Raw genomic sequence first — 57186 nt, forward strand, 5'->3', positions numbered from 1 at the left:
GGGGTGATCCTCCAGTACTCCGGGCCACGGTCGGACACCGATCGTCGCGAGGCGGCGGACGGGCCTTTCGCTAAACGCGATCGCCCGCGTCGTCCGCGCTTCCGGAGAAGCCCGGTTCGTCGCCGCGCCCTTGATCGCTCCGCATGCCGCGTCGTTGGAGATGGATCAGCAGTCCCGATCCGAGGGCGAGCGGGATGATCCAGCCAGTCCAACCGAGCGGCGCCACCTGTAGCGTGTCGAGTGATCCGGGCACGGCGAAGACCACCATGAGCCCGGCCGACGCGTTGAGGGCACCGTGGGCCAACGCGGCGGGCCAGACACTGCCGGACGCCAGGCGCAGCCACGCCAGCACCGCGCCGAAGCTGATCGTCAGACCGCACATCGCCAACAAGCCGAGCGACTCCGGCGCAGGCGCGTAGTTGTAGCCCAGCAGTACCAAGGGCGCATGCCACAAACCCCAGATCACACCGGAGACCAGGATCATCCCCGCAGTACCGAGCGGCCGCAGCCGCGGCACCAGCCAGCCACGCCAGCCGAGTTCCTCGCCCAGCGCCGGCACCGTGTTGATAAGGCTTCCCAGCGCGATGTTCACGAACTGCGCGGCAACGAGAACCGACGTGGACAGTTCGGGGAGCTCAACGCCCGCCGAGGACGCTTGGGCAGCCATCAGCTGCCGCAGGCCCGAGACGTTGAGGAAGTCCGCCGGATAGACACCCGCGGCCGCACCGATCAGCAACCCGCCCAGAATCGACAGCACGGGGATCGCGACGGCAGCTGCCAGATACAGCGAGAGCCGGCCAAGTGGCCGAAGCGGCACGAGGCCGAGCCTGCGGGCTATGCGTGGCTCCCCGCCCGGTGCCCCGGGATCGACCCAACGGGCGACGATCAGGGCGGCGATCGCGGGCGTCGACATCATGGCCAACGCGTAGAGGGGAAACAGCGGATCCGCCAGGCCCGCCCCGAACCACAGGGGCAGCGCGATCAGCCACGAGAGGCCGAAGGAGATCGCGACGAAGACGGAGATCGACCGCACATCCACACTCGCACTGTTCACGTGGCCACACCATCCCTCCCGGCGTCCGCTGCCGCATGCGGCCAGCCTACGAGGCCACGGCCCCGCGCGGTACGGGGACGGAGATGACCTAGTGTTAATGGCCATGATGACTCGACGAGACGCCGCCATAGCACTAGATATTCCGGTGGAGATGGCGAAGCGCCACAACCTTCCGGCGCGCATGAGCGAGGCGGACCTTGCGGCGCTCGTCGCCGAGCCGCCGGCGTGGCTGGTCCAATCGCGCGCGAACCGCCAAGGCAAGCGCCCCGTCTGGGTCCATCTCACCTGCACCGTCTGCGGCTACTCCGAGGCTGCGCGGCCCAAGAAGTGGTGGCCGGACTTCGATTTCGTGCACTGCGACGACCACTCCCCACACCAGCTTCCACCGGTCGACGCCGGACGTGTCCGGTGCGAGTACGAGGACATTGGCACCCGCATGATCGGTGTCGTCGACGAGCAGGTCCGCGACGGCTGAGACTCAGGAAACCGCCGCGGGATCCCAGTCCAGGCTGCGCGCCGAGTCGATGGTCGCCTGTCCGAGGACCCGGGTGCCACGGTAGAGCACCATCGTCTGCCCGGGTGCGACGCCGCGCAACGGCTCAACCAGGTCCACCACGAGTTCGTCGGCCGCGGAGCCCGCGCCGGACTCCACCCGCGCCAGTGAGGCCCGGGCCGCTACTGGGTCCGCGTGGGCCCGCACCTGGACCATGCATTCGAACGCCTCCCCGGAGAACGCCTCGGCCAGGGGCAGACCGGCCCAGCTGATCTTGATGCCCCGCAGCCGATCCACGGCCAGCAGGGCCTCCGGCCCCACGACGACCTTGTTCTCCTTGGGACGGATCTCCAACACGAAGCGGGGCTTGCCGTCCGGAGCTGGACGGCCGAGCTTGAGTCCCTTGCGCTGGCCCACCGTGAACGCGTGGGCCCCGGGATGCTTGCCCACACTCGTCCCGGACTGGTCGACGATTTCGCCCTCGCTCATCTCGATGCGCTCCTCGAGCCAGCCCCGGGTGTCCCCGTCGGGGATGAAGCAAATGTCGTGGCTGTCCGGCTTGTTGGCGACGGAAAGACCGCGCCGCTCCGCCTCCTCCCGAACCTCCGCCTTGGACGGCGTCTCCGCGAGCGGGAAGAGCGAATGCTTGAGCTGCTCGTGCGTCAGCACACCCAAGACGTAGGACTGGTCCTTGGCCCAGTCGGCCGCGCGGTGCAACTCGCGGTTGCCGTCCGCATCCTCGATGACCTTCGCGTAGTGCCCCGTGCAAACGGCATCGAAACCCAACGCGATCGCCTTCTCCAGCAACGCGGCGAACTTGATCCGCTCGTTGCAACGCATACAGGGGTTGGGTGTGCGTCCGGCCGCGTATTCGGCGATGAAGTCGTCGACGACGTCCTCCTTGAAGCGCTCGGAGAAGTCCCAGACGTAGTACGGGATGCCCAGCACGTCGCAGGCCCGCCACGCATCGCGCGAGTCCTCGATCGTGCAGCATCCGCGGCTGCCCGTGCGCAGGGTCCCCGGCATGCGGCTCAGCGCCAGGTGCACTCCGACGACGTCGTGCCCCGCGTCCACCGCGCGCGCCGCCGCCACCGCGGAATCGACCCCGCCACTCATTGCTGCCAAGACCTTCATGCCGTGAATCCCGTTCCCGCCGTTTGGATGCTGCTCTTCTGTGCCGCCATGCCCGCCCGCAATGCCCTCGCGTAGGCCTCCGGAAGGGCAGCCACCACGGTATCAACGTCGGACTCCGTCGTCGTATGCCCCAGCGAGAAGCGCTGGGCACCCCGCGCGGTCGCCTCGTCCAACCCCATGGCGAGCAGCACGTGGCTTGGCCTCGGCACGCCCGCGGTGCAGGCGGACCCGGTCGAGGACTCGACGCCCAGCATGTCCAGGACGAACAGCAGCGAATCCCCCTCGCAGCCCGGGAACGTGAAGTGGGCGTTCCCGGGAAGCCGCTCCCCGGCGTGCGCCGCGTCCTCCGGACCGCTGAGCCGGGCCTCGGGCACGGCCTCGCGGACGCCCGCGATCAGTCGGTCGCGGAGCGCGGCGAGCCGTTCGGCCTCGCCCGCGAGGCGCTCCGCACCCTCGGCCGCGGCCTCGGCGAACGCCGCCGCCGCGGCCGCGTTGAGCGTCCCCGAACGCAGCGCCCGCTCGTGGCCGCCGCCGTGCTGTACCGGTGTCAGCGTCACGTCCCGGCGCACCAGCAGCGCGCCGATCCCCACCGGACCGCCGATCTTGTGGCCGCTCAGCGCCAGCGTGGCCAACCCGGAACCCGCGAAGTCCACGGGCACGGCGGTGAACGCCTGGACCGCGTCGGAGTGGACGGGGATACCGTGCGCGGCGGCGGCGGACACGACGGAGGGGAGCGGCTGCACGGCGCCGACCTCGTTGTTGGCCCACATGACGGTCACCAGGGCGACGGACTCCGGATCGCGTTCGATCTCGGCACGCACTTCCTCGGGACGGACGCGGCCCTGGGGGTCCACGGGTAGCCAGACGACCTCGGCCCCCTCGTGCTCCCCGAGCCATTCGACAGCGTCGAGGACGGCGTGGTGTTCGACGGCGCAGCAGAGGATCCGGCGGCGCCGGGGGTCCTGCGCGGCACGGGCCCAGTACAGGCCCTTGAGCGCCAGGTTGTCCGCCTCGGTTCCGCCCGAGGTGAAGATCACCTCGGAGGAATGGGCCCCGACGGCCGCGGCGAGCCTCTCGCGCGCCTCCTCGACCACCATGTGGGCACGCCGGCCGGCACCGTGCAGGGAGGACGGATTTCCCGTCCGTGCGAGCTCGCGGGTCATCGCGGCGAGGGCGCGGGCCGAGATCGGCGTGGTCGCCGCGTGATCCACGTAGACGGGACCCCGGGGGGCAGGAGTTGGCGAGGACACCCCCCAATTCTACCTACGCGGCGCGGAGCCGATCCGCGGCGGCCCCTCCGCCCGCGCCTCCCGCGGGACGGGGGCTCAGAGTCCGGGCGATTCCGGCCGCGGATTGACGGTGTCGCCCGCGAGGTCCAGCCGGGAGTCCCGGGTGACCGCGCGGACCTCCAGATCCGGATCCCCGGCGAGCGCGCGGACCAGCTCCGCGCTGCCGCCGACGATCGTGCTGTCCTCGTAGAGCTCCGTGGACAGCATCCACGCATGGTCGGCCGGCCACGCCATGTTCGGCGCCTGGCGCTCCTCGAAGGACGACCCCCGCTTCCACAGCGGGTGGGCGAGGTCCCCGGACGTGCCGGAGAACACGAAGTAGGCCCGGTAGCCCTCGTCGCCGAGCTCCAGCATCGGCCCACCGAGCACGTCGGGGCCGAAGGCCGGCCGCTTCAGCTCCCGCTCGAGCCGCTCCTCGCGTTCCGCGGTCTCCTCGTCGAGTCCCCCGGCGTCGGCGGACAGCACCGACACCGCGTCGCCGCCGTGGATGAACGCGTAGCCGTTCCACAGTGCCAGGTAGAGACGGTCCGGCGTGCCGGTGTGTCGGGCGAGGACAGCGGCGAGTGCCGCCAGATCCGGCTGCGGCAGGCCGTCGCCCGACGGCGGTTCGCCCTCCCACGCGTCCTCGCGCCACGGGTGGCCGGTGTCGTCCAGGCCGGAGACGCCCGCGAACTGGGCCTCGCCGTGCAGCTCGGTACCCTGCCCCGCCGCGATCGCCGCCCAGCGGACCGCACGGCCGTCGTCGTCGCGCGCGGGATGGAAGATGCGCGCGTACGCCTCGAAACCGCCCGGGATCTGACCGGCGACGGTCTGCGCGGCCCCCGGATCCGTCAGGTCCCCGGCGAGCGCGTCGACGATCCAGCGTCCGGGTTCGGGCCCGGCGAAGTTCAGTGCCATCCGGCCAGCCTACAAGCGAACACCCGGTCTCCGCGGCCCGCCGGCCGCCCGCTACTGGTATGAATGGTGTAACCCTCGAAGGAGCGTCCCCGTGAGCATGCATCTGCCCCAGCTCGACCACCCGGTCCACCGGTTCGCGCACCGCTCGATCGATTTCTCCCGGCAGATCGCCGTCATGGCCATCATCAACAGGACCCCCGACAGTTTCTACGACGGCGGTGCCACCTTCGCCCTGCGGCCCGCGATCGACGCCGCGCTGCTCGCCGCCCAACAGGGCGCCGACTGGCTGGACATCGGCGGCGTGCCCTTCGCGCCGGGCCCCGCCCTGTCCTGGCGGGACGAGGCCGACCGCATCGTCCCCGTCATCCGAGCGGTCCGGGCGGGGACGGACGCGCTTATCTCCGCCGACACCTTCCTGCCCGAGGTCGCCGCCGCGGCCATCGACGCCGGGGCCGACATCATCAACGACACCACGGGGCTCAGCCACCCAGGGCTCGGGAAGGTCGTGGCGGACCGCGGCGCCCACCTCGTCATCACGCACTCCGTCGCGCCGCCACGGACCGTCTACCCGCGCCCGACGTACGGCGACGTCGTCGCCGACGTGACGGAGTTCCTCCGGTTGCGGGTCGGCCTCGCCCTCGAACTCGGGGTCGGAGCGGACAAGATCATCGTCGACCCGGGCCACGACCTGAACAAGAACACCCTCCACACGCTGGAAATCAGCCGCCGTTTCGAGGAGATCGCCGCGCTGGGGTACCCCGCGCTCGCGGCGGTCTCCAACAAGGACTTCATCGGCGAGACCCTGGACCAGCCCAAACACGAGCGGACGGCCGGATCGCTCGCGGCCGCGACGCTGTGCATCATGAACGGGGCCCGGATCGTCCGGATGCACAACGTCCCCGAGTCGGTTTCCGCGGTCCGGCTCATCGAGGCCACGATGGGCTGGCGCGAACCCGTGTACCTCAAGCACAACATGGGCGAGTCCAACGAGCCGTCCCACGCGCCTTCCGCTCGGGACGTGCTCTCCGAGCGCGCCGTCCGCTCCGACCGGCGGGGTTAACCGATGGTCCGCCAACTCCTTCCCACCCCCGTCCCGGCGCTCGACGACGCGGCGGTCCTCGACCTCTACGCCCCGCCCCGCGGGCCGATGCCCTTCGTGCGGTTCAACTTCGTGGGCACGGCCGACGGCGCGTCCACGCACGACGGCGCGTCGGGGGACCTGGGCGGCGACGCGGACCGCCGCATCTTCGCGCTGCTGCGCCGGCACGCGGACACGATCCTGGTGGGCGCGGGAACCGTCCGGGCGGAGGGCTACGCCGGCGAGTTGGTGGACGCAGCGGGCCGGGCGTGGCGCCGGGAACGCGGACGGCCCCCACACCCCGGCGTCGCCGTCGTCTCCGGGACGCTGGATCTGGACCCGGCGTCCGCCTTCTTCGCCCAGGCCCCCGTCCGCCCCCTGCTCCTGACCACGGCTCCGGCCGCCGAACGGGACGCCGGCGCATTCGCGGACGTCGCGGACGTCGTCGCCTGCGGCCGGGACGGGGTGGATCCCGCGGCGGTCCTGCGCGAGCTCACCCGGCGCGGGCACCGCGCGGTCCATTCGGAGGGCGGCCCGTCGCTGTTCGGCGCGTTCCAGGCGGCCGACCTCGTGGACAGCCTGTGCCTGACGCTCAGCCCCCTGCTGGCCGGTGGCACGGCGCGGCGGATCGCCGAGGGCGCCGAGCATCCGCTGGTGCCCCTGCGGATCTCCGCGCTCCTGGAGGAGGACGGCGCGCTCTTCATCGACTACCGCCGCGCCGCGGAGCGGCCGGACGGTTAGCCGAGCGGTCGAGCGGGCGCGCGGGCGACCCCGCGTGCGACCCCGTTGCCTGACGCCGGCGCCAGGCCCCGCGGAACGCCGGCGGAGGCCGCCGCGTTAACACCCACGACGACGGCGCGACGGCACCGGGGCGGCGAACCGCCGTCGTACGCGCCGGTAGAATTCTCCGGGCGGGCAACTGTCCCGGCCGGAACAGGACAGCACACCAGGGAAAGGCAGCCGTTGGCGCAGGAACGGACCCACTACGAGGTGCTGGGGATTTCCCGGACCGCGGGGCAGGACGAGGTCAAGGCCGCGTTCCGGCGCGCCGCCCGGGCCACGCACCCGGACCACGGAGGCGACGCCGCCGAGTTCCGCCTGGTCTCCTTGGCGTACAAGACCCTGTCCGAACCCGCCGCCCGCGCCACCTACGACCGCAGCTACGGCGGCTCCTCGGCGTACGCGCGCCCCTCCTCCGACGCCGAGGCGTCCTACCGCGCGGAACCCGATCCGCCCCCGGGACCGGAGCGGCGCCGGGCCGCCGCGACGGACGCCACGCGCTACGTCCCGGCGTTCACGCCGGGCGCGGTGCCGGTCCTGGACCGGGCGACGGCGGGGCAGCGCATCCACGGCGCGCCGCGCAAGCGGGGGCTCTTCGGGGCGCACGCCCGGCTCGCGCGCGAGGCGCGGACGGTGCAGCTGATCGCCGGCAACGTGCTGGACGTCCTGCCGTCGGCGCGTCTGGTCAACGGCCTGAACTCCCCGGCCGACAACGGCCATCTGGACCATGCGGTGCTGGCCGGATACCGTCTGGCCCTCGTCGACTCCATGATGCTGCCGCGAGGCGTCTACCGCTGGGACGGTGCGACGCTGCTGCGCGACGGCAAGACCATCTCGCCGCCGCGGCTCGCCCCCGCGGTGCGGCGCATGCAGGAGCTGTTCCCGGAACTGAACGTCACCGGTTGGACGGTCATCCACTCCCCCGACGGAAACCTCCACGAGCCCGTGGTCGACTACGCCCGGGGCGCCGACCCGTCCTCCGCCGCCGGCGTGCACGTGGTCAACGCGGCGAACCTGGTCCGGGAGCTCAAGATGTTCCTCGGGACCGGCCCCTCCCCGAACGTCGTCGACGTGCCGGTGCTGGCCCGCCTCCTGGGCGGCATGTACTAGGGAACGCCCCTTCCCCTAGTGCGCCGTCGATTGGCGGCGCATACTTCCTCACGGGGGACGGTTGGCGGTGCAAGGCCGCCCAGGAAGGGGTCCCGGACATGAAAATCGGCCGAATCATCATGTTGGTGGCGGGGACGCTGATGGCGCTGGCGGGCTGCGGCCTGCTCGCCGTGGCGGCCGGGCTGGGCTGGGCCAACGCCCAGCAGCAGGACGGCAGGTTCCTCACCTCACCGGTCGAGCGGTTCCGCGTGGCGTCGCACGCCCTGACCACCCCCGGCCTCGACGTCATGGTCGAGGACGGGATGCCCGCGGGCTTCCCGTCCGACGGCCTCGGAAGCATCCTGCTGCGCGGCGCCGCGCCCTTCGAGGGCCAGGAGATCTTCCTCGGCGTCGCACCGCGGGACGACGCCGCGGCCTACCTGGCCGGCGTCGCTCACACCGAGCTCACCGGCGTCGAATACGCGCCCTTCCGCGCGACGTACCGCGACGTGGCGGGCACCAGGACTCCGCAGCCGCCGGCCGGAGAGGAGTTCTGGGCGGCGGCCGCGACGGGCCCCGGCACGCAGGAACTCGTCTGGGACATCCGCCCGGGCGACTGGGCGGTGGTGGTGATGCGGGCCGACGGAGAAATCCTCGCCGCCGCGGACCTGCAGGTGGGGGCGCGCTCGGACCTGCTGGGTCCCCTGGCCGCGGGACTGCTGGGAGGGGGGATCGCCCTGCTGCTGATCGGCGGCGGGCTGATCGTCCTCGGGGCCATCGGGCTCGGGCGCCAGGGCCGTCCCCCGGGGGACGGCAACGCGCCGGTTGCCGCGGGAGCGGCGCCGCTTGCCGCCGGCACCGCGCCGGTTGCCGCGGCCGCCGCCGTGCCCGACGACTACCGCCCGTACCCCGCGCGCCTGACCGGCCATCTGGACCCCGGCCTGTCCAACTGGAAGTGGCTGGTGAAGTGGTTCCTCTCGATACCCCACCTCGTCGTGCTGGCCTTCCTGTGGGTCGCGCTGATCGTCACCACCGTCGTCGCGTGGTTCGCGATCCTGTTCACGGGCCGCTATCCGCGCTCCCTCTTCAACTTCAACGTCGGGGTCCTCCGCTGGCACTGGCGCGTGGTCTACTACGCGTTCTCGCCCCTCGGGACCGACCGCTATCCTCCGTTCACGCTGGAGCGAGCGGACTACCCCGCCGACGCCGAGGTCGAATACCCGCTCCGCCTGCACCGCGGCCTGGTCCTGGTCAAGTCCTGGCTCCTCGCGATCCCGCACCTCCTGGTCGTGGCCGCGCTGACGGGAAGCTCCACCGGAGGCGGGAGCATCGACCGGGACCCGGTCCCGGACTCCGGCTCCGGCTCCGGCTCCGCGGCGTGGGACGCGGGCGCCTGGGAGTACGAGAGCACCGCGGGCGTGTCGCTGCTCGGGATCCTCGTGCTCGTCGCCGCCGTCATCCTGCTGTTCACGGGCCGCTACCGCCGCCCGCTGTTCGATCTCATCATGGGGCTGAACCGCTGGATCTTCCGGGTCGGGGTCTACGTCCTGCTCATGCGCGACGAGTACCCGCCGTTCCGCCTGGACCAGGGCCCCGTGGAGCCGCCCGTCCCGCCAGTCCCGGCAGCGGCACCGGAGTCCGCGCCACCCGGAGCATAGGATGGGACGGTGTTCCGCATACTGTTCTACTCCCCCGAGATTCCCGGCAATACGGGCAACGCCATCCGCCTCGCGGCCGTGACCGGAGCCGAGCTGCATCTGGTCGAGCCGCTCGGCTTCGACTTCTCCGACGCGAAGCTGCGCCGTGCGGGCCTCGACTACCACGACCTGGCGCGGGTGACCGTGCACCGCGACCTCGACGCGGCGTGGGAGTCCCTTGCCCCCGGCCGCATGTTCGCGTTCACCTCCGACGGCGAACGCCTCTATACCGACGTGGACTACCTCCCGGGCGACGTCCTGCTTTTCGGCCCCGAGTCGGTCGGGCTGCCGGCCGAGGTCAAGTCCGACCCGCGGGTCACGGCGCGTGTGCGCCTCCCGATGCAGCCCTCCCGGCGCTCGCTGAACCTCGCCAACTCCGCCTCGATCGCGGTCTACGAGGCGTGGCGGCAGCACGGATTCGCCGGTTCCGCCGAGAAGTCGGCGCCGGCGACCTGACCCGCCGCCTCACCGGTCGCCGTACCCTAGTCGCCGCACCCTGGTCGCCTAAGCTGGATACGGGTCACGCCCGGCCCGCGAGCAACCACCAAGGATGGGGAACCATGCGTCAGAGCGATCCCGGAGCAGCACGTGCCTCCGGCCACGAGCGGCAGGACGACGACTTGGGCCTGGACCTGGTGGACGAGGTCGCCGTGCACCGTCCGGCCCGGCGCGTGGCGCCCGTCAGGAAGTGGATGCTCGTCGCCGCGGCCGCGCTGGTCGTGGTCGCCGGCGCCGTGAGCCTGTTCGCGGCGTTCGCCCCGCGGGACCTGACCGCCGAGGTCGCGGGCGCCGGGGACCGGGTCGAACGCGCCGTGCCCATCGACGGCGGCGGGACGGCGACGCTTGCCGTGGCCCCCTCGCGCGACGCCGGCTCCTTCGCGCTGACGAGCCTGCCCGAGCCGCCCGCGGACACCGCCTACCAGGTGTGGCTGGTGTCCTCCGGCTCCGGCGGGCTCAGTTCCCTGGAGGTGCTGGAGCCCGGGGCCACCGACGGGACGAGCGGGTTCCGCGGACTGGACGACGTGCAGGCGGTGGCGGTGACGCTCGAACCGTCCGGCGGATCCGAGAAGCCCTCCGCCGATCCACTGGTGAGCGTCGACCTGCCGGAGTCCGGGCGGTAGGACCCCCAGAGGCGCCGGTTTCCGGGCCGGCAGCGGCCGGGTGGCGGCCTAGAAGCCGGCGATGGTGTCCGCCGCGTTGACGGCCACGGCGTGGAAGGCCTCGGCGAGGCGCCCCGCGGCGAGGCCGCCGTCCGCCGCCTTCCGACCGGCGTTGGCCCGAACGAACGCCTCCATCTTCTCCACGTCCGGATGCTGCGTCAGGTGCTGGCGCAGCGCCTGGAGCTTCTGGCCGAAGACGTCCGTGACATCCACCCGCACGTTCTCCCGCCCCGCCGGGCCGCCGTAGAGCAGGAGCCACTCCAGCTTGTACGCCGCGAGCCCCTCCGCCGCGAGCTCCGGATAGGCATAGGGGTTCTCCACGGCCGGATAGACCGCGCGCGTCACGGCTTCGCCGCAGGCGAGGTGGTCCGGGTGCGACCGCTGAAGCCGGTCCCAGTCCCGCTCCGGGTGCATGGCGAGGACGACGTCGGGGCGCAGCCGGCGCACCAGCGCCACGACCTTGCGCTGGACGTCGTGCGAGGGTTCGAGGTAGCCGTCGCGCTCGCCCAGGAAGTGCACGTGCTCCACCCCGACGATCCGGGCGGCCTGCCGCTGCTCCTCGTGGCGCATCGCGACGATCTCCTCGCGGTGACCGGGATCGAAGCCGCCCGCGTCGCCGTCGGTCATGATGCAGTACTGCACGTCGACGCCCGCCGCCGTCCAGGCCGCCACCGTGCCGGAGGCGCCGAAGTCGAGGTCGTCGGGGTGCGCGGCGAAGCACAGGACCCGGCGCACCAGCGGCGACGCCGGGTCGAAGGCGGACACCGTCAGCTCCGGCGGCGGATGATCTCCGCGGCCGCCTGGGGAAGGACGCTCGAGAGGTCGCCCACGATGCCGAAGTCGGCGATCTCGAAGATCGGCGCGTCGGGGTCGTTGTTGATGGCCACGATGGTCTGCGCGGTCTGCATGCCGGCCTTGTGCTGGACGGCCCCGGAGATCCCCGCGCAGATGTACAGCTGCGGCGAAACGGTCTTGCCGGTCTGGCCGACCTGGTAGCCGTGCCCGATCCACCCGGCGTCGGTGGCGGCGCGGGACGCGCCGACGGCGGCGCCCAGGGCGTCGGCAAGCTGTTCGACCGGAGAGAAGTCGCCGTCGAGCCCGCGCCCGCCGGAGACGACGATGCGCGCGTCCTGCAGCTCGGGGCGGCCGCTCGAGGCCTTGGCCTCGGTCGCCGTGACGCGCGCCGCGGGACCGGCCTCCGCGGCGGCCAACTCGGCGCGCGCCGCGGGGACGCCCGTCGGCTCCGCCGGTTCGATGCTGTTCGGTTTGACCGTGACGACCGGGATGCCGCGCGTGACCTGGGCCGCGACCGTGTAGGAGCCCGCCAGGACGGACTTGGTGACGGTGAGGTCGGCGGAGATGTCCACGGCGTCGGTGATCACCCCGGAGGAGAGCTTGATGCCGACGCGGCCGGCGATCTCCTTGCCCTCCCCCGAGTTCGGCAGCAGCACCGCCACCGCGCCGGAGGCGGTGGCGGCCCCGGCCACGAACGCCGCCTTGCCGGCGACCAGCGTCGACGCCAGGTCCTCCGCCGGCGCATAGACGGTCGCGGCGCCATGCCCACCCAGGGCGGCGACGACGTCGTCCCCCACGGGGGCCGTGACGACGGCCACAGGCGTGCCGAGCCGGGCGGCGAGCGTCAGGAGTTCGCGCTGCGACTTTCCGGGGCGCGCCGAGGGGGTGTCGATGAATACCAGGATGTTGGCCATGTGGGGTTCCCTCGTTCCTAGAGCAGTTTCTGGGCGGCCAGGAAGTCGACCAGCTTCACGCCGGCGTCGCCCTGGTCCGTGATGACCGTTCCCGCCTGGCGCGCGGGGCGCGCGTCGGCGGCGACGACGCGGGTCCAGGACCCGGCCACGCCGACCTCGTCCGGCGAGACGCCGAGGTCGGCCAGCGTCAGGACGGCGATCTTCTTCTTCTTGGCCGCGATGATGCCCTTGAAGTTCGGGTAGCGCGGTTCGTCGAACTGGTCGGTGACCGAGACGAGCGCCGGCAGGGCCGCCTGGACGGTCTGCGAGCTCGCGTCGCCGTCACGCCGGCCCGCGAGCGAGCCGTCGGCCGCGAAGTCCAGGCTCGCGACGAGCGTCATCTGGGGCAGTCCCAGACGCTCCGCGAGCTGGGACGGGACCAGCGAGGTCTCCCCGTCGGTCGAGGACATGCCCGTGATGATCAGGTCGAAGCCCCCGAGGCGCTCGACCGCCTTGGCCAGGGCCAGGGACGTCGCGGCCGCGTCGGACCCGGCCAGCGCCGGATCCGTGACGTGCACTCCGTCGGTGGCGCCCATCTGCAGCGACTTCTTGACCGCGTTGACGGCCGCCTCCGGGCCCATGGTCAGGGCGGTGACCGTGTTGCCGGCCTTGGGACCGCCGCGGGATTCGGAGATCTGCAGGGCCGCCTCCACGGCGTACTCGTCGAGTTCGGACAGGATGCTGTCCGCCCGGTCTGCCGTGTTGTTCGGCCCCGAGAGATGCCGGTCGAACTGGGCGTCGGGGACGTGCTTGACCAGGACCAAGACCTTCAGCGGCGCGCTTGCCTCGCTCATTGCTGCCTTTCCTCTGCGACGTGCCGGCCCTTGCCGGCCGGCCACCCTGCGTTCCGCGGCGGTCACGGACACACGGTTAATGGTTACTAACTGTAACCCGCGGCACCCCGCCGTGCCACACGGGGCGGCACGGCGGGGTCGGTCGCGCGGGACCGCGGATCAGCCCTCGGGGGACGCCGCGACGGTGACCTCCACGCTGGCCGCTTCGCCGCCGCGCGTGTAGTGGATCGTGGCCTTCGTTCCGGCGGCGTACTCGCGCACGGCGGCCGTGAGCGAGAGGCTGTCGTCGATGGGACGGTCTCCCACGCCGGTGATGACGTCCCCGGACTGGAGCCCGGCCTGCGCCGCGGGCGAATCCGGGGCGACGTCGCGGATCTCCGCGCCGACGCTGAACGAGGTCCTCGATTCGCCGGTGTCCGCGGGCTTGGCCTGCACCGTCACACCCAGCAGGCCGTGGGTGGCCTTGCCGTCCGCGATCAGGTCGTTGGCGATCCGCTGCGCGTAGTCGATGGGGATCGCGAAACCGACACCGATGCTCCCGCCCTCGGACGAGGACCCGGACGAGGCGATCGCGACGTTGACGCCGATGATCCTGCCCTCGATGTCCACGAGGGCGCCTCCGGAGTTGCCGTGGTTGATGGCCGCATCGGTCTGCAGGACGTTCACGTAGATCGACCCGGTGCCGCCCGCCTGCCCCTGCTCGCCCGGGAACTGGAAGTTGAACTGGTCCCCGCCCTCCTCCTCCTCGGGTTGTCCCTCCGCGGTGTCGTCCGGGACGGCGGAGGACGCGACGCTGATGGTGCGGTTCAGTGTGGAGACGATGCCGTCGGTCACCGTGCCGCTCAGGCCCAGTGGCGCGCCGATGGCGATCGCCGTGTCGCCGACGTTGAGCTTGCCCGACTCGCCCAGCGTGGCCGGGGTCAGGTTGCCGGCCTCGATCTTGATGACCGCGAGGTCGGAGAGCGGGTCCGTGCCGACGATCGTGGCCTCGTGCACGGCGCCGTCGCTCGTGCGCACCGACACGTTCGGCGAGGCCGTGGCGCCCCCGAGCGTCACGACGTGCGTGTTGGTCAGGATGTGGCCGTCGTCGTCCAGGATGATGCCGGAGCCCGACCCGCCCTGCTCTCCGTCGTTGACCTCGATGGTGACCACGCTCGGCGACGCCTTGGCGGCGGCGGCGGTGACTGCGGTGACGTTCTCGGGGTTGTTGATGACCACCGACTCGCCCGCGGCGGCCGAGGACACGGCGATCGGCTGGGCGCCGCCGACGATGAGCTGGTTGGCGCCCACTGCCGCGCCGCCGCCGACGAGTGCCGCGGCCAGCATCCCGGCGAGCAGCACGGGCGCGCCGAACCGCTTCGGCTGCCGCCGGTAGGCTGCCGGGGAGGGTCCGAACGCGGACGCGGGCGCGGAGGACGGGTCGCGGGGATCCGGGGTGCCGTAGGAGGGGTAGTTGGGCCCCGGCGCACCGATCGGCTGCGTGGAATTCCACGACGAGTAGGGGTCGCTGGGGGCCTTCGGCGGCGTTTGGGGCCGCGGCGGAAGGCCCGCGCCGGCGTCCTCGCCCGGGGTGTTCCTCTGGTCGCTCATCGCTGGAGTCCTTTCTGGGGTTCCTTGGGGTCAACTATGCCAAGCCGCTCTGTGTTCCCCGAAAGCTTTCCCTGAGTGCCCGCTGTGAGTTGGCCGTGCGGCGGACGGGCGACGCCTTTCGCTGTGGGCGCAGGGTCCCCGGTGGACGCTCGCACTAGCCAACCATAGAATCGAGACCGACAGCCCCCCACGCCGGGGGCCGGATATCAGCCTCGATATCGACCGGCGGGTGAGGGCCGTCCACGATGTCGAAGGGTGATTCATGCGATCCATAGCCAGACGCGGGGCGGCCGCCGTCGGCGCCTCCGCGCTTTTCCTGTTCCTGCTGGCGGGCCCGGCGTCCGCCGAGCCGCCCGTGACGATTCCCCCGGGCGAGTTCGTGGTGGACCAGGCGGACGTCCTGGGCTCCGAGGCCGCGCGGGTCGAGGACGCGGTCGGGGAGCTGCGGAGCGCCACGGGCAAGAGCCTGTTCGTCATCTACGTCGACACCTTCACCGATCCCGCGGACCCCGGCGACTGGGTGGACGAGGTGTCCGACGCGAAGGGCCTCGGTCCCAGCGACACCGTGCTGGCGCTGGCCGTCGACGCGCGCCAGGGCCACCTGCGGTCACACCCCGACGGCGACATCGCCGCGTTCGACCAGGAGATCTGGGAGCAATTCGTGGTTCCCGAGCTCGGCGGCGAGTTGAGCCCCGAGGCCTTGGCCGACGCGGGCGTGCAGGCCGCGGCGGGGATCGAGGCCGCGGCCGACGGCGAGCTGGGCTCCGCAACCGGCGAGGGCGACGCCGAAGCCTCCGGTGGCGGCGCGTCCGCGGCACCGTGGATCATCGGCGGCGTCGTCGTGGCCGGCGGGGCGACCGCATGGGCCCTGTCCCGCCGGCGCCGGCTGGCCCCGGCCACCGGGGCGCAGGGCCCGCAGGCGGGGCCAGACGGCCAGCCCGTGGACCCCCTCGCCGGGCTCGCCATCGAGGACCTCCGGCGACGCGCGGGCAGCCTGCTCATCGCGGCGGACGACGCGGTGAAGTCCAGCGAACAGGAGGTCGGCTTCGCCATGGCGCAGTACGGCGGGGACTCCGTCAAGCCGTTCCTCGAGGACATCGCCGCCGCCAAGGAGCACCTCAACGAGTCGTTCAAGCTGCAGCAGCAGCTGGACGACCACATCCCGGACACCGAGCTGGAACAGCGCACGTGGCTCGGGGACATCATCCGCCGGTGCGAGGCCGTGAACGACACGCTCGAGGAGCATAAGGAGGAGTTCGACGCCCTGCGGGAGCTGGAACGCAACGCCCCGCAGGCCGTGGAGTCGCTCAAGGGCGCCACCGCCCCCGTGCGCGAGCGGCTCGTCGCGGCGCGCGCCGCGCTCGACTCGCTGACCGGGACGTACGCCGACGGGGCGCTGACCCAGGTCCACGACAACATCGCCCAGGCCTCCGAGCGCCTGGACTTCGTGGACAGCGCGATCGCGACGGCCGAGGCGAAGATCGCCGGGCAGTCGACGGCGGAGGCCGCAGTCGCGGTCCGCGCCGGCGAGGAGAGCCTCCACCAGGCCGGCGTCCTGCTGGCCGCGATCGACAAGACGGGCGCGGATCTGGCGCGGGCGCGCACCGACCTCGAGTCGGCCGTCGCCGCGACCGCCCGCGACCTCGCGCAGGCCCGCGCCCTCGTGGGGAGCGGGACGAACCCCGAGCTCGCGGGTCCGGTGGCCGCGGTGGAACAGGCGCTGGCCGAGGTCCGTGCGCAGCTGCAGGGCGGGCGCGTCGATCCCGTGGGGCTGCTCGGCACGGTGGAGCACGCCCACGAGCAGCTGGACGCCCCACTCTCGGCCATCAGGGACCAGCGGGAGCAGGCCCAGCGGGCCGCCGAGCAGCTGCAGGCCGCCGTGCGGAGCGCGCAGGTCAAGATCGAGGGCACGGGCGACTTCATCCGGGCGCGGCGCGGGGCCGTCGGCTCCACGGCACGGACCCGCTTGGCGGAGGCCCAACGCAACCTGGACGAGGCGCTTCGCCTCGGCAACCGGGAGCCGGTCGCCGCCCTGCAGTACGCCCACCAGGCCGCCTACCTCGCGGACCAGGCGGCGCGCGAGGCCGAGAGCGACGTCGGCGGGTTCGGCGGCGACGGATTCGGAGGCGGTGGGTTCGGAGGCGGCGGCTTCGGAGGGGGTCGCGGGGGCGGCGGCCTCGGCGGCGCGATCCTCGGCGGCATCCTGATCGACTCCATCCTCCGCGGGGGGCACTCCGGGGACTCCGGAGGCGGCATCTTCGGGGGCGGCGGCTTCGGCGGGTTCGGCGGCGGGGGCGGCGGAGGCGGCTTCGGCGGCGGTTTCGGCGGCGACGGCGGTGGAGGCGGCAACTTCTAGCCCCCGGACGCGGACCGGCCCGGCGGCGGACGGACCGGAAACGCAGACAACCGGCGCCGCGACGGGCCGGCGGCAGGAACGCAACAGACAGAAGCGGTACCAACGAAAACTGGAGGGTGACCCCATGATCAAGCAGTCAATTTTTGGCAGAGTCTCGCAGCTGGCGAAGGCCAACATCAATGCCATCCTCGATTCGGCGGAGGATCCGCAGCGGATGCTGGACCAGATGGTCCGCGACTACACCAACAACATCGCCGAGGCGGAGACGGCCGTGGCGCAGACCATCGGCAACCTGCGCATGATTCAGCAGGACCACCGCGAGGACCAGGAGGCGGCCCGCGATTGGGGCAACAAGGCCCTCGCCGCGTCCCGCAAGGCCGACGAGTACCGGACGGCGGGCAACGAGGCCGACGCCGCGAAGTTCGACAACCTGGCCAAGGTCGCCATCCAGCGCCAGATGCAGGCCGAGGGCGAGGCCCGCGGCGCAGAGCCCACGATCGCCTCGCAGGAGGAGATCGTCGCGAAGCTGAAGTCCGGGCTTGAGGCGATGAAGGGCAAGCGCCAGGAGCTCGTCTCCAAGCGCGACGAGCTGGTGGCCCGCGCCAAGTCGGCGCAGGCCCAGACGCAGGTGCACGACGCGATCAAGAGCATCGACATCATGGACCCGACCTCGGAGGTGTCCCGCTTCGAGGAGAAGATCCGCCGCGAGGAGGCCCGCGTGATCGGCGCCAGCGAACTCGCGGCCTCCAGCCTGGATTCCCAGTTCGAGTCCCTGGAGGACCTCGGGGAGCAGACCGAGGTCGAGGCCCGCCTCGCGGCGCTGAAGGCGGGAAAGTCTCCGTCGGCGCTGGGATCGGCGGCGTCGGACGCGGCGTCGGCCACCGAGGAGACGACCTACCACGGCGCGTAGCGCGCGGCGCCGCGGGTTCCCCGCACCGCGCCGAACGCCCCCGCCCTCCGTGGCGGGGGCGTTCGGCTGTCCGGCGGGTGCGCCGGCCGGGGATGCGCGCACGCAAAAAAACAGCCCCTGACCGGATTTCTCCGAGTCAGAGGCTGTCTCTAGCGTTGCGGGGACAGGATTTGAACCTGTGACCTCCGGGTTATGAGCCCGGCGAGCTACCGAACTGCTCCACCCCGCGGCGTGCTTACAACTGTACCGGAGCCCGGCGGCGAGTCCAAATCGGCGGTGTCCCCCGCTCAGCCGGGCCTGCGCTCGGCGATCATCCGGCCGACGATCAGGCGCATGATCTCGTTGCTTCCCTCGAGGATCTGGTGGACGCGCAGGTCGCGCACGATCTTCTCCAGCCCGTACTCGGCCAGGTACCCGTAGCCTCCGTGGAGCTGGACCGCCGAATTCGCGACCTCGAACCCGGCATCGGTGGCCACCCGCTTGGCCATGGCGCACAGCCGGACCGCGTCGGGCGATCCGCTCTCCAGCGCGTCCGCCGCGCGGTGCAGGAAGGTGCGGGCGCACTCGAGGCTCGTCTCCATGTCCGCGAGCTCGAAAAGCAGGGTCTGCTGCTCGATCAGCGGGCGGCCGAAGGCGGTGCGTTCCCTGAGGTGGGCGATCGAGCGGTCCAGCGCCGCCTGTCCCCCGCCCAGCGAGCACGCACCGATGTTGAGGCGGCCGCCGTTGAGGCCCTTCATCGCGATGCCGAAACCCGCGCCCTCCGCTCCGAGGCGATCCGCAGCCGGCACGCGGACGCGGTCCAGGACGACCTGGCGCGTGGGCTGGGCGTTCCAGCCCATCTTGCGCTCCGGCGGGCCGAAGGACAGCCCCTCCGCGCCCGCGGGGACCATGAACGCGGTGATGCCGCGGCCGCCCGTGTCGGCGGTGCGGGCCATGACCAGGTAGTGCGCGGCGGCACCGGCCCCGGAGATGAACTGCTTGACGCCGGTGAGGACGTAGTCGCCGCCTTCGCGTGCGGCGCGCGTGGTGAGCGCCGCGGCGTCGGACCCTGCGCCGGGCTCGGTCAGGCAGTAGCTGGCGAGGTCGTCCATGGAGGCCAGTCCCGGCACCCAGCGCGCGCGCTGCGCATCGTCGCCGAAGGTGTCGACCATCCACACCACCATGTTGTGGATCGAGATGTACGCCGAGATCGTCGGGCAGGCCTTGGCCAGCTCCTCGAACACGAGGACGGCGTCGACGCGGCCCAACCCGGATCCGCCGAACTCCTCGCGGGCGTAGATCGCACCCATGCCCAGGGCGCCGGCCTCGCGGAGGACGTCCACCGGAAAGTGGTGGTCGCGGTCCCACGCGGCCGCGTGCGGGGCGATCCGCTCCGCCGCGAAGTCCCGGACCATCTCGACGATGGCCCGCTGCTCCTCGGACGGGCCGTGCATCAGCGGCTGACCTTGCCCGTCAGGGACGCGACGGGCGCGAGGAAGACGGGCCGCGCCAGGAACCAGGCCCCGACCATGGCCACCACGGAGGCCGCGAAGATCCAGAAGCCCAGCCAGCCGGCGTCGTCGCGGACGGCGTACATGTGGTTGAGGTTGCGTAGCGCGCCGGTGGCGAACACCAGCGCGACGTGGACGATCACGAAAAGCACGAAGTAGATCATCACCGGGAAGTGCACGGCGCGCGCGGCCTCGATCGGGAACACCTTGTTCACGGCCGCCTTCTTCGGCCACGCCTCCGACATGCGCAGCCCCGTGGCGATCGCCAGCGGCGCCGCGATGAACACCGTGGTGAAGTAGGCCAGCACCTGGAGGCTGTTGTAGTTGACCCAGCCGTTCTCCAGCGGCCAGTCCAGCGACGCGTACTGCAACGCCGCCGACGCGGCGTTCGGCAGCACCTCCCAGCTCGTCGGGACGATCCGCATCCACTGGCCGGTGGCGAAGACCAGGACCATGAACACTGCGCCGTTCAGGACCCAGAGCGCGTCCAGCGTCAGGTGGAGCCAGAGGTCGATGCTGATCCGCTTCGGCGGGTTCTTCGTCTTGATCAGGCCCTTGTTGTTGCGGGTCCAGTGCGCCGGCGGCCGGGCGGTCGAGCGCACCTGCCAGCCCGTGCGGATGATCAGGACGAGGAAGAAGGCGTTCAGGAAGTGCTGCCACGCGAGCCACGCGGGAAAGCCGGTCGGGGCGTCCGCGGGAAGCTCCGTGTGGCCCGGGTAGGTGGCCAGGAACCCCTGGACCGCGTCCAGGGTCACGAGCCAGCGCGCCGCGAGGACCAGCAGCCCCAGGGCGACGACGGCCCCCAACGCGGCCCAGAGGAACCGGACCCGGGCGGGCTGCGTCTTGCCGCCCGGCCTGCTTGCTGTGGACTTCACGGTGCGTTCCTCTCGCGCGGGGATTCTCCGGAAACAATACTAGGACTTGCTAGCATTTAGTAGGAAAGCAGAGTACATAGGGGGAAGGCCGCTTACGGCGGCCGTCCCGGACCCGGCAGGGCCCCACGAAAGGACGCGACACCATGGCTTCCGCACGGCCGCTGCCGACCGACCCGATCGCCGAGGCCCGGCGCCAGTGGATCGAGCACGGCTGGGGCGGCGCCGCCGACGGCATGGTCGCCGTCGCCTCGGTGATGCGGACGCAGCAACTCATGCTCTCGCGCGTGGAGTCCGCGCTCAGGGACTTCGGGCTGTCGTTCGCCCGGTTCGAGCTCCTGCGGCTGCTCGCCTTCTCGCGCGGCGGCGCGCTGCCCATGGCCAGCGCGAGCGCCCGCCTGCAGGTCCACCCCACCAGCACCACCAACACGGTCGATCGCCTCGAACGCGACGCCCTGGTGCGCAGGGGCGCCCACCCGACCGACCGCCGGGCCACGCTCGTGACCATCACCGACGCCGGCCGCGAGCTGGTCTCCGCCGCCACCGAACGGCTGAACGCCGAGGTCTTCGGCGCCCCCGGCATTCCAGCGGAGGACCTGCGGCAGCTCGTGGGGATCCTGGCCCGCTTCCGCCGGGGCGCTGGCGATTTCCTGGATCCCGCCCAGCCGCCGGAGCCCCTGTAGCCGCCGCGGCCGACGTGGCCGCGTGCCCGCGGCAGCCCGGACATGAGCAAGGCCCCGAACGGTTGAACCGTTCGGGGCCTTGCGCGTCACTTGGTTGCGGGGACAGGATTTGAACCTGTGACCTCCGGGTTATGAGCCCGGCGAGCTACCGAACTGCTCCACCCCGCGGCGTGAAGTCCAAGCTTCGCACCTTACGGGGTGAAACACCAAATCGGTGGCTAGCCGTTGCCCTCCGCCGGGGCGGATTCGGTCGGCTCGGCGCCCTCGCCCTCCGGGGGGGCCACCGGCTCGCCGGTGATCTCCGCCTCGGCGTCCAGCGCCTGCTGCAGGGCCTGTTGGAGCTTTGCCTGCTCCTCGCCGTAGGTGGCGAAGTCGCCCTCGGCCAGTGCGGCCTGGCCCGCCTGGATGGCCGCGTTGGCGGCCTCCAGTGCCTCGCCCAGCCGCTGCTCCGCAGTCGATGTCGTCGGCTCCTCCTCGCCCGGAGCGGGGGTTCCGCCCTCGCCCTCGTTGGTCTCGGCCCCGGACGAGCCCTCGAAGAGCTGGTCGAGCGCCTCGGCGAGGGTGTCGGCGAAGCCCACCTTGTCGCCGAAGGACACCAGGACCTTGCGCAGCGTCGGGTACGACGTCGCGCCGGTGGACTGGATGTAGACCGGCTGGACGTGCAGGATGCCGCCGCCGACCGGAAGCGAGAGCAGGTTGCCGTTGATGACCTCCGACGCGCCCTGGCGGAGCAGGTTGAGCTGGGCCGAGACGTTGGTGTTGGAGTCGAAGTTCTGCTGCGCCTGGCCGGGGCCGGGGACGACGGTGTTGCGCGGCAGCTCGAGGAGCCGCAGCGTCCCGTAGCCCTCCGACTTCACACCGGCCTCCGTGCCGGCGTCCGCCTCGGCGGAGAGGAAGCCGTAGAGCACGTTGCGCTGCTGGCTGCCCGCGCTGGTGGCCGGGATGAACGTCGACGTCAGCGAGAAGGTCTCGCTCTCCTGGTCCGGCATGCGCAGCGACAGGTAGTACGGGGGCTGCTTGACGGCGATCGTCGGCTCGGTCGGATCGTTCGGGACGGACCATGCGTCGTTCGACTCGTAGAAGTCGTCCGGGTCGGTCACGTGGTACTGGCCGAGCAGTTCGCGCTGGACCTTGAAGAGGTCCTCCGGATAGCGGACGTGGGCCATGAGGTCCGCGGACATCTCGCTGAACGGCTTGATGGTGGTCGGGAAGACCTTCTGCCACGCCTGCAGCAGCGGCTCGTCCGGCTCCCACGCGTAGAGGTCCACCGAGCCGTCGTTGGCGTCGACGGTGGCCTTCACCGAGTTGCGGATGTAGTTGACCTGCCCGGAGAGCGCGTTGGCGCGGTTCTCGCCGGTCAACGAGTCGCGCACCGCGGACTCCAGCTGCTGCGCCGTCGAATACGGGAAGTTGTCGTTCGTGGTGTACGCGTCCACGATCCATTTCACGCGCCCGTCGACGATGGCCGGATAGGCGTTCGAGTCGACCGTCAGGTACGGCGCCACCTTCTCCACGCGGTCCTTCGGGGTGCGGTCGTAGAGGATCTGCGACTCGCTGTTAACGTCGCCGGAGAGCAGCAGGTCGGTGGAGCCGAACTTCAGCGCGTAGACCAGGCGGTTGAAGAAGTTGCCGACGCTGGGGCCGCCGTCGCCCTGGAAGGTGGTCTTCGCGTCGCCGGCCCCGGACTCGTCCTGCGGGCGGTCGAGCTCGCGTGGGGCCCAGCCCTCGGGCCCACCGACGACCGAGTACTCCGGGGAAAACTCGCCGAAGTAGATGCGCGGCTCGTAGGTCGAGTCGTCGCCGAGCACGCCGTCGGTCGGGATGCCGCCGAGCATGAAGTCCGGACGGCCGCCGGCGGCGACCTTCGCGCCGTACGCGGCCACGACTCCGTAGCCGTGCGTGTAGGTGATGTGCTGGTTGACCCAGCTGTCCGTCGGGTCGACGTTGACTTCGCGGACCGCGATGACGGTGTCCTCCACCTTGTCCTCGACCCGGTAGCGGTCGACGTTCAACGTCGGGGCGAAGCGGTAGTAGGTGCGGAACTGCTGCAGCTGCGCGAACGCGTCCGAGATCAGGTTCGGGTCCAGCAGGCGGATGTTGGTGGTGGTGGCGCTGTCCTTGGCCAGGGCGTCGCGCGCCGTGTCCGTGGTCGCGTTGTACGGCGTCACCTGGATGTCGTCCAGGCCGTACGCCATGCGGGTCATCTCGATGTTGTCCTGGATGTACTGCTGCTCCAGCGTCTTCTCGGACGGCTGGACCTGGTACTGCTGGACGATGAACGGGTAGATGCCGCCGGCGACCAGCGCGGTGACGACGAGCATGGCGCTGCCGACCAGCGGCAGCTTCCACTGGCCCCCGATCGCGCCGGCGATGAAGAGCAGGGCCACGAGGATCGCGGCGATGGCCAGGATGGTCTTCGTGGGAATGACGGCGTTGACGTCCGTGTAGAGCGCGCCGGCCACGCGACCGTCCTGGGAAACGAGCGTCGCGTAGCGGTCCATCCAGTAGTTCGCCGCCTGGAGCAGCAGGAAGAGGCCGGCGAAGACGCTGATGTGGATGCGGGCGGCCTTGGAGACCACGACCCCGCCGCGCTCTTCGATGCGGATGCCGCCGTAGAGGTAGTGCGTCAGGAGGCCGGCGATGCCGGCGATGAGGACCACGCTGATGAGGTAGCCGACGACGAGGCCCAGGAACGGCAGCGTGTTCATGTAGAAGGACAGGTCCATCCCGAAGCGCGGATCGACCTCGCCGTAGGGCACCTGGTTGAAGTACAGCAGGACCTGCTGCCACTGCGACGTGACGGCGGTCGCGGCGAAGGCGCCCAGGACCACGGGGACGCCGACCATCAGCAGCCGGCGGATGGGCTCGAGCTGCGACTGGTAGCGGTGCAGGCTGTCCTGCATCTGCGCGTCCGGCGCGTAGACCGGGCGCGAGCGGTGGGCGAGCATCAGGCTGAGCCAGACGGCTGCGGCCATGACGAGGAACGCGACGGCGAAGATGCCGGCTTTGGAGAGGTTCTCCTTCCAGAAGACCTCGGCGAAGCCCAGCTGTCCGTACCACAGCACATCCGCGTAGATGTTGGCGAAGAAGACGAAAGCCGCCACGAGGACGCCGACGACCACGATGGTCGGCATCAGCGCGGACGGCTTGCGCGGGGGACCCTGCTGCGGCCTCGTCCCACCGTTGGGCTCGCCGGGGCCTTGGGGGCGCCCGCCGAATGGATTGTCGGCACCGAATGTCACTGTTGAACCTCATCATGGGGTCAGCTGGAGCCGCCGCGCAGTCGCGGGCGGTTTGTGATCCATTCTGCCCTGAGGCCGCCGGGGACGACGAACCGAAAGGCCCCGGGGGCGGCATCGATAAACGATCGTAACGTTCCCGCTCGCCGCCTCCGGGGCGGCGGCGGCGTCCCGGCGGCCAGCCCCCGGTCAGCGGACGATCAGCCGACGCTCAGCAGGCAGGAAGCGTGTCGGGGTCCGCGCCTTCGGCGACGGCCTCCACCGCGGACCGCGCGGCGTCCAGCGTGGCGACGCTGACCACCGACAACCCGTCGGGGATCCGGCCGGCGACGTCCGCGCAGTTGTCGGCCGGCGCCAGGAAGACCTCCGCGCCCGCCTCGCGCGCGCCGACCAGCTTCTGCGCGATGCCTCCGATCGGGCCGATCCGGCCCTCCGGGTCGATGGTGCCGGTTCCCGCGACATGGCGGCCGCCCGTCAGCTCGCCGGGCGTCAGCGTGTCCACGATGCCGAGCGAGAACATCAGCCCCGCGCTCGGTCCGCCGACGTTCTGCAGCGTGAACTCGACGTCGAACGGGAACGTGAACTCGGTCTGCAGGAACACCCCGAGCTGCCGCTGGCCCTCGGGCGAGGCCGTGGTGGCGGCCTCGACGCTGAGATCCTCCCCGTCGCGCTCGATGTCCAGCGCGACCGGTTCCTCGCCGGCGGCCTGCAGGGCGCCGCGCAGCATCTCCAGGTCGGTGATCGACCGGCCCTCGATCCGCTTCAGGACGTCGCCGGCCGCCAGGACGTCCTCGTTGGTGGCCGCGGCGAGTTCCGCGACCTGGAGCCGCTGGCCGAAGGCGATGTCCAGGCTGCCCAGGGCGGCCGCGACGGAGGTTTGCTGCGAGTTGTCCATCAGCGACGCGTTCTGGTCGCTGATCTGCTCGTCCGTGGTCCCGCGCGGGTAGACGGATTCCTCCGGGTAGACGTCCTGGGTGGGGTGCGCCCACCCCTGGAGGACCTGGAAGGAAGGGATCCTGCGGTCGGCGCCGCCGCGGACGTAGACGGTCGTCAGGTCCAGCCGGCCCTCGGGCTGGAAGGACTCGCGGCCCGTGACCTTGATGACGGGCTCGCCGTCCACGACCCCGACCGTGTTGATGGCCGGGCCGGGGGACTCGACGATGAAGGGGCTGGGCAGCGCCAGGGCGACGAAGCCCAGCACGACGGCGACGCTCGCCGCGGCGACGAGGGTGCGCTGCATCCGCAGCGCGCGCCGCGGGGCCGGGCTTGCGGGCTCGTGCGGACCGCGCGGGTCCTGCAGTGGTACCGACACGTCTTGCTTCCCTTCCGCCGCGCGCCCCGTGGCGCGTCCGGCCGGCCCGATGGACCCCTCCTAGGCTACTCGGTAGGGGCGGCGCCGCGCTTTGCCGACAGCGAACCCCGCCCGCGGATCGTGGGCGGGCCCGGCCGCCGGGGGTAACGTTGGACCATGGCTGACACTCCCCGAGACAACCGCCCCGAAGACGCCGACGAGCCCGAGGATTCCGGCAAGCAGGATCCGTTCGCCGAGATGCTCGCCGGACTGTTCGGCGGGACGTCCGGCGGCTTCGACCCGAAGAACCTGCCCGAGGGTCTCGGCGCGGCGATGGGCATGCCGAACGACCCGGAGGCGATGGCCGCCATGTTCCGCCAGGTCCAGGCGATGATGGGCGCCATGGCCTCCGGCGACGGCGGTCCCGTGAACTGGAAGCTCGCCCACGATTCGGCGCGCCAGGCCGCCGCGGGGTCGGACCCGTCGGTAACGCCTTCGCGCGCGGGTGCGGTCGCCGACGCCGGCCGGCTCGCCGACCTCTGGCTGGACCAGTCGACGACGTTCGCCTCCGGTCCCGCGCCGTTCGCCGCGCTGTCGCGCGCCGAGTGGGTCGAGAAGACGATGCCCACGTGGAAAACGCTGACCGAGCCCGTCGCCGTGAGCGTCGGGAAGGCGATCAGCTCGGCGATGAGCGACCAGCTCCCCGAGCAGCTCAAGCCGATGCTCGGCGGGGCGCAGGGCATGTTCCAGAACCTGGGCGGGGCGATGTTCGGCATGCAGCTGGGCACCGCCGTCGGCGGGCTTGCCAAGGACGTCCTCGGCGCGAGCGACATCGGGCTGCCGCTCGCCGGCGGGGCGCCGGCGCTCGTCCCGGCGAACGTCTCCGCGTTCGGCGAGGGGCTCGACGTCCCCGAGCAGGAGGTCCTGCTCTTCGCCGCGCTGCGGGAGTCCGCGCATTCGCGGCTCTTCCTCCGCGTTCCGTGGCTGAAGGCCCACGTGCTCGGGGCGATCGAGGACTACGCCCGGGGAATCCACATCGACATGTCCCGCATCGAGGAGGCGGTCCGCGAGATCGATCCGTCGAACCCCGAGTCGTTCCAGGGCGCCGTCACCGAGGGGCTCTTCCAGCCGCAGCGCACCGGCGCGCAGGACGCCGCCCTGGCGAAGCTCGAGACGGCGCTGGCGCTGGTTGAGGGGTGGGTGGACGAGGTGGTGGCCGCAGCCGCGACCAACCTGCCCTCCGCGGCGGCCCTGCGCGAGACCGTCCGTCGCCGGCGCGCGAGCGGCGGGCCGGCGGAACAGGCCTTCGCCTCGCTGGTGGGTCTGGAGCTGCGCCCTCGCCGCCTGCGCGACGCGGCGCGCTTCTGGTCCGTGATGCGGCAGGAGCGCGGCCTGGACGGTCGGGACGCCCTGTGGGAGCACCCGGACCTCATGCCGACCGCGGAGGACCTCGATGATCCGGAGGGCTTCGGTGCGCGCCGGGCGCTCGCCGAAGCGACCGACGGCGAGCTCGACGAGGCGCTCACCCGCCTCTTGGCCGGCGGCTACGACTCCCCCGCCGGCGACGGGGCCGGCGGCGACGGGGCTGGCGGCGACGGGGCTGGCAGCGGTGAAGTGGCCGTCGCGGAGAGCGACGCCGCCGAAAACGACTCGGCCGACGAGTCCCCGGCCGGGGGGCCGGAAACGGACGGTGGGCGCGACGGGGAGCCTGACGAGGGCCGCGACGACGGCAAGACCGGGGGCACGGCCCCGTAGGTCCGTCCGCCGCGGCCGCGGACGTCGCCGTCGCGGCCTTCCGCTCCCGGAGTCGTCGTCCGCTAGTCGCGGTCCGCGTCGCCGTCGTGACGGCCGGCCGCGTCCCCCGGTCCATCGCCCGGCAGGTGGTTCCGGGCGAACGACACCCCGTCCAGGAAGGCCTTGGCCTCCGGCGTGCGGGGATAGCGGCCTTCGAGCTCCCGGAAGGCCGGGCCGTGGCCGCCGGGCTCCGCGAGGTGGGCGAGTTCGTGGAGCAGCACGAAGTCCTGCACCCAGGCGGGCATGGGCCGCAGCCGGTCCGAGAGCCGGATCGTGCCCTCCTCCGGCGTCGCCGAACCCCAGCGCGAGCGCTGGTTGGACACCCAGCGCACCGACACCGGCTCGCCGCGGCCGTCGAGGTAGCGGGCGCTCAGTGCCAGCGCGCGCTCCATGAGGTCCGCGTCGCTCCGCGCGCCGCGGCCGCGCCGCCCGCGGTCCCTGCCGGCCCGCAGCCGCTCGACCATGTCCAGCACCCACTGGTCCTCCTGCGCCGCGCTGAGCCGCGCCGGCACCGAGACGACGGCGGCGCCGTCGCGCCACGCGGCCGAGACGGTGCGGGTGCGACGGGCGGAACGCACAACGCGAACCCGGAGGCCGTCCTCCGCGGTGAATTCGCGTTCCCTCGGTGACGCCGGCATCCTGGCTCCGCTCTGTGGGGGTGATCTGTGGGGGTGATCCGTTGAGGCCGATCCGGGTGTGGCTCATCCGTGGCCGGATCCCGCGACGGATCCGGGGGCTGCGACCCGGGACGGCGGGCCGCCGGCCGGCTGGCTCGACTCCCCCGCCCGGACCTGTGGATACCGCGGAATCGCCGGCGGTGCCGTGCCACGATGGCTCTCACGCATCCCGTCCGCAGCAACCGCCAGGAGGCTCCCCGTGAGGATCAACCCCGGACTTCGGGTCATCAGCCTAGCCGACGGCTCCGTCTGCATCGGCACCGGACCCGGGGCCCTGTGGATAGCCGGACTCGACACCGCCGACCGCGCGCTCATCGACTCGCTGGCCGCCGGCGACGGCCGCGACCCCGACGTCCGGCCGACGGATGCGCGGCGGCGGGAGCTCCTGCGCCTCCTCGAACCCGTGCTCGTGGACACGCCCCCGTACCGCCTCGCCGGCGCGCGCGGGGCCACTTTGGCGCCCGACGTCGCCCAGTGGTCCGCGGCGTACGGGCGCCACGCCGGACCGCTCGTCGAGCGGCGCGCCCGCGCGGTGGTCCGCGTGTACGGTCTCGATCGGTGTGGCCAGGGCATTGCCGCGCTGCTCGCGGCAGCCGGCGTCGGCACCCTCGTGCTCGGCGATCCCGCGACCGTGACCGCGGCCGATCTCGGGGCCGGCCTGCTGGGCCTGGCGGATCTGGGCACCCCGCGCCCGCGCGCCGTCGCCCGGCACCTGGCGCGGTCGTCGCCGCGGACCCGGATCCTCGAGTGGGTCCCGCGGATCGGGGACACTCCGCGGGAGGCCGACGCGACGGTCGCGGTGTCGCGCACCTGGCTCGGCACCTCGATCGCCGCGCATCTGGCCGCCACGCAGGTGGCGCACCTGCGCGTCCTCTTCTCCGACGCCGGGGCGCACATCGGTCCCCTGGTGGTGCCCGGCCTGACGACCTGCCTCGATTGCGCGCCGGCGCGGGAACTCCCCGTGGCGGCGGCGGACGGCGTCGGCGCCGCGCCGACGGACCCGGAAACCACACTGGCAGCCGCCGCCGCGGGCATCGCCGCGACCCAGCTGCTGGTGCTCGTGGACGGCGTCAACGTCCCGGCGGCGGCGGACGGCGTGCTGTCGCTGGACCTCGCGACCGGCGGACTCGGCCGCCGGCCGGTCTCCCCGCGGCCGGGCTGCATGTGTCTGCTGCGCGCGGCGTGAGGGCCCGGCTCAGGCGGGGTCGGCCCCGGCCGTCAGGATGTCCAGGACATCCCGTCCGTACCGCTCGAGTTTGCCGGCCCCGACGCCCGGGACCTTCGCGAGCGCGGACGCGTCGGCGGGGTTCGCCTCCGCCATGGCCATGAGCGTCGCGTCGGTGAACACGACGAACGCGGGAACCTCGGCCTCCTGCGAGACCCGCAGCCGCCAGGCGCGGAGCCGTTCGAAGACCGCCTCGTCGTAGCCGGGCGGACAGTCCCCGCAGCGCCCGAGCTTCCGCTCGGACGCCGTGGCCAGCAGGGTCCCGCATCCGCGGCAGGTGGGCGGACCGGCGGCCTTCCTCCGGCGCGGCGCGCGCGCGGCGTCCTTGCCCGCCCGCCCGGCCGTGGCCGGGCGAAGGCCGTCGAGGAACCGGGACGGCCGGCGGCTGGCCCGCCCGCCCGGGGTCCGCGAGAGCGACCAGCTGAGCATCAGGTGGATCCGCGCGCGCGTGATGCCCACGTACAGGAGGCGGCGCTCCTCGTCGTAGTCGGCCTGGTCCTCGGCGAAGCTGATCGGCATGAGGCCCTCGCTGAGCCCGACGAGGAACACCGCGTCCCACTCCAGGCCCTTGGCCGAGTGGAGCGACGCGAGCGTGACCCCCTGCACCGTGGGCGCGTGCTGGGTCGAGGCGCGCTCGTCCAGCTCGGCGACGAACTCGGCCAGGCTGAACGGCGTCTCGCGGCCCGCCCGCGCGACGGCCAGTTCGTCGGCGAGCGCCACGAGGGCCGACAGCGACTCCCAACGCTCGCGCACGGCGCCGCCCGCGGACGGCGCCTCGGCGGCGTAGCCGAGCGAGGCCAGGACGTCGCGGCAGACCTGCGGGACGGCGTCGTCCGTCGGGGTGCGTGAGGCGGCACGCAACTGCAGGATCGCGTCGCGCACTTCGCGTCGCTGGAAGAAGCGCTCCCCGCCGCGCAACTGGTAGCCGATCCCGTTGGACGCGAGGGCCTGCTCGTAGGCCTGGGACTGCCCGTTGGTGCGGAAGAGCACCGCGATCTGCGCCGCCGCGACGCCGCCGTCCATCAGGGCGCGGATCCGTTGGGCGACGTGCGCGGCTTCCGCCTCGTCATCGCTGCATTCGGTGAACTCGGGATCCGGTCCGGTCTCCCGCTGCGCGAGGAGCTCCAGGGGCGCGGGCCACTGCGCGTCCTGCCCGGCCACGCCCGGCTCGGGCCGCCGCGCGGCCAGCAGGCGGTTCGCGAGGTGCACGACCTGGGGCGTGGAACGGTAGTCGCGGACGAGCTTCACGACCGGCGCGCCCGGATAGCGCTTCGTGAAGCCGAGCAGGTGTGCCGGCGTGGCGCCGGTGAAGGAGTAGATGGTCTGGCTCGAGTCGCCGACGACACACAGCTCGTCGCGCCCTCCCAACCAGAGGTCGAGCAGCCGCTGCTGGAGCGGCGAGACGTCCTGGTACTCGTCGACGACGAAGTGCCGGTACTGCTCGCGCACGGCGGCCCCGACCTTGGGGTCCTCGTCGAGGACACCGACGGTCAGCAGCAGGACGTCCTCGAAGTCGATCATGTGCCGGTCGGTCTTGACGTCCTCGTAGGACTGGAAGAGCCGCGACACGGTCGTGTGGTCCAGCCCGGCCGGAGCGGAGCGCCCCACGGCCGCGGCCATGTACCCCTCCGGCGTGTGCATGGAGACCTTCGCCCACTCGATTTCCGCCGCGAGGTCGCGGATCGACGCCCGGTCCGTGCCGATCCGCAGGCGGCGGGCGGCCTCCGCGACCAGTTGCGCCTTGTGGTCCACGATCGCGGGGAGCTGGCCCCCGATGGACTGCGGCCAGAAGTACTGCAGCTGCCGGAGCGCGGCCGCGTGGAACGTCCGGGCCTGGACGCCGCCGGCCTCGAGGTCCCGGAGCCGGGTGCGCATCTCGCCGGCGGCCCGCGCGGTGAAGGTGACGGCCAGGACCTGGTTGGGCTTGTAGACGCCGGTGTGGACGCCGTACGCGATGCGGTGGGTGATGGCGCGGGTCTTGCCCGTGCCGGCGCCCGCGAGCACGCAGAGCGGCCCGTTAAGGCTGGTGGCCACCTCGCGCTGCTCGTCGTCCAGTCCGCCGAGGATCTTCTCTTCCAGTGTGGTCACGTGCCTAGTTCTCCAACTGCCGGGGCTCGGGCAGGGGCGCGCCGTACCACTGTTCCACGAGGGCGCGGGCGATCGAGACGCCCGCCGGAACGGTGATGGTCCCGTCGCGCACCTCCCTGGCCAGCTGGTCCCGGGTGAACCAGCGCAGGTCGACGATTTCGTGGCCGTCGGGAACGGTGTCCGTCGCGTCGGCCACGGCCGTGAAACCGAGCATGAGGGAGGCCGGGAAGGGCCACGGCTGGGATCCCGCGTAGCGCGGCGAGTGGACCGCGACGCCGGACTCCTCGGCGACCTCGCGCACCACGGCGGCCTCCAGCGACTCCCCCGGCTCCACGAACCCGGCGAGGGTGGAGAAGCGGCTGCCGCCCCACTGGGCGTTGGCGCCCAGGAGGAGACGGTCCTGCGCGTCGGTGATGGCCACGATGATCGCCGGGTCCGTCCGGGGGAAGTGCAGCGACCCGTCCGCCGGGCAGCGCCGGACCCAACCGCTCTGGACGGTCTCGGTGGCTGCGCCGCAGCGCGGGCAGTGCCGGTGGGTCGCGTGCCAGTTCGCGATCGCGACGGCCTCCACGAACAGGCCCGCGTCGCGCGCCGACAGCCCGGCGGCGACATCGCGCAGGCCCAGCCAGTCCACCCCCTCGGCGAAGCCCCCCGGTACCTCGGCGAGGTCGGCGAGGACCACCTCGGTGCCGTCCACACGGCCGAGGTAGACGAGGTTCTCCGCCGGGGGCAGCTCCGCGGGGCCCGTCAGCGCCAGCGCGCCGTCCACCACGGGGGCGCGGCCCCCCACGAGGACCAGGGCGCGCGTCGCGGGGCTCTCCAGGAGCCCGGGCAGCCAGGCCTCGTCGGCGCGGCGCTCGCAGCCGCGATCCACCGCGCCGCGGGCCAGCGGCAGGTCGGCGAGGAGCGGGAACGGATCCGCGGAGACCCCGTCGGCGTCCCGCCCGGGGCCGAGGACGGAGGTCGCGGGGGCAGGCTGGCGGAAAGTCATGCCTCCTACGGTACTTTCACCCCGGCACCGGACGCACACCGGCGGCCGTTCGCTGTGGACGCCGGAGCCTTCCCGCGACTCGCCGCCGCCCGAACCCCCCGCCGGGCCGTCGCTGCGCATACGGTGGAAGGCGTGAAACGCTCTCCCATGGAACTCGCCGCCATCGCCACGGCCGCGGTGCCCGGATTGACGCCGGTCGGCGTCGCCGGCATCCCCGACGACGCCGACGACTTCGACGCCGCCGTGATCGTCGACGGGCAGCGGAACCGCTGGCGCGTCCGCTCCCCCCGGCACGCCGAGGCGAGCATGCGCTTGGAGACGGAACTCACGGCCCTGCGGTCCTTCACGCCCGGCATCCGCGCCGACCTTCCCTTCCGGCTGCCCTCGGTGGCCGGCACCGTGCGCCAGGGTTCGCTCCGCACGTTCGTGTACAACCACCTGCCGGGCTCGGTGCTGGATCTCGACGAGCTGATCGCCTCCGGCGGACGGACCGCGGAGGACATCGGCCGGACGATCGCCGCGATCCACGGCCTGCCGGAGGACGTGGTGGACCGTGCCGACCTGCCCAGCTACACGGCCAACGAGTTCCGCCAGCGCCGCCTCAACGAGCTCGACCAGGCCGCGACGACGGGCCGCATCCCCGCGCGGCTGCTCCTACGGTGGGAACACGCGCTGGAGGACGCGGCGCTGTGGCGGTTCAACCCCACGGTGGTCCACGGCGACCTCCACGAGGAGAACCTGCTGCTCGAGGACGGCAAGATCACGGCGGTCACCGGCTGGACCGATCTGCGGATCGGCGATCCGGCCGACGACCTCGCGTGGCTCGCCGCCGCCCACGAGCAGTCTTTCGCGGACAGCGTCCTGGAGGCCTACGTCGCGGTGCGCGGCAAGCGCTCCGACCCGCACCTGATGCGCCGCGCGGCGCTGGCCGCCGAGTTCGCGCTGGCCCAGTGGCTCGCCAAGGGCATCGCCGCCCAGGACCCCGAGCGCATCGCCGAGGCCGAGCAGATGCTGCGCGACCTGGACGAGGACATCGCCGAGTACGGCGGGCAGCCGATCAGCATCGTCGAGCCCACGCATGCGCCCGGCGACGGGGCCCCGGACACCGGCACGGGGAATCCCGACAATGTCGCCTGGATCGGCAGCGCCCACGCGGCAACGCCGGGTGCGCCGGGATCCGGACGCGACGCCGCATCGGGAGGCTTCGAGTCCGACGACCGGCTCGACTCCGACGACCGCGGGGAAGGCGGCGATCCGGTGCGCGGCGGCGGGCCCGGGCACGCCGACGGGCATCCAGGCGAGGAGCGGCATCCCGGCGCGGAGGGCGCCCCGGCCGGGTCCGGGCACCCGCACGGCCGGGCCGACACCGGCCCCGATGCCGACACCGCGGGCGGCACCGCGCCGGCGGACGAGGCCGGGCCGGAGGACGGTCCCGACCCCGGGGACGGTTCCGCACCCGAGGACGACGCCGTCATCACGGAGCCCGGGACCGCTGCCGTCCGACCCGTCCGGGACGGGGACGTCGTGCACCTGCCGGTCTCCCCCGCCCCCTCCGAGCTGCCCACCTCCGCCATCCCCGTCGTCGTGGTGGAGCCCAAGGACCGGGACGGGTAGTCCGCTCCGGCGCGCCTCTAGTCCCCCGCGGGGGCAAGCGCCGCGGTGATGAGGCGGACCAGCTCCGCCTCATCCGCGAGATCGTGCGGTCGGATCGTTCGCCCCTCGCCCACGTAGTAGAACGCCGCCTTGACGCTCGACGGATCGATCCCGTGCAGCCGCGCCCAGCCCAACCGGTAGACGGCCAGCTGGAGCGACTTCACCGCGAGCTCCCGGCCCGCCGGGACCCGCCCGGTCTTCCAGTCGACCAGGATCCACGACGGTTCGCCGCCGGCCCCTTCCTCGCGGAACACGGCGTCGATCCGGCCGCGCACGCCGACCGGTCCGACGCGCGTCTCGAGGGGGACCTCGACGAACGCCGGCTGCCGGTCCGCCCACTCCGAGGCGAGGAACGCCGCCTTCATCTCCTCGAGGCCGTAGCGGTCCTCGACATAGGCGTCCGCGGCACCGGGGAATTCGCCGAGGTCGAGCATGCCGGTGGTCCCGTAGTGCTCCTCGACCCAGGCGTGGAACGCGGTGCCCTTGCGCGCCGCGACGCCGGGACGCCGCGGCACGGGACGGCGCAGTTGCCGCAGGACCGCATCCGGGTCGGTGGCCAGTTCGACGAACAGCGAGGCACGCACGTGCCGCGGCGTTTCCGGCGGGCGCACCCCGTCGGCCTCGCGCTCATGCCGGGCCAGCAGCAGCGACGCCTCGCGGTCCCACGCCCGGCCGGCGGGCGTCGCCGGCCGTGGACCGCCGGACGCGTCGCGGCCGCCCGCCGCCGGATCCCCGGGACCCGGGGAGTCCGGCGCGGGTTCCGCCCGGTCCAGGGCCGCACGCACCGCCGCCGCCGCAGCCTCGAGCCCTTGCCGGCGTCCGCGGGGGCGCCGTTCCTCCACGCCGCCGCGGACCCGGACCGGCCCCTCGAGGGGGTCATAGGGCCACACCGCCTCGACGGGTTCCTCGCGGTAGGGGTTCTCGTCGGGCGCGGACTCCTCGTCGCTCCACACCGTCACGCCCGCGGAGGGCGTGGGGCCGTCGGCGAGGGGCAGGAGGTCATTGAGGAACAGCGAGGGCGCGGTGGGCTTGGAGCGCGTCCCGGTCCACACGGTCGCCGAGCACAGCAGCAGGTCCTTGGCACGTGTCAGCGCCACGTAGGCCAGGCGGCGCTCCTCGGCCTCCCCGTGTCCGATGACCCGGGCGCGGAAGTCCTGCTCGGCCTCAAGGGCCTCGAACAGGCTCGGCTGGTCGGTGTCCCACTGGGGAAGGTCGTGCCGGTCTCCGCGCAGGAACCAGGGCAGGGCGCTGTCGCCCGACGTCCAGCGCGAGTCGCGGGCGGTGGGGAACACGCCGTCGTTCAGCCCCGTCACGGCCACGACGTCCCATTCCAGGCCCTTGGACGCGTGGATCGTGAGCAGTTGGACGGCCTCGTCTGTGGCCTCCTGCTGCACGACCTCCAGGCCGCCCTCCTTGGCCGCGGCCGCGTCGAGCCACGCCAGGAAGCCGGGCAGGTCCGTGCGCAGCGAGGAGTCCGAGTAGCCGGCCGCGACGTCGAGGAACGCGTCCAGATGGCGCCGCGCCGCGTGGATCCCCACGCCGGGCTTCGCGGCGACTTCGATGTCGAGCAGCAGGGCGCGCTCGACCTCGTGGAGCAGGGTCGGCAGGTCGTCGTCGACGAAGGCGCGCAGGCGCCGCACCTCGGACTGGAGCCGCGAGAGGCGGTCCAGCGCCTCCGCCGAGAGCGAGCGGCCGTCCGCGCTGGTCCAGCCGGGCCGCGGCAGCCAGTCCAGCGCCTCGACCAGGCTGGCCGCCTCGGACAGTTCCGAGCGCGCCTCCGCGCGGCCCTCCGAGGGTCCGTTGTCGTCCGAGTCCACGTCCAGCGGCCGGCGCTCGCGGATGGCCGCCTCCCGGCGACGGGCGAGGAAGCGCGACCAGTCGGAGAACGCCAGGAGATCCGCCGGCCCCAGCCGCCACCGGGCGCCGGCGAGCAGCCGCAGCAGGGCGTCCGAGCGCGCCGGGTCCACGAGCACGCGCAACGTCGCCACGAGGTCGGTGATCTCCGGCATGCCGAGCAGCCCGCCAAGCCCGACGATCTCGTAGGGGATGCCCCGTTCCATCAGGGCCTCCGCGATGCCGCCCAGCTGTCCGCGCGTCCGGCACAGCACGGCCATGGTGGGGGCGCGGCCGTGCCGCGCGCGGAAGTCGTGGTGCTCCGCGAGGAGGAGGCCCGCCAGATGGGTGGCCTCGGCGGCGCTGGTGTCGTGGCGGCTCAGCTCCACCCGGCCGGTCCCGGCGAACGGGCTCGGCACCAGCGGCGGGACGGCGATCCGCCCGGCGCCGCGGTTGGGGTCGACCCGGTTCAGGGCCGCGGAGACGGCGTTCGCCGCCTCCAGTACGTTCACCGAGTTGCGCCACGCGGTCGTCAGGAACGCGACCGGCGCCGGGACCGCGCCGTCCGGGCCCTCGGCCGGGAACTCCTGCGGGAACCGGAACAGCTGCCCCGCGGACGCTCCCCGGAAGCCGTAGATGGACTGGTTGGGGTCCCCGACCGCGGTCACGGCGTGCCCGCCGCCGAAGAGGCTGGAGAAGAGGACCATTTGCGCGTGCGAGGTGTCCTGGAACTCGTCGAGGAGCACCACCTTGAAGCGCTCGCGCTCGGCGGCGCCCGCCGCGGGAACGGTGCGCGCGATCCGCGCGGCCAGCGCGACGAGGTCCCCGTAGTCCAGCACGCCGCGCAGGCGCTTGGCCTCCGCGTAGCGCGCGGCCAGCTCGGCGACGGTGGCCCGGGTGCGCAGCCTGTTCAACAGCTCGACGGCCTTCTGCGCGGGCGGGGTGGTCTTGCCTTCCCGGTAGGGCAGTGCCGCGAGACGCTCGACCAGCGCGTCCAGACGGCCGCGGGCCTCGCCGTGGTCCACGAGGTGCTCCGCGCACTCCCCCGCGAAGGTGACGACGGCGTCGACCAGGGTGGACTTGGAGGCCACGAGGTGGTCGTGCGCGCCGTCGTACTGCTCCACGACGGTCGAGGCCAGTTGCCACGCCTGGGCGCTGCCGAGCAGCACCGTGTCGCTTTCGACGCCGATGCGGAGCCCGTGGTCCTGCACCAGGGTGTTGGCGTAGGAATGGTACGTGGAGACGCTCGGCTCCAGCGGCGCGTCGTCCTCGGCCGCGGGGAGCAGGCCGCTGGCCGCGAGGGTCGCGAGCTGCTGGCGGATCCGCTGGGCCAGTTCGCCCGCGGCCTTGCGCGTGAAGGTGACGCCGAGGATCTGCTCCGGCCGCACGTGGCCGTTGGCCACCAGCCACACCACGCGGTCGGCCATCGTGGCCGTCTTGCCGGATCCCGCGCCGGCGATGACGAGCATCGGTTCGAGCGGGGAGCTGATGATGCGGGACTGCTCCGGGGTGGGACGGTGCTGGCCGAGCAACTCGGCCAGCTCCTCGGGGTCCAGGATGCGCCGGGGCTCGTGGTCGGCCACCAGCACCGCGTCGTGGGAACCCAGGGACGGTGTGTCGCTCACGGTTCGGTCACCTGCCTTCCTTCGCTGCAGAGCGGACAGACGGACGGCAGCCGGCACGACGTGCCGGACCGCCCGCCCCTGGTGGGGTCGTGCCGGGCCAGGAAGTCCGCGGCGCCCATGAGGCCGGCGGCCTCCAGGACCATCGGCGTCGCCCAGTCCTCGTCCTCGACCGCCGGCTGGGCCTGCTCCCGCGGGGACTTGGCGGCGGTCCCGAGCTGGACCAGCGCCGCGCCGCCGGGGCGCCCGGGCAGCGAGTCGCCGAGTGCGCCGGCCAGCACGGCGGCCTGGTAGCTGCCCAGCTGGGCGTTGCGGTCGACCTCCTTGACGGCGGGCTGGGACTTGCCGGTCTTGAGGTCCACCACGTACGGACGGCCCGCGGCGTCGACCTCCACGCGGTCGATCACGCCGCGCAGCCGCGCGGAGACCCCGCCGCCGGCGACCTCGACGTCGAAGTCCACCTCGCGGCCGACAAGGCTCCGCCCCTCCTGCCGCATGAGGATGCCGTACTGGGCCAGCTTGCGCAACATCGTCTCGGCGCGTTCGCGGTCGCGGGCCGTCTCCCAGTTTGCGGGCAGGTCCAGTTCGGGCCAGCGGCGTTCCAGCTCCGCCGCGTAGCGCTCGCCCGTCGCGTCCGGGAGTTCCTCGGCGATCGCGTGGACGAGGGTGCCGAGGCTGCGGGCGAAGTCCGTCGCGGCCTCTCCGCCGGCGGCCTGCACGAACCAGTTCAGGGGCGACTCCAGCGCGGCCTCCACGCGGGACGGGGACACGCGCACGGGGTGCCCGTCGGGTGCGACCGGAGCCTCCGAGGTGGACGGGAGCAGTCCCCACCAGCTCTCGGGCGCGGCGCCACGGACGGTTCGCGGGCTCGCGGCGAGGCGCGCGAGGACGGCCGCCGCATCGGCGCGGACCGCGTCCTGCGCGCCACCCTCCAGGTTCTGGCGCAGCGTCGCCACCAGGGAGGCGAGGGTGCGCGGTCGCGGGACGTCGGTCAGCGGGCGCGGGCGCTCCGGATCGGTCCACGGCTGCACCAGGTCCAGGAACTGCGAGGGTTGCAGGTCCTCGGACGCGACCCCGATGCACACGAGCGTGTCGCGGGCGCGGGAACACGCCGTCGCGAAGGTGCGCAGCTCGTCGGCGCGCGTCGCGCGCAGCCTCGAGGCCGGATCCCGCTGGGCGAGGGCCGACGGGCCGTTCTCCACGACGTCGGACAGGGCCCCGCTGCCCAGCAACTCGCCGCGCAGGCGCGTGTTGGGCCAGATCCCCTCCTGCAGGCCCGGCACCAGGACCAGGTCCCATTCCCGGCCGGCCGCCGACGCGGGGGTCACGACCTCGACGGCCGGGCCGCTGCCGCCGCGGCCGGCGAGCGAGTCCATGGGCAGCTCCTGGCCGAGGACGTGGTCCACGAACTGGGAGACCGTCGATCCGGGCAGCTGGTCGACGAACCGCTCGGCGGCCTGGAAGAGGGCCAGCGCGGCGTCGAGGTCGGCGTCGGCGCGGCTCCCGGAACTGCCGCCCGCCACCGCGGCGTCGCCCCACCTGGCGGCCATCCCCGAGGCCTCCCACAGGGCCCAGAGCGCGGTCTCGGCGTTCGCCTCCGGCCGTGCCAGTTCCGCACGCAGGGCCAGCAGCATCCTCCCCAGGCGTCGCGCGCCGCCCGCCTCCCGCCCGAGCGCCTCGAGCAGGGGCAGGTCCGAGAACATCTGCGCCAGCAACTCGCCGCTGCCCCGCTGACCGCCCGCGACGCGCTCCTCCCGGCGGAGCGCCTGGCGCAGGCGGCGCACGTCCAGCGCCGTCGACAGCCCGTAGCGCGATCCCAGAAGCCCCTCCACGGTCGCCGCGTCCACGGCCGGGCCCTCCCCCGCGACCTCGGCGAGGCCGATCCGCAGCAGCTCGAGCAGCGGCCGCACGGCCGGTTCCTCGCGCAGCGGGATATCCGCCGGGGGCACGGAGACCGGGATGCCCTGGTTGCCGAGGTGCCGGGCCACGGCGCGCACCTGCCCGCCGTTCCTGACGATGACGCCGATGCGTTCCAGCGGCCGCCCGGACATGAGGTGTTCCTCGAGGATCCGCTGCGTCAGCAGGCGCATCTCGTGGACGGGCGAGTCGACGAGGTGCGCCTCGACCCTCCCGGCGGGACCGGCGTCGTCCGTCTCCGCGAGTCGGCGCCCCGCGCCGCCCGCGGCCACCGGGATGCGCCGGGCCACGCGTCCCCAGGCGCGTGCGACGTCCCGGGGCATGCGCAGGGATCCGGTGAGCTCGATGACCAGCGGCGGGCGGGCCGCCGAACCGTAGAGCGCGTCGAAGCGCGCCAGCAGGTCCGGCCGGGCCCCGCGGAACCCCTGGACCACGTTGTCCGGCGCGGCGAACGCCAGCAGGTCCGCGTCCGCGCACAGGGCCGCGAGCAGCCGGTGCTGGGCCGGGTTGGCCTCCTGCAGGTCGTCGACCGCCACGAGGCGCAGTCGGTCGCGTTCCTCCGCCAGCAGCCGCGGATGGGCCTGCAGCAGGTCCGCGGCCGCGGTGATGAGGCCCGCCGGGTCGAAGGCCTCCGCGCTGCCGAGGTCCAGCAGGTCGCGGTACTCCTGGTAGAGCGTGGCCGCCGCCGTCCACTCGGGCTTCCGGCAGCTCCGGCCGAGGTCCTGCAGGTCCCCCGCCTCCAGCCCGTGCTCGGAGAGCCGGTCGAACAGCTCGCGGATCTCCTTGCGGAATCCCCGGGTGCCGATGGCCTCGCCCAGCGACTCGGGCCAGTCCGGGCCCCTGGTGAGCCCCTCACCGTGGCCCGCCAGGAGCTGGCCGATCAGCGTGTCCTGCTCGGGACCGGACAGCAGCCGCGGCGGGCGCTCCACGGAGGGCAGGTAGCCCTGCAGGCGGGCGCGGCGGATGAGGTCGAAGGCGTAGGCCGCCCAGGTCCGCACCGCCGGTTCGGAGAAGGTCTTGTCCGTCCCGGCGGACAGCGCGTCGCGCAGGCCGGCGGCCGCGGCGCGGGACGGGGCGACGACGAGCAGCGACTCCGGCGGCAGGCCACCCTCGAGCCGACGCACGACGGCGGCGAGCAGCGCCGTCGTCTTGCCGGTTCCCGGTGCGCCGAGGACCAGGACCGGGCCATGGCCCGCGGCGAGGCCTGCCACGCGGTCCTGCTGCGGTGTGGGCTCGCGGGACGCGGACGGGGCGCACGGCGCGGGGGTGTCGCCGGGGGGACGGGTGGCGGGGGCTGGGACCGGTGGTGTCACGCTTCCCATCAAACCATCGGTGTCCCACGCTTTGGCGCGGCGCTGTGCGAGAGTCCCTCGGCGAGGGCATCGATCTCCGCGAAGTCCCGCTCCGTGGGACGCCAGCGGGCGCGCGCCATGTCGACGCGGCCGCCCCGCAGCGGGGTCGCCTCGGCGGCCCAGTGCTCCTGGGCCTCCGCGGCCAACGGGTCCGGCAGGGTTCCGTTGGCCCGGATCACGCGCCACCAGGGGACGACGCCGGAGCCGGGCCCGCCGTCCGCGCCGCGTCCACCGGCCACGCCGGAGCGCGACATCGCCGCACCGACCTGGCGCGGACCGCCGGCGTCGAGCAGTTCCGCGACGTCGCCATAGCTCAGGACGCTTCCCGGGCCGACGAGGCTCGCCACCCGCAGGACGGCATCGGCGTAGTCGTTGCGCATGGGCTCCAGCCTAGAGGCCGGCGCGCGGGCATTGTCCACGGTCGGCGGGGTGTGCGCCAACGTGTCGGTGCCGGACGGTAGCGTTGACGGCATGAGCAACTGGCATGAACTCCCCCGGGCAGCGTTCGATCTCGAGACCACCGGCCGCGACCCCCAGGAGGCGCGCATCGTCACCGCCTCCGTGGTCGTCGTCAACGGCCGTCAGGAGATCGTCAACCACCGCGAATGGCTGGTGAACCCCGGGGTGCCCATCCCGGACGAGGCCGCCGCCGTCCACGGCGTGACCACGGAGCGGGCGGTCGCCGAGGGCATGGACGCCGCCACCGCGACCGCCGAGATCGCCGCGCACCTGCGCGACCTGTTCCAGACGATGCCCGTGCTGGCCTTCAACGCCAGCTACGACTTCACGGTTCTCGCCCGCGAATGCGAGCGCCACGGCGTGGACCCCATCCATCCCGCGCCGGTGATCGACCCGTACGTGATCGACAAGCAGGTGGACAAGTACCGCCGGGGCAAGCGCACGCTGAGCGCGATGTGCGAGTTCTACCGGATCCCGCTGGAAAACGCCCACACGTCCGTCGCCGACGCCGCGGCGACCGTCGCGGTCGCGCAGGCGCAGGTCACCAGGTACGGCGCGCAGCTCCTGGTGGACCCGATCCAGCTGCACGGCGCGCAGGTCGGTTGGGCCGCGGAGCAGGCCGCCGGCCTGCAGGAGTACTTCCGCCGCAAGGATCCGGCGGCCGTGGTCGACGGCTCCTGGCCGCTGCGCGCCTGAGTCCCGGCGGCGACCGGCGGGCGACCGGGCGGCCCGTGTGCCGGACGGCACACGTGTCCCGCGCAACACCGCGGCGCCTGTGACCGGGACTCGCCGTCCGGTTGTTCCGCCGCAGGAGGCGTTTGGGTGACTTTATTCGACGTTTCCCCGGTTTCCTCGTCCGCGACGGGCCACAGGTGCGTATGTGACGACGATTCGCATGCGATTATTCGACGGTGATTCAATATGGGGTAAGGTTTTCCGCCCCGTCATCGAGGTACTTTTGATCACTGTCACCGACCTGCGCAAGGTCTACCGCCAAGGCGAGCGCGACGTCGTCGCCCTGGACGGGGTGACCCTGAGCGTTCCCAAGGGTTCCGTCCACGGCATCATCGGCCACTCGGGGGCCGGCAAATCGACCCTGGTCCGCTGCCTGACGCTGCTGGACCGGCCGACCTCCGGGTCGGTGGCCATCGCCGGACAGGAGCTGGCGAACGTCAGCGACCGCGACCTGCTGGCCGCGCGGCGCCGGATCGGCATGGTCTTCCAGCACGCGAACCTCCTGGATTCCCGGACGACGGCGCAGAACGTCGCCTTCCCGCTCGAGCTCGTCGGGACACCCAGGAAGCGCGTCGCCGAGCGGGTCGCCGAGCTGCTCCAGCTGGTCGGGCTGGACCGGTTCGCGGACGCGTATCCCGCGCAGCTCTCCGGGGGCCAGCGGCAGCGCGTCGGCATCGCCCGCGCGCTGGCCACCGATCCCGACGTCCTCCTCTGCGACGAGCCGACGTCCGCGCTGGACCCCCAGACGACGGACGAGATCCTCGCCCTGATCAAGGACCTCCGGGACCGCCTGCAGCTCACCGTCCTGATCATCACGCACGAGATGCACGTCGTGAAGCGCGCCTGCGACTCCGTCTCGCTCCTGGAGGCCGGCAAGATCGTCGAGCACGGCTCGCTGGCCGAGGTCGTCGGGCGGCTCGGGGGCCGCCTCTCCGGGGCGCTGCTCCCCCTGCCCGGAGAAGTGCCGGAGGACCTTCCCGCGGGCACGGTGCTGGAGTTGCTGTACTCCGGCGAACACGCCGTGGAGCCGGTGATCTCCGGCATCGCCCGGCGCTTCGACACCGACGTGAACGTCCTCGCCGGCTCGGTGGAGTCCCTGGGCGGCGAGCAGTTCGCGCACCTGCGGATCCACCTGCCGGCCGGAGCCGACACGGCCGCGATCACCGACCACCTCAAGGCCAGCGGCATCGCCGTGGCCGCGAAGGAGGCCTAGGCCTTGGATTTCATCAACGAACTCTCGACCAACCCCGGCATCACCAAGGCCATGCCCGAGGCGATCCTCGAGACGCTGCAGATGGTGGGCATCTCCGGCCTCTTCGTCGTCCTGGTCGGCCTGCCGCTCGGCATCGTGCTGCACACGAGTGCCCCGGGCGGGCTCACCCCGGTGCGCTGGCTGAACGGGATCCTCTCCGGGGTCATCGTGAACATCATCCGGTCCATCCCGTACGCGATCCTCATGGTGTCGCTGATCCCGCTCGCCGTGCTGATCACCGGCACGTCGCTGGGTCCCATCTCGGCGTCGGTCGCGCTCACCATCGGCACCGTGCCGTTCTTCGCCCGCCTGGTCGAGACGTCGCTGCGCGAGGTCGACTCCGGGAAGATCGACGCCGCCATGGTCATGGGGTCGACCCGGCTCCAGATCATCCGCAAGGTGATGCTGCCCGAGGCCCTGCCGGGACTCGTCGCGGCGCTGACCACCACCATGGTCACGCTCGTCGGCTACTCCGCCATGGCCGGCCTGATCGGCGGCGGCGGCCTGGGCAAGCTCGCGTACAGCTACGGCTTCCAGCGCTTCGACACCACGGTCATGGTCGTCACGCTCGTCCTGATGGTCGTCCTCGTCCAGCTCATCCAGATCGTCGGCGACCTCGTCATCCGCCGGGTGGACCACCGCTAGGCCCCCCGCCACGCCCAGACTTCCGCCGTCCCTTCGGAGGAACGCAGCCGGTAGCCGCCAGCTGCGAAAGACGCCGACCGCCGTCGCCCACGGCCCGGCCACACAGTAAGGAACGCAGCCCATGCGTCAGCAATTCGCCTTCGCCCTCACCGGCGCCGCCACCCTCTTCGCGTTGACGGCCTGCGGCGGGGGTGCTTCCACGACCCCCAGCGCGGACGCCACCCTCGATCCCGCGAACCCGACCGTCGTGAAGGTCGGCGCCAGCCCCGTCCCGCACGCCCGGATCCTCGAGTTCGTCGACACCGAGCTGGCCCAGGAGGCCGGCATCGACCTCGACATCACCGAGATCGAGGACTACCAGACCCCGAACACCGCCCTCGACGAGGGCAGTCTCGACGCCAACTACTACCAGCACTTGCCGTGGTTCGAGGACCAGGTCGAGACCAAGGGCTACGAGTTCGAGCACGGCGAGGGCGTCCACATCGAGCCGTTCGCCGCGTTCTCCGCCCAGCACGACTCCGCCGAGGACGTGCCCAACGGCTCCAAGGTGGTGCTGACGAACGATCCGGCGAACCAGCTCCGCGCGCTCAAGGTCCTCGAGTCCGCCGGACTGCTGGCGAACATCACCGACGAGTCCACGGCGCTGACGCTCACGGACGAGCAGAACATCAAGCAGCTCGACCTCGAGGAGGTCCAGCCGGAGCAGACCGTGCAGGTCTTCAAGAACGACCCGTCCGTGGCCATCGCGATGATCAACGGCAACTTCATCCTGCAGGCCGGCCTCAGCAGCAAGGACGCCCTCGCGGTCGAGTCGGTGGAGAACAACCCGTACGCGAACTTCCTCGCGTGGCGGGCCGGCGAGGACACCGCCGCCATCACCAAGCTGGACGAGCTCCTGCACAGCGACGAGGTCGCCGCATACATCGAGGAGACCTGGCCCGACGGCGACGTCATCCCCGCCTTCTAGGCGGACCGGCGGTCCGCACCGGCGCGCGGGGAACCGCCGCACCGGCGCCCGCCGGATCGCCACGCCGACGGAGAACGGCCCGGAACCGACTGGTTCCGGGCCGTTCCGCGTGGCGGGTCCGGGGCTACGCGGGACGGGCCGCCGCCGCGGCGCTCGCGGCCGCCGGCAACGCGTCGATGATCCGGTTCATGGCCTCGTCGTCGTGCGCCGCGGAGAGGAACCAGGCCTCGAAGACGCTCGGCGGCAGGTAGATCCCGGACTCCAGCATGGAGTGGAAGAACGGGGCGTAGCGGTACGCCTCCTGCGCCTGGGCGTCGGCGTAGTTGCGCACCCCGCCCCTGGAGGTCCCGAAGGCCACGGAGAACAGGTTGCCCGCGCGCTGGATCGAGTGGTCGACGCCGGCGGAATCCAGGGACGACGCGACGGCGTCCTGCAGCGCCAGGCTGGCGGCGTCGATGTGGGCGTAGACGTCGTCCGTGGCATGCGTCAGGGTGGCCACGCCGGCGGCCATGGCCACCGGGTTCCCGGAGAGCGTCCCGGCCTGGTAGACCGGCCCGGTCGGCGCCAGGTACTCCATGACCTCGGCGCGGCCCCCGAGCGCCGCGGTCGGCAGCCCTCCGCCGATGACCTTTCCGAAGGTGAACAGGTCGGGGGTCCAGCCCTCGCGGGCTCCGGTCAGGCCCCAGTAGCCGCCCGGTCCCGTGCGGAATCCGGTGAGCACCTCGTCCAGGATCAGCAGGGCCCCGTGCGCCGTCGTCGTCCGCGAGAGGAAGGCGTTGAATCCGTCCGCGGGCGCCACGACGCCCATGTTGGCCGGCGCGGCCTCGGTGATGACGGCCGCGATCCGGTCGCCGTGTTCGGCGAAGGCCGCCTCGAGGGCCGCCTCGTCGTTGTAGGGCAGGACCAGGGTCTCCGCGGCGGTCGCGGCCGTGACGCCGGCGGAGCCCGGGAGCGCCAGGGTCGCGAGCCCGGAACCGGCCGCCGCGAGCAGCCCGTCGAGGTGTCCGTGGTAGCAGCCGGCGAACTTCACGATCAGGTCGCGTCCGGTGAAACCGCGGGCCAGGCGGACCGCGGTCATCGTCGCCTCCGTGCCGGTGGAGACCATGCGGATCCGTTCGACGCCCGGCACCCGCTGCATGACCAGCTCGGCGAGGCGTCCCTCGGCCGGGGTGGACGCGCCGAAGGAGAGCCCGTGGTCGACCGCCTCGTGCACGGCGGCGATCACGGCCGGATGGGAGTGGCCCAGCAGCGCCGGCCCCCAGGAGCAGACCAGGTCCACGTAGCGCACGCCGTCGGCGTCGGTGAGGTGGGGTCCGTGGGCGTCGACCATGAAGCGCGGGGTGCCGCCAACCGAGCCGAAGGCCCGGACCGGGGAGTTCACCCCGCCCGGCATCAGGTGGCGTGCGCGCTCGAAGAGTTCGTCGGAGGAGGTCATGGTCTACTTTCCTTCTTTCAGCCAGCCGGCGAGTTCGGCGGCCCAATAGGTGAGGACGGTGTCGGCCCCGGCGCGCCGGATGCCGAGGACGGATTCGGTGATGGCGGCGCGGCGGTCGATCCAGCCGTTCGCGGCGGCGGCCTCGATCATCGCGTACTCCCCCGAGATCTGGTAGGCCGACACGGGGACCGGCGACATGGCCGCCACGTCCGCGAGGACGTCGAGGTAGCTCATGGCCGGCTTGACCATCACCATGTCGGCCCCCTCCTCGAGGTCCAGTTCGACCTCCAGGATGGCCTCGCGTCGGTTCGCCGCGTCCATCTGGTAGGTGCGGCGGTCGCCGGTCAGCTGCGAGTCCACGGCCTCCCGGAACGGCCCGTAGAACGCGGAGGCGTACTTCGCGGCGTAGGCGATCACGGCGGTGTCGGTGTGCCCGGCCGCGTCGAGCGCCTGCCGGATGACGGCGACCTGACCGTCCATCATCCCGGAGGGTCCGAGCATGTGGGCGCCGGCCTCCGCCTGAGCGACCGCCATCTGCGCGTAGAGCTCCAGGGTGGCGTCGTTGTCCACGCGGCCCGCCCCGTCCAGGACGCCGCAGTGTCCGTGGTCCGTGAACTCGTCCAGGCACACGTCGCCCATGACCACCAGGTCGTCGCCGACCTCCGCGCGGACGTCGCGCAGGGCGCGGTTCAGCACGCCGTCGGGGTCGATCCCCGCGCTGCCGGTGGCGTCGCGCTCGGCGGGGATCCCGAAGAGCATGATGCCCCCCAGCCCCGCCTCGACGGCCTCGGCGGCGGCGCGCTTCAGCGTGTCCGGGGTGTGCTGGACGACCCCGGGCATCGAGGAGATGGGGTGCGGTTCGCTCAGTCCCTCGCGCACGAAGGCGGGGAGGATCAGCTGGTCCGCGGCGACCCGCGTCTCGGCGACCATGCGTCGCATCGCGGGGGTGGTGCGCAGCCTGCGCGGCCGGTGGTTCGGAAAGCTCACGTGGGTTCCTTCGGGATCGGTGCGGGATGGGTTGCTGCGGACGGTGGCGGTGGGCCGGCCGCGGACGGGGCGGCCGGGACGATGCCGCCGGAGGTCGCCAGGACCCGTTCCCAGGCATCGCAGAGCCCGGACGGGGACGGGTCGGCCGCCGTGGCGGCGACCGGCAGCCCGAGCCTGGCCGCCTCGGCGGCGGTGGGGCGCCCGATGGCGATGAGGGCGACGCCGGACGGCAGTGCCGCCGTCAGCCCCCGCACGCGCCGGGCGATGCTGGGCGAGGTGAGGAACACGGCGTGGAGCGGGGGCCTGCGGGTCGCCGCAGCGGAACCGGTGCCGGTCCCGGAACCGCCCCCGGAACCACCCAGCAGCGCGGCCAACTCGGCCGGTTCCACCGTCTCGGCCGCCGCCGGAGGCGTCGCCGGAACGGCGATCCGGCGGTCGGGGTCGGCCGGCGCGTCCACGGTGCGGTAGGCGACCACGGCCGCCGTCTGCCAGCCGCGGTCCAGCAGGCCGGCGTTCAGGGTGTCCGCGGCGAGGTCGGCCTGCGGCAGGAACACCATTCCCGGAACCCCCGCGCCGGGCGTCCCGGACAGCGGCCACCGCGCGACCATGCCCTCGGCCGACTGTTCCGCCTCGGGAACCAGGTCCACTCGCAGTCCGTTCTGCTCGGCGGCCCGCCGGGTGGCCTCCCCCACGACGGCGACGCGGGTCACGTCCGGCACGGCGAGCTCCAGCCCCAGGGCCGCGCAACGCTGGGCGAGGGCGCGGACGGTGGTGACGCTGGTGAGCGCCATCCACGCAAAGCGCCCCTGGAGCAGCAGGCGCAGCGACTCGTCCAGTTCGGCGGTGTCGGCGGGAAGCTCGAAGTCGATCAGCGGGCAGACGACGGCGGACGCGCCGCGGGCGGCGAGTTCGGCGACGATCCCGGCGGCCCGGTCCGGGGCGCGCAGCACCGCCGCCGTCCTCCCCGCGAGCGCGGCGCCGGCCGCCGTTGCGACCACGATCAGCCCAGACCCGCCAGTTCGGCGGCGCCGCCGGCCAACAGGTCCTCCGCGAGCGCCCGGCCGAGTGCGGCCGCGCCGTCGGCGGTCGGTTCGCCGGTGCGCGCGAGGCGCAGCGTCCGCGCACCGTCGGGGCTGCACACGGCCGCCTCCAGGGTCAGCGCGCCGTCCACGATACGGGCCAGTGCGCCGATCGGGGCGCTGCAGCCGGCCTCCAGCCGGGCCAGCAGGGAGCGCTCGGCGGTCACGGCGAGCCGGGTGGGGGCGTCGTCCAGCCGGGCGAGTTCCGCGGCCAGGTCCCCGGACGCGGCGGTCTCGGGGCGGCACTCCACGGCGAGCGACCCCTGGCCCGGCGCCGGCAGCATCACCGACGGATCCAGGTACTCGGTGACGTGCCCGGCCAGCCCCAGCCGCCGGAGCCCCGCGGCCGCCAGCACGACGGCGTCCAGGTCCCCGGCCCGTCCGTGCCCGACCCCGCCGTCGTCCACGGGACGGTCCTTGCCGGCCACGCGCCCCAGGCGGGTGCCGACGTTGCCGCGGATGTCCACCACGTTCAGGTCCGGCCGGGCCGCCCGCAGCTGGGCGGCGCGGCGCGGCGATCCCGTGCCCACGGTCGCCCCGCGGGGCAGCCCGTCCAGCGTGAGACCGTCGCGGGCGCAGAGCGCGTCACGGACGTCGGCGCGCGCGGGGGTGGCCGCGATCACCAGGCCCTCCGGCTGGGCGGTCGGCAGGTCCTTGAGCGAATGCACGGCGACGTCGCACTCGCCCCGCAGCAGGGCGTGACGCAGGGCGGCGGCGAACACGCCGGTGCCGCCGAGCTGCGAGAGCGGACCGGACGTGACGTCGCCCTCGGTCTTGACCCGGACGATGCTGTAGCGCAGCGATCCCGAGGCGGCGAGCGCCTCGGCGACCGTCGTCGTTTGCGTGACGGCCAGCGCGCTGCCCCGGGTGCCGACGCGGAACGCCGTGCTCACGTGGCCGGCACCCCCACCTCGGAGTCGACGGCCGCGATGGTGGGCTTGACCGTCCCGTCGCGCATGACCTTGACGCAGCAGTTGGGGCGGCAGACGTCGAACCACGGGCCGAGGTCCGCCTCGGAGGCCCGGCCTTCGAGCAGCGGCCGCCCGTCCGGGCCGGCGAGCCGCTCGGAGACGAGGTCCACGATGCCCTCGACGTACCGGCGGTGCGTGCCCGGCGTCGCCACCCGGTGGAAGGTCAGTCCCAGCTCGGCGCAGGTCTCCTTGGCCTCGGTGTCCAGGTCCCAGATGACCTCCATGTGGTCGCTGACGAAGCCGATCGGCACCACGACGACGCCGCGCGTCCCGGACCCGGCGTACTCGGCCAGGGCGTCGTTGATGTCCGGCTCGAGCCACGGCACGTGCGGGGCGCCGGAGCGGGACTGGAAGACCAGGGACGACGGGACGCCCTCGGCCTCGGGGATCCGCGCCAGGATCGCCCGGCCCACCGAGAGGTGCTGGGCGGAATAGACGTCGGTCTCCAGCTCGGCCGCCAGATCGCGCGGGCCGGCGGCCTCCGCGTCGGAGGTCGGGATGGAGTGGGTGACGAAGACGATGCGCACGCTCGCGTCCGTCTCACCCGCCGCGGCCAGCCGCTCCCGGACGTCGGCCAGGCCCGCCGCGACGCCCTCGACGAACGGCTCCACGAATCCGGGGTGGTCGAAGTACTGGCGGACCTTGTCCACCTCGAGCCGGCCCTCCAGCCCGGTCTCGCGCAGCGCGACCCCGAGGTCCTCGCGGTACTGGCGGCAGCTCGAGTAGCAGGAGTACGCGCTGGTGGAGAACATCAGGACGCGGCGGTGCCCGTCGGCGTGGATCTCGCGCAGCGTGTCCGCCACGTAGGGCGCCCAGTTGCGGTTGCCCCAGTACACGGGCAGGTCGATCCCCCGCGCCGCCAGCTCGGCCTCCATGGCGGCCTTCAGCGCGCGGTTCTGCGCGTTGATCGGGCTGACGCCGCCGTTCGCGCGGTAGTGGGTCGCGACCTCCTCGAGGCGCTCGTCGGGGATGCCCCGGCCGCGGGTGACGTTGCGCAGGAACGGGATGACGTCGTCCTGGCCCTCGGGCCCGCCGAAGGAGGCGAGCAGGACGGCGTCGTACGGCTTGGGCTCCATGCGGCCCCGGGCGTCGTAGCCCTCGCGGGGGTCGAACGTGAACTCGGCGCTCATCGCAGGACCTCGGCGATCTCGGCCGTGCCGATGCGGCGCCCGGTGTAGAAGGGGATCTCCTCGCGCACGTGCTGGCGGGCCTCGGTGTAGCGCAGGTGGCGCATCATGTCGACCAGGTCGATGAGGGCAGGCGCCTCCAGGCAGATCATCCACTCGAAGTCGTTGAGGGCGAACGAGGCCACGGTGTTCGCCAGGACCTCGGGGAAGTCGCGCCCCAGGATGCCGTGGTCCCGCAGCATCCGGCCACGGTCCTTGGGGTCCAGCAGGTACCAGTCCAGCGACCGGACGAACGGGTAGACCGTCATCCAGGTGCTCGGCTCCACGCCGCGGGCGAACGCCGGGGAGTGGTCCTTCGCGAACTCGGCCTCGCGGTGCACGCCCATCGAGGACCAGGCGATCGTCGTCTCCGCGAACAGGTAGGTCCGGCGGATCTTGCGCACGGCGGCCTGCAGGTCCGCGGCGGAGGGACCGTGCAGCCAGACCATGACGTCCGCGTCGTTGCGCATCGCGGACACGTCGTAGGCCCCGCGCAGCGTGACGCCGCTGATGGCCAGCTCGGCGACGAGCGCGTCGAAGGCCAGCACGCCCTCGCTGCGGTCCAGGTCCGAGTCCCGTTTGAAGACGGTCCAGAGGGTGAAGTGCAGCGTGTCGCCCTCGCGCTCGCGGTCGGCAAGCACTGGGCTGTTGGAGGGGTTCTCGCTCATCGCGTGGCCTCTTTCTCTTCGTGGGGTGGTGGGGGTGGTGGCCGGTCTCAGGTGGCGCTGATCCCGAGGCGGTCGCGGGTGTCGGAGACGACGGCGGCCAGGCCGGTGCCGGAGAGCCAGGCGCCGACGACGTCGATCCCCTCCAGCTCGCCGACCTCTGCCCGGAACGCGGCAACGCGGTCCCGGTGGCCGGTGGTGGCGAACGGCAGGGCGCCGCCGTAGCGGACCACGTCCCAGCCGAGCACGTCCGACTCCTCCAGCGCGACGCCGAGCAGCGTGCCGGCGTCGGCGACGGCGGCGCGGAACAGCTCCCCGTCCGGCGCGTCGGCCAGCCGGGCGCCGGTCTCGGAGACCCTGCCGAAGGACAGCCGCAGGACGTGTGTGCCCGGACCGGCCTCGTCGGCCAGCCACGCCCACTTGGCGGTGGCGTGCGTCAGGGCCTTCGCGGTGACGCCGGGGGCCCCGGCGGCGACCAGCAGCCCGGTGCCGCGCGGTGCGTCGTCGAGTTCCGGGCGGTCCACGACGAGGGTCACCAGCGCGACGCCCGCCCCGCGGGCGGGACGGTGGCGGGACAGGTCCGGCGACAGCGGCGCCAGCAGGTCGACGGCGGTCGGCCCGTCGGTGGCGACCACCACGCGGTCCGCGGCCACGGAGCGCTCCGCGGCGCCCGCGCCGCGCACGACCACCGACCAGGGACGCCGGGCTCCGCCACCGTCACCCTCGGTTCCGCCGCGGGCGACGGACAGCACCTCGTGCTCCGGGTGCAGGACCACGCCCCGGTCGCGCAGGTCCTCGACAAGCGCGGCGGCGAGGCGGTGCATGCCGCCGGAGATTCCCGCGACGGCGGACCCGGCGGGCGCCGCGGCACGGACCGCGGCGACTGCCCGGGCCAGGGATCCGTGGCGGACGAGGGCGGCGCGCAGGCCCGGGGCCACGGTGTCCACGTCGAGGGTGTCCGGATCCGCCGAGTGCACGCCGGACACCACGGGGGCGACGAGGGCCTCCAAGACCGCGCCGCCCATGCGCGCGCGGACCAGCTCCCCGAGGCTGACCGGCTGGTCGGCGAGCCGCTCGGCCACGGGCATGTCCAGGTCGGCGGCCGCGCGGCGGCAGCCCGCGGCGCCGATGGCGCTCTTGACGTCGTCGGCCCACGGGTCGCCGGGAATCCCCAGGATCCCCGTCTGCGGCAGGGGCTGGGCGGTCGCGGTGCGGCCGGACCGCGTGGCCGGGTCATCGCCCGCACCGGCATCCGCGCCGCCGTCGTCGCCGTGCCGCGCCGCCTCGGAATAGAGCCACGCGCCGCCTCCCAGCGGCAGGACGATGTCGTCACCGAGCCCGAGCTCGCCGAGGAGGTCGGCCACGGCCGTGTTGCGCGTGGCGAAGGAGTCGGCGCCGGCGTCCAGCGCCAACCCGGCGACCGTGTGCGCGCCGACGCTGCCGCCGAAAGCGCCCGAGGACTCGAAGAGCTCGACGGCGTGTCCGGAGACCGAGAGCTCGCGCGCGGCCACCAGGCCGGCGATCCCTCCCCCGATCACCACCGCCCGCGCCGTGGCGTCGTCGGGGCGTGCAGGTTCCGTGGGGCGTGCGCTCCGGTGGGGCATCGCTGTCCTTTCCTCAACCTGCGTGCGAACTGCTGGACGTGTGGCCGGCGCCGGGCGCCGGCGGGGCTACGGTTCGATCGAGTGGATCAGGTCCACCACCCGGGTCAGGACCGTGGGGTCCGTCTCCGGGGGGACACCGTGGCCGAGGTTGACGACGTGGGCGGGAGCCGCGTCGCCGGCGGCGAGGACCCCGCGGACGTGCTCCTCGAGCACTTCCCAAGGGGCGGGCAGGAGCGCCGGGTCGATGTTGCCCTGCAGCGGCACGGTGCCGCCGAGCCGGCGGTTCGCCTCGTCCAGCGGCAGCCGGTAGTCCACCCCGACGACGTCGACCCCGACGTCGCGCATGGCCACCAGCAGCTCCGAGGTCCCGGTGCCGAAGTGCACCAGCGGCGCGCCGAGGTCGCGGACATGGTTCAGGGCGCGGGACGACGCCGGGGCGACGTGCCGCTGGTAGTCGGCGAGCCCCAGGCTGCCGGCCCACGAGTCGAAGAGCTGGCCGGCGCTGGCGCCTGCCTCCAGCTGCGCGCGGAGGAACTCCCCCGAGGCGTCGGCCGCCCAGTTGGCCAGCGCCTGCCAGGTCTCGGGGTCCGCGTGCATCATCGTCCGCGGACCGAGGTGGTCGCGCGACGGGCGCCCTTCCACCATGTACGCGGCCAGCGTGAACGGCGCCCCGGCGAAGCCGATCAGCGGCGTGGTTCCGAGCTGTTCCACGGTCATCGCCACGGCCTCGCGGATGGGGTCCAGCGCCGAGGCCTCCAGCTTCGGGAGGGCGCGCACGTCGGCCGCGGTGCGGACGGGGGCGCCCAGTACGGGGCCGACCCCGGGGACGATGTCCACGTCGATGCCCGCGAGCTTGAGGGGGATGACGATGTCAGAGAAGAAGATGCCGGCGTCGACCCCGTGGCGGCGGACGGGCTGGAGCGTGATCTCCGAGGCGAGGTCCGGGCGGAGGCACGAGTCCAGCATGCCGATCCCCTCGCGGAGGGCCCGGTATTCCGGCAGCGAGCGGCCCGCCTGGCGCATGAACCAGACCGGCCTCCGGCTGGGTGCCCCGCCCCGGTAGGCGGTGATCAGCGGGGATCCTGCAGTTCGGCCATCCATCAGCGGGTGGCTAGCGCTCAACGTCATGTACCGATTCTGCCAACTGGCCGGTGTAACCGCTAATCCCGCCCGCGCGGACGGGCCGAACGTGGCCAAGGACACCGCGGGCGGAGGCGCCCGGGTCTTCCGCCGGCCGGAGCGCGGGCTACCATGGAACCACTGTGGTTTTCCTATCGCTCGTCGCCTCGCACTCTGACATCGACCTCGAGACGGTTGCACGGCTCAGCGCCGGCGCCTCCGGGGTCGCTGCCGCCGTGCTCGACGGCACCACCCCGGTCTCCGGCGCCGTGGTCCTGGCCACGTGCAACCGCTACGAGGTGTACTGCGAGGCCCCCGGCGAGAAGGACATCGAAGCCGCGCGGTCAGCCGTGATCGCACAAATCAGCGAGGCCTCCGGGCTGGAGGAACGGCACGTGTCCGCCGCCCTGGCCACCAAGACCGGCGAGGACGCCGTCAACCACCTCTTCGCCGTCGGCGCCGGCCTCGACTCCGCCGTCATCGGCGAACGCGAAATCGCCGGCCAGGTGCGGCGCGCACTCATCGAGGCGCAGCAGAGCGGCACCGCCTCCGGGCCCCTCGTGCGCCTCTTCCAGAGCGCGTCGCGCACGGCCAAGGACGTCGGCTCGCGCACCGCGCTCGGCGGCCGCGGCCTGTCGATCGTCTCGGTGGCGCTGGACCTCGCCGAGGACCTCGAGTCGTCCTCCGCCTGGGAGTCCAAGAACGTCGTCGTCTTCGGCACGGGCGCCTATGCCGGGGCCACCATGGCCCTGCTGAAGGAGCGCGGCGCCACCAACGTCTCCGTCTACTCCGCGTCCGGGCGCGCCGAGGTCTTCGCGGCCACCCGCGGTGGAACCGCCGTGGACGACGACTCCCTCGCCGCCGCGCTGGCCGCCGCGGACGTGCTCATCGGGTGCAGCGGCGGGGACCGGCGCATCGCCGCGGAGGACCTGCGCGGCCTGGACCGCGGAGGGCGCCCACTGGTCGCGATCGACTTGGCACTGACCCGCGACTTCGACCAGTCCATCGAGGACATCGACGATGTCGAGCTCATCACGCTCGAGTCCGTCCGGATGGCGGCGCCCGACGAACAGGCCGAGGCCCTGCGGCAGGCGCGCGTGATCGTCGAGACGGCGGCCTCCGAGTTTGCCGACGAGCAACGCCAGCGCACGGCGGACGCGGCCATCGTGGCGCTCCGCCGCCACACGCAGCGCGTCCTCGAGACCGAGGTCCAGAAGGTCAGGGCCCAGCACGGCTGCACCGCCGCGGCCGAAGAGGTCGAGTTCGCCATGCGCCGCATGATGCGCCAGCTGCTGCACGCGCCCACCGTGCGGGCCCGCGAGCTGGCGGCGGACGGCCGCCACGAGGAGGTCGAATCCGCCTTGGAGACGCTGTTCGGCATCTCCTTGGGCGAACCCGCGCGTGCCGCCGGTCCCGATGCGGGTCGCCGCCGCGAGACCGCGGAGGCCCAGGTCTGTCCCGTGGCCGGCTTCGAGGGCCGGGCCGCCAGCAACGTCGGTTAGCCGACCGGACCTAGTACACGGGCTTGCCCGGTTCGACCTGCTCGACCCACGCCAGGATGCCGCCGGCGAGGTGGCGGGCGTCGTCGTACCCGTGGTCCAGCAGGTACCCCAGCACCTCCGCCGAACGGACCCCGGACTTGCAGTGCAGCACCAGGGGGACGCCGCGGGGCAGCTCGACATCGCCGCCGAGGACCTGGCCGCGCGGGGCCAGCTGCGCCCCGTCGATGGAAACGATCGCCGCTTCCCCCGGCTCCCTCACGTCGACCAGGACAAAGTCGCCGTCCCCCGCCGCGCGGGCGTGGAGCATCGCCTCCAGCTCGCGGGCGCCCACCGTGGGAAGCTCCCGTTGCCGGGCGGCGTCCGGCACGCCGCAGAACGCCGGGTAGTCCTCCAGCAGTTCGGTCGGCCGGAGCGTGGCGGGATCGGGCCGCAGCCGGATTTCCCGCCAGGTCATGGCCAGCGAGTCGAGGATCAGGACGCGGCCGAGCAGCGACTCCCCGATGCCCGTCACGAGCTTGATGGCCTCGGCCACCATGACGGAACCGATCTGGGCGCACAGCACGCCGAAGACCCCGCCCTCGGCGCAGGACGGGACCGTCCCGGCGGGCGGTGCCTCGGGGTACAGGTCGCGGTAGGTGGGGCCGCGCCCGCTCCAGAAGACACTGACCTGCCCGTCGAAGCGCAGGATGGACCCCCAGACGCACGGCTTGCCGAGGATCGCCGCGGCGTCGCTCACCAGGTAGCGCGTCGCGAAGTTGTCCGTGCCGTCGAGGACAAGGTCGTAGCCGGCGAAGATCTCGAGCGCGTTGTCGCGGTCCAGGTGATCCCGGTGGAGGACGACCTCCACGAGCGGGTTGAGTTCGGCGACGGCGTCGCGCGCGGATTCGGCCTTGGACCGCCCGATGTCGCCCACACCGTGGATGACCTGCCGTTGCAGGTTCGACTCGTCGACGACGTCGTCGTCGACGATGCCGAGCGTGCCCACCCCGGCCGCGGCGAGGTAGAGCAGCGCCGGGGAGCCCAGTCCGCCCGCGCCGACGACGAGGACCCTGGCGTTCTTCAGGCGCCGTTGGCCGTCCATGCCCACCTCGGGAATGATCAGGTGCCGGGAGTAGCGCCGCAGCTCCGCGGCGGTCAGGGCGGGTCCGGGCTCGACCAGGGGGGCTGCGGAAGTCGCGGTGGGGCTCTCCATGGGACCACTGTAGACCCGCGGCCGCGCAGGGTGGCGGGGCGTGCGGGTCGGGCGAGCGGGCCGGGTATGCGTGTCCCCGCCCGCGGGGGGCAGAGCCGGGTATGCGTGTCCGCGCCCGCGCGGGGCAGATCGGGGCGGGGAGTTTTTGCCGGGCGGGGAAGGAGCCCCGCCCGGGCGCGTGGGACTGCCGATCAGCCCGAGCACGAGTCCCCACGACCGCGGGCGCCGGTGTCACGTTACCGGGGCGTAGAATGACGGCATTCGGGCCACCGCGGAGCGTGGCGACGTGTCGGCACGGCGGAAAGGCAGAAGTGGACACCACCCCAGCGCGAGGGCCCAAGACGCGGCGGATGCCCCGCGAGGAACGCCGGAAGCAACTCCTCGACGCGGCGCACCAGGTCTTTGTGGCGCACGGCTACCACGGTGCCGCGATGGACGAGATCGCGGACGTTGCCCTCGTCAGCAAACCCGTCCTCTACCAACACTTTCCGGGCAAGCGGGAGCTCTACCTGGCGCTGTTGGACGCGCACCTCGAGTCGCTGACCGCCCTGATGCTCGCGGCCATCGGGTCCACCACCGACAACAAGCTGCGCGTGCAGGCCACGATCCGCG

At 73.1% G+C, this 57186-nt stretch carries 46 protein-coding genes and 2 tRNA genes (1 of these 48 only partly in view); 19 read left to right on the top strand and 29 right to left on the bottom strand.

Annotated features, from left to right (window positions below):
• Window positions 1-70: 70 nt before the first annotated feature.
• Window positions 71-1039 (bottom strand): CPBP family intramembrane glutamic endopeptidase, encoded by a 969-nt coding sequence (locus tag ACETWP_RS13255; RefSeq protein ID WP_373972732.1) that lies wholly within the window; start codon window positions 1037-1039, stop codon window positions 71-73.
• 118 nt (window positions 1040-1157) lie between these two features.
• On the opposite strand from ACETWP_RS13255, the gene ACETWP_RS13260 reads away from it, so the two are divergent.
• The gene (locus ACETWP_RS13260; protein WP_373972733.1) at window positions 1158-1529 is read left to right on the top strand and encodes a hypothetical protein; all 372 of its coding nucleotides are present in this window, start codon (window positions 1158-1160) and stop codon (window positions 1527-1529) included.
• Window positions 1530-1532: 3 nt separating this feature from the next.
• Here ACETWP_RS13260 and mnmA read toward each other — a convergent pair whose 3' ends face one another.
• The 3 genes from mnmA to ACETWP_RS13275 form a co-directional block, all read right to left on the bottom strand.
• Window positions 1533-2681 (bottom strand): tRNA 2-thiouridine(34) synthase MnmA, encoded by a 1149-nt coding sequence (gene mnmA / locus ACETWP_RS13265; protein WP_373972734.1) that lies wholly within the window; start codon window positions 2679-2681, stop codon window positions 1533-1535.
• On the bottom strand, window positions 2678-3931 hold the full coding sequence (locus ACETWP_RS13270) for a cysteine desulfurase family protein (protein WP_373972735.1): 1254 nt from the start codon (window positions 3929-3931) through the stop codon (window positions 2678-2680). Before ACETWP_RS13270 ends, mnmA begins: the two co-directional genes overlap by 4 nt.
• Before the next feature lie 75 nt (window positions 3932-4006).
• Window positions 4007-4867, bottom strand: a complete 861-nt coding sequence (locus ACETWP_RS13275; protein ID WP_373972736.1) for a hypothetical protein — start codon at window positions 4865-4867, stop codon at window positions 4007-4009.
• 97 nt (window positions 4868-4964) lie between these two features.
• Between ACETWP_RS13275 and folP the strand changes: the two genes are divergently transcribed.
• The 6 genes from folP to ACETWP_RS13305 all read left to right on the top strand — a co-directional run bounded on the left by folP (window position 4965) and on the right by ACETWP_RS13305 (window position 10632).
• Window positions 4965-5927, top strand: a complete 963-nt coding sequence (folP, locus tag ACETWP_RS13280; protein ID WP_373972823.1) for a dihydropteroate synthase — start codon at window positions 4965-4967, stop codon at window positions 5925-5927.
• A 3-nt stretch (window positions 5928-5930) separates the two neighbouring features.
• Entirely contained in the window at window positions 5931-6686 is a 756-nt protein-coding gene (locus tag ACETWP_RS13285) for a pyrimidine reductase family protein (RefSeq protein WP_373972737.1), read from the top strand.
• A 222-nt stretch (window positions 6687-6908) separates the two neighbouring features.
• Window positions 6909-7835, top strand: a complete 927-nt coding sequence (locus tag ACETWP_RS13290; RefSeq protein ID WP_373972738.1) for a J domain-containing protein — start codon at window positions 6909-6911, stop codon at window positions 7833-7835.
• A gap of 98 nt (window positions 7836-7933) precedes the next feature.
• The gene (locus tag ACETWP_RS13295; protein WP_373972739.1) at window positions 7934-9472 is read left to right on the top strand and encodes a DUF4389 domain-containing protein; all 1539 of its coding nucleotides are present in this window, start codon (window positions 7934-7936) and stop codon (window positions 9470-9472) included.
• 9 nt (window positions 9473-9481) lie between these two features.
• Window positions 9482-9967 carry a tRNA (cytidine(34)-2'-O)-methyltransferase gene (locus tag ACETWP_RS13300; RefSeq protein ID WP_373972740.1) on the top strand — a complete coding sequence of 162 codons (486 nt, stop codon included), beginning with the start codon at window positions 9482-9484 and terminating at the stop codon, window positions 9965-9967.
• A gap of 104 nt (window positions 9968-10071) precedes the next feature.
• On the top strand, window positions 10072-10632 hold the full coding sequence (locus ACETWP_RS13305) for an anti-sigma factor (RefSeq protein ID WP_373972741.1): 561 nt from the start codon (window positions 10072-10074) through the stop codon (window positions 10630-10632).
• A 48-nt stretch (window positions 10633-10680) separates the two neighbouring features.
• Here ACETWP_RS13305 and ACETWP_RS13310 read toward each other — a convergent pair whose 3' ends face one another.
• The 4 genes from ACETWP_RS13310 to ACETWP_RS13325 all read right to left on the bottom strand — a co-directional run bounded on the left by ACETWP_RS13310 (window position 10681) and on the right by ACETWP_RS13325 (window position 14803).
• Window positions 10681-11436, bottom strand: coding sequence for a PIG-L deacetylase family protein (locus ACETWP_RS13310; protein ID WP_373972742.1), 756 nt, complete (start codon window positions 11434-11436; stop codon window positions 10681-10683).
• 2 nt (window positions 11437-11438) lie between these two features.
• A complete protein-coding gene (locus ACETWP_RS13315) occupies window positions 11439-12380 on the bottom strand; it encodes an electron transfer flavoprotein subunit alpha/FixB family protein (protein ID WP_373972743.1) in 942 nt (313 codons plus the stop codon).
• A 17-nt stretch (window positions 12381-12397) separates the two neighbouring features.
• Window positions 12398-13213, bottom strand: a complete 816-nt coding sequence (locus ACETWP_RS13320) for an electron transfer flavoprotein subunit beta/FixA family protein (protein WP_373972744.1) — start codon at window positions 13211-13213, stop codon at window positions 12398-12400.
• A 159-nt stretch (window positions 13214-13372) separates the two neighbouring features.
• Window positions 13373-14803 (bottom strand): S1C family serine protease, encoded by a 1431-nt coding sequence (locus ACETWP_RS13325; protein ID WP_373972745.1) that lies wholly within the window; start codon window positions 14801-14803, stop codon window positions 13373-13375.
• A gap of 262 nt (window positions 14804-15065) precedes the next feature.
• Here ACETWP_RS13325 and ACETWP_RS13330 point away from each other — a divergent pair, with 262 nt between their 5' ends.
• Together ACETWP_RS13330 and ACETWP_RS13335 are read left to right on the top strand one after the other, a co-directional pair.
• A complete protein-coding gene (locus ACETWP_RS13330) occupies window positions 15066-17159 on the top strand; it encodes a TPM domain-containing protein (protein ID WP_373972746.1) in 2094 nt (697 codons plus the stop codon).
• A 124-nt stretch (window positions 17160-17283) separates the two neighbouring features.
• Window positions 17284-18069, top strand: a complete 786-nt coding sequence (locus ACETWP_RS13335; protein WP_373972747.1) for a PspA/IM30 family protein — start codon at window positions 17284-17286, stop codon at window positions 18067-18069.
• 155 nt (window positions 18070-18224) lie between these two features.
• Here ACETWP_RS13335 and ACETWP_RS13340 read toward each other — a convergent pair.
• The 3 genes from ACETWP_RS13340 to ACETWP_RS13350 all read right to left on the bottom strand — a co-directional run bounded on the left by ACETWP_RS13340 (window position 18225) and on the right by ACETWP_RS13350 (window position 20365).
• Window positions 18225-18298 (bottom strand) — tRNA-Met (locus ACETWP_RS13340).
• 58 nt (window positions 18299-18356) lie between these two features.
• Window positions 18357-19502: an acyl-CoA dehydrogenase family protein gene (locus ACETWP_RS13345; RefSeq protein WP_373972748.1), complete on the bottom strand. Its 1146-nt coding sequence runs from the start codon at window positions 19500-19502 to the stop codon at window positions 18357-18359.
• Window positions 19502-20365 (bottom strand): cytochrome b/b6 domain-containing protein, encoded by an 864-nt coding sequence (locus ACETWP_RS13350; RefSeq protein WP_373972824.1) that lies wholly within the window; start codon window positions 20363-20365, stop codon window positions 19502-19504. The genes ACETWP_RS13345 and ACETWP_RS13350 overlap by 1 nt, the downstream gene beginning before the upstream one ends.
• Window positions 20366-20577: 212 nt before the next feature.
• Between ACETWP_RS13350 and ACETWP_RS13355 the strand changes: the two genes are divergently transcribed.
• Window positions 20578-21114, top strand: coding sequence for a MarR family winged helix-turn-helix transcriptional regulator (locus tag ACETWP_RS13355; RefSeq protein WP_373972749.1), 537 nt, complete (start codon window positions 20578-20580; stop codon window positions 21112-21114).
• 91 nt (window positions 21115-21205) lie between these two features.
• Here the strand turns inward: ACETWP_RS13355 and ACETWP_RS13360 are convergent.
• From ACETWP_RS13360 to ACETWP_RS13370, 3 genes are all read right to left on the bottom strand, one after another.
• Window positions 21206-21282 (bottom strand) — tRNA-Met (locus tag ACETWP_RS13360).
• Between the two features lie 50 nt (window positions 21283-21332).
• Window positions 21333-24248, bottom strand: a complete 2916-nt coding sequence (locus ACETWP_RS13365; RefSeq protein ID WP_373972750.1) for a UPF0182 family membrane protein — start codon at window positions 24246-24248, stop codon at window positions 21333-21335.
• 316 nt (window positions 24249-24564) lie between these two features.
• Window positions 24565-25665 carry a YlbL family protein gene (locus ACETWP_RS13370; protein WP_373972751.1) on the bottom strand — a complete coding sequence of 367 codons (1101 nt, stop codon included), beginning with the start codon at window positions 25663-25665 and terminating at the stop codon, window positions 24565-24567.
• Between the two features lie 156 nt (window positions 25666-25821).
• Here ACETWP_RS13370 and ACETWP_RS13375 point away from each other — a divergent pair, with 156 nt between their 5' ends.
• Window positions 25822-27399: a zinc-dependent metalloprotease gene (locus ACETWP_RS13375; protein ID WP_373972752.1), complete on the top strand. Its 1578-nt coding sequence runs from the start codon at window positions 25822-25824 to the stop codon at window positions 27397-27399.
• 62 nt (window positions 27400-27461) lie between these two features.
• On the opposite strand, the gene ACETWP_RS13380 is transcribed toward ACETWP_RS13375, so the two are convergent.
• Entirely contained in the window at window positions 27462-28016 is a 555-nt protein-coding gene (locus ACETWP_RS13380; protein WP_373972753.1) for a M48 metallopeptidase family protein, read from the bottom strand.
• A gap of 298 nt (window positions 28017-28314) precedes the next feature.
• On the opposite strand from ACETWP_RS13380, the gene ACETWP_RS13385 reads away from it, so the two are divergent.
• Window positions 28315-29301: a ThiF family adenylyltransferase gene (locus ACETWP_RS13385; RefSeq protein ID WP_373972754.1), complete on the top strand. Its 987-nt coding sequence runs from the start codon at window positions 28315-28317 to the stop codon at window positions 29299-29301.
• A 9-nt stretch (window positions 29302-29310) separates the two neighbouring features.
• On the opposite strand, the gene ACETWP_RS13390 is transcribed toward ACETWP_RS13385, so the two are convergent.
• Together ACETWP_RS13390 and nudC are read right to left on the bottom strand one after the other, a co-directional pair.
• Window positions 29311-31428, bottom strand: coding sequence for an ATP-dependent DNA helicase UvrD2 (locus ACETWP_RS13390; protein ID WP_373972755.1), 2118 nt, complete (start codon window positions 31426-31428; stop codon window positions 29311-29313).
• Between the two features lie 4 nt (window positions 31429-31432).
• On the bottom strand, window positions 31433-32419 hold the full coding sequence (gene nudC / locus ACETWP_RS13395; protein WP_373972756.1) for an NAD(+) diphosphatase: 987 nt from the start codon (window positions 32417-32419) through the stop codon (window positions 31433-31435).
• Between the two features lie 147 nt (window positions 32420-32566).
• On the opposite strand from nudC, the gene ACETWP_RS13400 reads away from it, so the two are divergent.
• Entirely contained in the window at window positions 32567-34033 is a 1467-nt protein-coding gene (locus tag ACETWP_RS13400) for a phosphotransferase (RefSeq protein ID WP_373972757.1), read from the top strand.
• A gap of 17 nt (window positions 34034-34050) precedes the next feature.
• Here ACETWP_RS13400 and ACETWP_RS13405 read toward each other — a convergent pair whose 3' ends face one another.
• From ACETWP_RS13405 to ACETWP_RS13415, 3 genes are all read right to left on the bottom strand, one after another.
• Entirely contained in the window at window positions 34051-37530 is a 3480-nt protein-coding gene (locus tag ACETWP_RS13405; RefSeq protein WP_373972758.1) for an ATP-dependent helicase, read from the bottom strand.
• A complete protein-coding gene (locus tag ACETWP_RS13410; protein WP_373972759.1) occupies window positions 37527-40655 on the bottom strand; it encodes an ATP-dependent helicase in 3129 nt (1042 codons plus the stop codon). The genes ACETWP_RS13405 and ACETWP_RS13410 overlap by 4 nt, the downstream gene beginning before the upstream one ends.
• A gap of 110 nt (window positions 40656-40765) precedes the next feature.
• Window positions 40766-41176 carry an MGMT family protein gene (locus ACETWP_RS13415; RefSeq protein WP_373972760.1) on the bottom strand — a complete coding sequence of 137 codons (411 nt, stop codon included), beginning with the start codon at window positions 41174-41176 and terminating at the stop codon, window positions 40766-40768.
• Between the two features lie 91 nt (window positions 41177-41267).
• Here ACETWP_RS13415 and ACETWP_RS13420 point away from each other — a divergent pair, with 91 nt between their 5' ends.
• The 4 genes from ACETWP_RS13420 (at window position 41268) to ACETWP_RS13435 (ending at window position 44854) form a co-directional block, all read left to right on the top strand.
• Entirely contained in the window at window positions 41268-41951 is a 684-nt protein-coding gene (locus ACETWP_RS13420) for a 3'-5' exonuclease (protein ID WP_373972761.1), read from the top strand.
• A 262-nt stretch (window positions 41952-42213) separates the two neighbouring features.
• Window positions 42214-43203, top strand: coding sequence for a methionine ABC transporter ATP-binding protein (locus tag ACETWP_RS13425; RefSeq protein ID WP_373972762.1), 990 nt, complete (start codon window positions 42214-42216; stop codon window positions 43201-43203).
• Between the two features lie 51 nt (window positions 43204-43254).
• A complete protein-coding gene (locus tag ACETWP_RS13430; RefSeq protein WP_373972825.1) occupies window positions 43255-43887 on the top strand; it encodes a methionine ABC transporter permease in 633 nt (210 codons plus the stop codon).
• A 121-nt stretch (window positions 43888-44008) separates the two neighbouring features.
• Window positions 44009-44854: a MetQ/NlpA family ABC transporter substrate-binding protein gene (locus ACETWP_RS13435; RefSeq protein ID WP_373972763.1), complete on the top strand. Its 846-nt coding sequence runs from the start codon at window positions 44009-44011 to the stop codon at window positions 44852-44854.
• Window positions 44855-44978: 124 nt separating this feature from the next.
• On the opposite strand, the gene hemL is transcribed toward ACETWP_RS13435, so the two are convergent.
• From hemL to hemE, 8 genes are all read right to left on the bottom strand, one after another.
• Window positions 44979-46289 carry a glutamate-1-semialdehyde 2,1-aminomutase gene (gene hemL / locus ACETWP_RS13440; RefSeq protein ID WP_373972764.1) on the bottom strand — a complete coding sequence of 437 codons (1311 nt, stop codon included), beginning with the start codon at window positions 46287-46289 and terminating at the stop codon, window positions 44979-44981.
• 3 nt (window positions 46290-46292) lie between these two features.
• A complete protein-coding gene (gene hemB, locus ACETWP_RS13445) occupies window positions 46293-47276 on the bottom strand; it encodes a porphobilinogen synthase (RefSeq protein WP_373972765.1) in 984 nt (327 codons plus the stop codon).
• The gene (locus ACETWP_RS13450; protein ID WP_373972766.1) at window positions 47273-48274 is read right to left on the bottom strand and encodes a uroporphyrinogen-III synthase; all 1002 of its coding nucleotides are present in this window, start codon (window positions 48272-48274) and stop codon (window positions 47273-47275) included. The genes hemB and ACETWP_RS13450 overlap by 4 nt, the downstream gene beginning before the upstream one ends.
• Window positions 48275-48276: 2 nt before the next feature.
• The gene (gene hemC, locus ACETWP_RS13455) at window positions 48277-49248 is read right to left on the bottom strand and encodes a hydroxymethylbilane synthase (protein ID WP_373972767.1); all 972 of its coding nucleotides are present in this window, start codon (window positions 49246-49248) and stop codon (window positions 48277-48279) included.
• The gene (locus tag ACETWP_RS13460) at window positions 49245-50456 is read right to left on the bottom strand and encodes a ferrochelatase (protein WP_373972768.1); all 1212 of its coding nucleotides are present in this window, start codon (window positions 50454-50456) and stop codon (window positions 49245-49247) included. Before ACETWP_RS13460 ends, hemC begins: the two co-directional genes overlap by 4 nt.
• The gene (gene hemQ / locus ACETWP_RS13465; RefSeq protein WP_373972769.1) at window positions 50453-51160 is read right to left on the bottom strand and encodes a hydrogen peroxide-dependent heme synthase; all 708 of its coding nucleotides are present in this window, start codon (window positions 51158-51160) and stop codon (window positions 50453-50455) included. The genes ACETWP_RS13460 and hemQ overlap by 4 nt, the downstream gene beginning before the upstream one ends.
• A gap of 47 nt (window positions 51161-51207) precedes the next feature.
• Entirely contained in the window at window positions 51208-52761 is a 1554-nt protein-coding gene (locus ACETWP_RS13470) for a protoporphyrinogen/coproporphyrinogen oxidase (protein WP_373972770.1), read from the bottom strand.
• A gap of 66 nt (window positions 52762-52827) precedes the next feature.
• Complete coding sequence (gene hemE / locus ACETWP_RS13475; protein WP_373972771.1) at window positions 52828-53889, bottom strand: uroporphyrinogen decarboxylase; 1062 nt, start codon at window positions 53887-53889, stop codon at window positions 52828-52830.
• Between the two features lie 134 nt (window positions 53890-54023).
• Here hemE and ACETWP_RS13480 point away from each other — a divergent pair, with 134 nt between their 5' ends.
• Window positions 54024-55382 (top strand): glutamyl-tRNA reductase, encoded by a 1359-nt coding sequence (locus ACETWP_RS13480; protein ID WP_373972772.1) that lies wholly within the window; start codon window positions 54024-54026, stop codon window positions 55380-55382.
• Window positions 55383-55392: 10 nt separating this feature from the next.
• On the opposite strand, the gene moeB is transcribed toward ACETWP_RS13480, so the two are convergent.
• The gene (gene moeB, locus ACETWP_RS13485) at window positions 55393-56574 is read right to left on the bottom strand and encodes a molybdopterin-synthase adenylyltransferase MoeB (protein WP_373972773.1); all 1182 of its coding nucleotides are present in this window, start codon (window positions 56572-56574) and stop codon (window positions 55393-55395) included.
• A gap of 350 nt (window positions 56575-56924) precedes the next feature.
• Here moeB and ACETWP_RS13490 point away from each other — a divergent pair, with 350 nt between their 5' ends.
• Window positions 56925-57186: the 5' end (the start) of a TetR/AcrR family transcriptional regulator gene (locus tag ACETWP_RS13490; RefSeq protein ID WP_373972774.1), read on the top strand. It continues 320 nt past the right edge of the window; only the first 262 of its 582 coding nucleotides appear in the window; the start codon lies at window positions 56925-56927; the stop codon falls past the right edge of the window.

Source organism: Arthrobacter halodurans (genome assembly GCF_041877255.1).
Taxonomy (GTDB): Bacteria; Actinomycetota; Actinomycetes; order Actinomycetales; family Micrococcaceae; genus Arthrobacter_N; species Arthrobacter_N halodurans.

Coding starts and splice junctions, on each gene's coding strand:
- ACETWP_RS13260 (WP_373972733.1), top strand. CDS start 1,158: ATGATGACTCGACGAGACGCCGCCATAGCACTAGATATTCCGGTGGAG.
- mnmA (WP_373972734.1), bottom strand. CDS start 2,681: ATGAAGGTCTTGGCAGCAATGAGTGGCGGGGTCGATTCCGCGGTGGCG.
- ACETWP_RS13275 (WP_373972736.1), bottom strand. CDS start 4,867: ATGGCACTGAACTTCGCCGGGCCCGAACCCGGACGCTGGATCGTCGAC.
- folP (WP_373972823.1), top strand. CDS start 4,965: ATGCATCTGCCCCAGCTCGACCACCCGGTCCACCGGTTCGCGCACCGC.
- ACETWP_RS13285 (WP_373972737.1), top strand. CDS start 5,931: ATGGTCCGCCAACTCCTTCCCACCCCCGTCCCGGCGCTCGACGACGCG.
- ACETWP_RS13295 (WP_373972739.1), top strand. CDS start 7,934: ATGAAAATCGGCCGAATCATCATGTTGGTGGCGGGGACGCTGATGGCG.
- ACETWP_RS13305 (WP_373972741.1), top strand. CDS start 10,072: ATGCGTCAGAGCGATCCCGGAGCAGCACGTGCCTCCGGCCACGAGCGG.
- ACETWP_RS13315 (WP_373972743.1), bottom strand. CDS start 12,380: ATGGCCAACATCCTGGTATTCATCGACACCCCCTCGGCGCGCCCCGGA.
- ACETWP_RS13320 (WP_373972744.1), bottom strand. CDS start 13,213: ATGAGCGAGGCAAGCGCGCCGCTGAAGGTCTTGGTCCTGGTCAAGCAC.
- ACETWP_RS13325 (WP_373972745.1), bottom strand. CDS start 14,803: ATGAGCGACCAGAGGAACACCCCGGGCGAGGACGCCGGCGCGGGCCTT.
- ACETWP_RS13330 (WP_373972746.1), top strand. CDS start 15,066: ATGCGATCCATAGCCAGACGCGGGGCGGCCGCCGTCGGCGCCTCCGCG.
- ACETWP_RS13335 (WP_373972747.1), top strand. CDS start 17,284: ATGATCAAGCAGTCAATTTTTGGCAGAGTCTCGCAGCTGGCGAAGGCC.
- ACETWP_RS13345 (WP_373972748.1), bottom strand. CDS start 19,502: ATGCACGGCCCGTCCGAGGAGCAGCGGGCCATCGTCGAGATGGTCCGG.
- ACETWP_RS13355 (WP_373972749.1), top strand. CDS start 20,578: ATGGCTTCCGCACGGCCGCTGCCGACCGACCCGATCGCCGAGGCCCGG.
- ACETWP_RS13365 (WP_373972750.1), bottom strand. CDS start 24,248: ATGCCGACCATCGTGGTCGTCGGCGTCCTCGTGGCGGCTTTCGTCTTC.
- ACETWP_RS13375 (WP_373972752.1), top strand. CDS start 25,822: ATGGCTGACACTCCCCGAGACAACCGCCCCGAAGACGCCGACGAGCCC.
- nudC (WP_373972756.1), bottom strand. CDS start 32,419: ATGACTTTCCGCCAGCCTGCCCCCGCGACCTCCGTCCTCGGCCCCGGG.
- ACETWP_RS13400 (WP_373972757.1), top strand. CDS start 32,567: ATGGAACTCGCCGCCATCGCCACGGCCGCGGTGCCCGGATTGACGCCG.
- ACETWP_RS13415 (WP_373972760.1), bottom strand. CDS start 41,176: ATGCGCAACGACTACGCCGATGCCGTCCTGCGGGTGGCGAGCCTCGTC.
- ACETWP_RS13420 (WP_373972761.1), top strand. CDS start 41,268: ATGAGCAACTGGCATGAACTCCCCCGGGCAGCGTTCGATCTCGAGACC.
- ACETWP_RS13430 (WP_373972825.1), top strand. CDS start 43,255: ATGCCCGAGGCGATCCTCGAGACGCTGCAGATGGTGGGCATCTCCGGC.
- ACETWP_RS13435 (WP_373972763.1), top strand. CDS start 44,009: ATGCGTCAGCAATTCGCCTTCGCCCTCACCGGCGCCGCCACCCTCTTC.
- hemL (WP_373972764.1), bottom strand. CDS start 46,289: ATGACCTCCTCCGACGAACTCTTCGAGCGCGCACGCCACCTGATGCCG.
- ACETWP_RS13460 (WP_373972768.1), bottom strand. CDS start 50,456: ATGAGCGCCGAGTTCACGTTCGACCCCCGCGAGGGCTACGACGCCCGG.
- hemQ (WP_373972769.1), bottom strand. CDS start 51,160: ATGAGCGAGAACCCCTCCAACAGCCCAGTGCTTGCCGACCGCGAGCGC.
- ACETWP_RS13470 (WP_373972770.1), bottom strand. CDS start 52,761: ATGCCCCACCGGAGCGCACGCCCCACGGAACCTGCACGCCCCGACGAC.
- hemE (WP_373972771.1), bottom strand. CDS start 53,889: ATGACGTTGAGCGCTAGCCACCCGCTGATGGATGGCCGAACTGCAGGA.
- moeB (WP_373972773.1), bottom strand. CDS start 56,574: ATGGAGAGCCCCACCGCGACTTCCGCAGCCCCCCTGGTCGAGCCCGGA.